Origin of the sequence: Nocardioides sp. SYSU D00038, assembly GCF_016924665.1 — a bacterium.
Classification (GTDB): domain Bacteria; phylum Actinomycetota; class Actinomycetes; order Propionibacteriales; family Nocardioidaceae; genus Nocardioides.
Window position 1 is genome coordinate 283,453 of sequence record NZ_JAFFJT010000016.1, and the last position, 56,664, is coordinate 340,116.

Annotated in this window: 55 protein-coding genes, 2 tRNA genes and 1 pseudogene (2 of these 58 cut by a window edge); 36 read left to right on the forward strand and 22 right to left on the reverse strand. The window is 72.3% G+C overall.

Going from position 1 to position 56,664, the window contains the following annotated elements; all coding sequences use genetic code 11:
* Nucleotides 1–58 carry the 3' end of a protein kinase gene (locus JT721_RS09935; protein ID WP_205472936.1) on the forward strand. 677 nt of this gene lie to the left of the window's left edge, so 58 of the gene's 735 nt are visible here — the last part of the coding sequence; its start codon lies off the left edge, out of view; the stop codon is at nucleotides 56–58.
* Nucleotides 59–126: 68 nt separating this feature from the next.
* Here JT721_RS09935 and JT721_RS09940 read toward each other — a convergent pair whose 3' ends face one another.
* Nucleotides 127–903 (reverse strand): DeoR/GlpR family DNA-binding transcription regulator, encoded by a 777-nt coding sequence (locus tag JT721_RS09940; protein ID WP_240340423.1) that lies wholly within the window; start codon nucleotides 901–903, stop codon nucleotides 127–129.
* A gap of 48 nt (nucleotides 904–951) precedes the next feature.
* On the opposite strand from JT721_RS09940, the gene JT721_RS09945 reads away from it, so the two are divergent.
* The 3 genes from JT721_RS09945 to JT721_RS09955 all read left to right on the forward strand — a co-directional run bounded on the left by JT721_RS09945 (nucleotide 952) and on the right by JT721_RS09955 (nucleotide 2,906).
* Complete coding sequence (locus JT721_RS09945) at nucleotides 952–1,344, forward strand: DUF4406 domain-containing protein (RefSeq protein ID WP_205472938.1); 393 nt, start codon at nucleotides 952–954, stop codon at nucleotides 1,342–1,344.
* A gap of 61 nt (nucleotides 1,345–1,405) precedes the next feature.
* Nucleotides 1,406–2,014, forward strand: a complete 609-nt coding sequence (locus JT721_RS09950; RefSeq protein ID WP_205472940.1) for a hypothetical protein — start codon at nucleotides 1,406–1,408, stop codon at nucleotides 2,012–2,014.
* Nucleotides 2,015–2,105: 91 nt separating this feature from the next.
* Entirely contained in the window at nucleotides 2,106–2,906 is an 801-nt protein-coding gene (locus JT721_RS09955) for a deoxyribonuclease IV (protein WP_205472941.1), read from the forward strand.
* A gap of 97 nt (nucleotides 2,907–3,003) precedes the next feature.
* Here the strand turns inward: JT721_RS09955 and JT721_RS09960 are convergent, their stop codons facing one another.
* Nucleotides 3,004–4,215: a lipase family protein gene (locus JT721_RS09960; protein WP_205472942.1), complete on the reverse strand. Its 1,212-nt coding sequence runs from the start codon at nucleotides 4,213–4,215 to the stop codon at nucleotides 3,004–3,006.
* Between the two features lie 129 nt (nucleotides 4,216–4,344).
* Here JT721_RS09960 and JT721_RS09965 point away from each other — a divergent pair, with 129 nt between their 5' ends.
* Both JT721_RS09965 and JT721_RS09970 read left to right on the forward strand, forming a co-directional pair.
* Entirely contained in the window at nucleotides 4,345–5,496 is a 1,152-nt protein-coding gene (locus tag JT721_RS09965; protein ID WP_205472943.1) for a peptidoglycan bridge formation glycyltransferase FemA/FemB family protein, read from the forward strand.
* A 4-nt stretch (nucleotides 5,497–5,500) separates the two neighbouring features.
* The gene (locus tag JT721_RS09970) at nucleotides 5,501–6,538 is read left to right on the forward strand and encodes an alanine racemase (RefSeq protein ID WP_205472944.1); all 1,038 of its coding nucleotides are present in this window, start codon (nucleotides 5,501–5,503) and stop codon (nucleotides 6,536–6,538) included.
* 689 nt (nucleotides 6,539–7,227) lie between these two features.
* Here JT721_RS09970 and JT721_RS09975 read toward each other — a convergent pair.
* The gene (locus tag JT721_RS09975; RefSeq protein WP_205472945.1) at nucleotides 7,228–8,655 is read right to left on the reverse strand and encodes a glycosyltransferase family 87 protein; all 1,428 of its coding nucleotides are present in this window, start codon (nucleotides 8,653–8,655) and stop codon (nucleotides 7,228–7,230) included.
* A gap of 4 nt (nucleotides 8,656–8,659) precedes the next feature.
* Nucleotides 8,660–11,086, reverse strand: a complete 2,427-nt coding sequence (locus JT721_RS09980) for a transglycosylase domain-containing protein (RefSeq protein ID WP_307827980.1) — start codon at nucleotides 11,084–11,086, stop codon at nucleotides 8,660–8,662.
* 270 nt (nucleotides 11,087–11,356) lie between these two features.
* On the opposite strand from JT721_RS09980, the gene JT721_RS09985 reads away from it, so the two are divergent.
* Complete coding sequence (locus JT721_RS09985) at nucleotides 11,357–11,926, forward strand: PadR family transcriptional regulator (protein WP_205472946.1); 570 nt, start codon at nucleotides 11,357–11,359, stop codon at nucleotides 11,924–11,926.
* A 19-nt stretch (nucleotides 11,927–11,945) separates the two neighbouring features.
* Complete coding sequence (locus tag JT721_RS09990) at nucleotides 11,946–13,031, forward strand: inositol-3-phosphate synthase (protein ID WP_205472947.1); 1,086 nt, start codon at nucleotides 11,946–11,948, stop codon at nucleotides 13,029–13,031.
* Nucleotides 13,032–13,327: 296 nt separating this feature from the next.
* Here the strand turns inward: JT721_RS09990 and JT721_RS09995 are convergent, their stop codons facing one another.
* The 3 genes from JT721_RS09995 to JT721_RS10005 form a co-directional block, all read right to left on the reverse strand.
* Nucleotides 13,328–14,974 carry a hypothetical protein gene (locus JT721_RS09995; RefSeq protein ID WP_205472949.1) on the reverse strand — a complete coding sequence of 549 codons (1,647 nt, stop codon included), beginning with the start codon at nucleotides 14,972–14,974 and terminating at the stop codon, nucleotides 13,328–13,330.
* A 63-nt stretch (nucleotides 14,975–15,037) separates the two neighbouring features.
* Nucleotides 15,038–15,490 (reverse strand): SRPBCC family protein, encoded by a 453-nt coding sequence (locus JT721_RS10000; protein ID WP_205472950.1) that lies wholly within the window; start codon nucleotides 15,488–15,490, stop codon nucleotides 15,038–15,040.
* A 52-nt stretch (nucleotides 15,491–15,542) separates the two neighbouring features.
* Nucleotides 15,543–17,786 (reverse strand): SpoIIE family protein phosphatase, encoded by a 2,244-nt coding sequence (locus JT721_RS10005; protein WP_205472951.1) that lies wholly within the window; start codon nucleotides 17,784–17,786, stop codon nucleotides 15,543–15,545.
* Nucleotides 17,787–17,839: 53 nt separating this feature from the next.
* On the opposite strand from JT721_RS10005, the gene JT721_RS10010 reads away from it, so the two are divergent.
* Nucleotides 17,840–18,181, forward strand: a complete 342-nt coding sequence (locus tag JT721_RS10010) for an STAS domain-containing protein (RefSeq protein ID WP_205472952.1) — start codon at nucleotides 17,840–17,842, stop codon at nucleotides 18,179–18,181.
* A gap of 2 nt (nucleotides 18,182–18,183) precedes the next feature.
* On the opposite strand, the gene JT721_RS10015 is transcribed toward JT721_RS10010, so the two are convergent.
* Nucleotides 18,184–18,603: an ATP-binding protein gene (locus tag JT721_RS10015; protein ID WP_240340506.1), complete on the reverse strand. Its 420-nt coding sequence runs from the start codon at nucleotides 18,601–18,603 to the stop codon at nucleotides 18,184–18,186.
* A gap of 13 nt (nucleotides 18,604–18,616) precedes the next feature.
* A complete protein-coding gene (locus JT721_RS10020; RefSeq protein ID WP_205472954.1) occupies nucleotides 18,617–18,925 on the reverse strand; it encodes an STAS domain-containing protein in 309 nt (102 codons plus the stop codon).
* A gap of 106 nt (nucleotides 18,926–19,031) precedes the next feature.
* Here JT721_RS10020 and JT721_RS10025 point away from each other — a divergent pair, with 106 nt between their 5' ends.
* Nucleotides 19,032–19,340 (forward strand): STAS domain-containing protein, encoded by a 309-nt coding sequence (locus JT721_RS10025; protein WP_205472955.1) that lies wholly within the window; start codon nucleotides 19,032–19,034, stop codon nucleotides 19,338–19,340.
* 26 nt (nucleotides 19,341–19,366) lie between these two features.
* Here JT721_RS10025 and JT721_RS10030 read toward each other — a convergent pair whose 3' ends face one another.
* Complete coding sequence (locus tag JT721_RS10030) at nucleotides 19,367–19,831, reverse strand: GAF domain-containing protein (protein ID WP_307827981.1); 465 nt, start codon at nucleotides 19,829–19,831, stop codon at nucleotides 19,367–19,369.
* Nucleotides 19,832–19,939: 108 nt separating this feature from the next.
* The gene (locus JT721_RS10035) at nucleotides 19,940–21,361 is read right to left on the reverse strand and encodes a CCA tRNA nucleotidyltransferase (protein WP_307827992.1); all 1,422 of its coding nucleotides are present in this window, start codon (nucleotides 21,359–21,361) and stop codon (nucleotides 19,940–19,942) included.
* A gap of 104 nt (nucleotides 21,362–21,465) precedes the next feature.
* On the opposite strand from JT721_RS10035, the gene JT721_RS10040 reads away from it, so the two are divergent.
* From JT721_RS10040 to trxA, 7 genes are all read left to right on the forward strand, one after another.
* On the forward strand, nucleotides 21,466–23,820 hold the full coding sequence (locus JT721_RS10040) for a DUF6049 family protein (protein WP_205472957.1): 2,355 nt from the start codon (nucleotides 21,466–21,468) through the stop codon (nucleotides 23,818–23,820).
* A complete protein-coding gene (murJ, locus tag JT721_RS10045; protein WP_240340424.1) occupies nucleotides 23,817–25,637 on the forward strand; it encodes a murein biosynthesis integral membrane protein MurJ in 1,821 nt (606 codons plus the stop codon). Before JT721_RS10040 ends, murJ begins: the two co-directional genes overlap by 4 nt.
* Before the next feature lie 67 nt (nucleotides 25,638–25,704).
* The gene (locus tag JT721_RS10050; protein ID WP_205472958.1) at nucleotides 25,705–27,678 is read left to right on the forward strand and encodes a protein kinase family protein; all 1,974 of its coding nucleotides are present in this window, start codon (nucleotides 25,705–25,707) and stop codon (nucleotides 27,676–27,678) included.
* Nucleotides 27,675–28,358: an RNA polymerase sigma factor SigM gene (gene sigM, locus JT721_RS10055; protein ID WP_205472959.1), complete on the forward strand. Its 684-nt coding sequence runs from the start codon at nucleotides 27,675–27,677 to the stop codon at nucleotides 28,356–28,358. The genes JT721_RS10050 and sigM overlap by 4 nt, the downstream gene beginning before the upstream one ends.
* Nucleotides 28,359–28,403: 45 nt before the next feature.
* A complete protein-coding gene (locus JT721_RS10060) occupies nucleotides 28,404–29,198 on the forward strand; it encodes a hypothetical protein (RefSeq protein WP_205472961.1) in 795 nt (264 codons plus the stop codon).
* Between the two features lie 92 nt (nucleotides 29,199–29,290).
* Entirely contained in the window at nucleotides 29,291–30,268 is a 978-nt protein-coding gene (gene trxB / locus JT721_RS10065) for a thioredoxin-disulfide reductase (RefSeq protein ID WP_205472962.1), read from the forward strand.
* Between the two features lie 123 nt (nucleotides 30,269–30,391).
* Entirely contained in the window at nucleotides 30,392–30,715 is a 324-nt protein-coding gene (trxA, locus tag JT721_RS10070) for a thioredoxin (RefSeq protein ID WP_205472963.1), read from the forward strand.
* 21 nt (nucleotides 30,716–30,736) lie between these two features.
* Here trxA and JT721_RS10075 read toward each other — a convergent pair whose 3' ends face one another.
* Nucleotides 30,737–31,408 (reverse strand): GNAT family N-acetyltransferase, encoded by a 672-nt coding sequence (locus JT721_RS10075; RefSeq protein WP_307827982.1) that lies wholly within the window; start codon nucleotides 31,406–31,408, stop codon nucleotides 30,737–30,739.
* 100 nt (nucleotides 31,409–31,508) lie between these two features.
* Between JT721_RS10075 and JT721_RS10080 the strand changes: the two genes are divergently transcribed.
* Nucleotides 31,509–32,822, forward strand: a complete 1,314-nt coding sequence (locus JT721_RS10080; protein WP_205472964.1) for a PLP-dependent aminotransferase family protein — start codon at nucleotides 31,509–31,511, stop codon at nucleotides 32,820–32,822.
* Nucleotides 32,822–33,586, forward strand: a complete 765-nt coding sequence (locus tag JT721_RS10085; protein WP_205472965.1) for a 1-acyl-sn-glycerol-3-phosphate acyltransferase — start codon at nucleotides 32,822–32,824, stop codon at nucleotides 33,584–33,586. Before JT721_RS10080 ends, JT721_RS10085 begins: the two co-directional genes overlap by 1 nt.
* A 65-nt stretch (nucleotides 33,587–33,651) precedes the next feature.
* On the opposite strand, the gene JT721_RS10090 is transcribed toward JT721_RS10085, so the two are convergent.
* The 8 genes from JT721_RS10090 to rpmH form a co-directional block, all read right to left on the reverse strand.
* Entirely contained in the window at nucleotides 33,652–34,665 is a 1,014-nt protein-coding gene (locus tag JT721_RS10090) for a ParB/RepB/Spo0J family partition protein (RefSeq protein ID WP_205472966.1), read from the reverse strand.
* Nucleotides 34,662–35,606 carry a ParA family protein gene (locus tag JT721_RS10095; RefSeq protein ID WP_374220881.1) on the reverse strand — a complete coding sequence of 315 codons (945 nt, stop codon included), beginning with the start codon at nucleotides 35,604–35,606 and terminating at the stop codon, nucleotides 34,662–34,664. The genes JT721_RS10090 and JT721_RS10095 overlap by 4 nt, the downstream gene beginning before the upstream one ends.
* Before the next feature lie 245 nt (nucleotides 35,607–35,851).
* The gene (rsmG, locus tag JT721_RS10100) at nucleotides 35,852–36,607 is read right to left on the reverse strand and encodes a 16S rRNA (guanine(527)-N(7))-methyltransferase RsmG (protein WP_374220882.1); all 756 of its coding nucleotides are present in this window, start codon (nucleotides 36,605–36,607) and stop codon (nucleotides 35,852–35,854) included.
* Nucleotides 36,608–36,616: 9 nt separating this feature from the next.
* Entirely contained in the window at nucleotides 36,617–37,084 is a 468-nt protein-coding gene (locus JT721_RS10105; RefSeq protein WP_240340513.1) for a R3H domain-containing nucleic acid-binding protein, read from the reverse strand.
* A gap of 92 nt (nucleotides 37,085–37,176) precedes the next feature.
* Nucleotides 37,177–38,166 (reverse strand): membrane protein insertase YidC, encoded by a 990-nt coding sequence (gene yidC / locus JT721_RS10110; RefSeq protein ID WP_240340514.1) that lies wholly within the window; start codon nucleotides 38,164–38,166, stop codon nucleotides 37,177–37,179.
* 37 nt (nucleotides 38,167–38,203) lie between these two features.
* Nucleotides 38,204–38,458, reverse strand: coding sequence for a membrane protein insertion efficiency factor YidD (yidD, locus tag JT721_RS10115; protein WP_205472970.1), 255 nt, complete (start codon nucleotides 38,456–38,458; stop codon nucleotides 38,204–38,206).
* A 10-nt stretch (nucleotides 38,459–38,468) separates the two neighbouring features.
* A complete protein-coding gene (gene rnpA, locus JT721_RS10120) occupies nucleotides 38,469–38,804 on the reverse strand; it encodes a ribonuclease P protein component (RefSeq protein WP_205472971.1) in 336 nt (111 codons plus the stop codon).
* Nucleotides 38,805–38,823: 19 nt separating this feature from the next.
* Nucleotides 38,824–38,961: a 50S ribosomal protein L34 gene (gene rpmH, locus JT721_RS10125; protein ID WP_205472972.1), complete on the reverse strand. Its 138-nt coding sequence runs from the start codon at nucleotides 38,959–38,961 to the stop codon at nucleotides 38,824–38,826.
* 534 nt (nucleotides 38,962–39,495) lie between these two features.
* Between rpmH and dnaA the strand changes: the two genes are divergently transcribed.
* Nucleotides 39,496–41,034, forward strand: a complete 1,539-nt coding sequence (gene dnaA, locus JT721_RS10130; RefSeq protein WP_205472973.1) for a chromosomal replication initiator protein DnaA — start codon at nucleotides 39,496–39,498, stop codon at nucleotides 41,032–41,034.
* Between the two features lie 2 nt (nucleotides 41,035–41,036).
* Here dnaA and JT721_RS10135 read toward each other — a convergent pair whose 3' ends face one another.
* Nucleotides 41,037–41,510, reverse strand: a complete 474-nt coding sequence (locus JT721_RS10135) for a MarR family winged helix-turn-helix transcriptional regulator (protein WP_205472975.1) — start codon at nucleotides 41,508–41,510, stop codon at nucleotides 41,037–41,039.
* A 51-nt stretch (nucleotides 41,511–41,561) separates the two neighbouring features.
* Between JT721_RS10135 and JT721_RS10140 the strand changes: the two genes are divergently transcribed.
* The 12 genes from JT721_RS10140 to JT721_RS10190 all read left to right on the forward strand — a co-directional run bounded on the left by JT721_RS10140 (nucleotide 41,562) and on the right by JT721_RS10190 (nucleotide 53,358).
* Nucleotides 41,562–41,978, forward strand: a complete 417-nt coding sequence (locus tag JT721_RS10140) for an organic hydroperoxide resistance protein (protein WP_205472977.1) — start codon at nucleotides 41,562–41,564, stop codon at nucleotides 41,976–41,978.
* A 538-nt stretch (nucleotides 41,979–42,516) separates the two neighbouring features.
* On the forward strand, nucleotides 42,517–43,656 hold the full coding sequence (dnaN, locus tag JT721_RS10145) for a DNA polymerase III subunit beta (protein WP_205472979.1): 1,140 nt from the start codon (nucleotides 42,517–42,519) through the stop codon (nucleotides 43,654–43,656).
* A 61-nt stretch (nucleotides 43,657–43,717) separates the two neighbouring features.
* Complete coding sequence (gene gnd / locus JT721_RS10150; RefSeq protein ID WP_205472980.1) at nucleotides 43,718–44,626, forward strand: phosphogluconate dehydrogenase (NAD(+)-dependent, decarboxylating); 909 nt, start codon at nucleotides 43,718–43,720, stop codon at nucleotides 44,624–44,626.
* A 6-nt stretch (nucleotides 44,627–44,632) separates the two neighbouring features.
* Nucleotides 44,633–45,844 (forward strand): DNA replication/repair protein RecF, encoded by a 1,212-nt coding sequence (recF, locus tag JT721_RS10155; protein ID WP_205472981.1) that lies wholly within the window; start codon nucleotides 44,633–44,635, stop codon nucleotides 45,842–45,844.
* Nucleotides 45,789–46,343, forward strand: coding sequence for a DUF721 domain-containing protein (locus tag JT721_RS21720; RefSeq protein ID WP_205472982.1), 555 nt, complete (start codon nucleotides 45,789–45,791; stop codon nucleotides 46,341–46,343). Before recF ends, JT721_RS21720 begins: the two co-directional genes overlap by 56 nt.
* Before the next feature lie 380 nt (nucleotides 46,344–46,723).
* A complete protein-coding gene (gene gyrB / locus JT721_RS10165; protein ID WP_240340425.1) occupies nucleotides 46,724–48,784 on the forward strand; it encodes a DNA topoisomerase (ATP-hydrolyzing) subunit B in 2,061 nt (686 codons plus the stop codon).
* A gap of 54 nt (nucleotides 48,785–48,838) precedes the next feature.
* The gene (gyrA, locus tag JT721_RS10170; RefSeq protein ID WP_205472984.1) at nucleotides 48,839–51,583 is read left to right on the forward strand and encodes a DNA gyrase subunit A; all 2,745 of its coding nucleotides are present in this window, start codon (nucleotides 48,839–48,841) and stop codon (nucleotides 51,581–51,583) included.
* 6 nt (nucleotides 51,584–51,589) lie between these two features.
* Nucleotides 51,590–52,285 carry a DUF3566 domain-containing protein gene (locus tag JT721_RS10175; RefSeq protein WP_205472985.1) on the forward strand — a complete coding sequence of 232 codons (696 nt, stop codon included), beginning with the start codon at nucleotides 51,590–51,592 and terminating at the stop codon, nucleotides 52,283–52,285.
* Nucleotides 52,286–52,369: 84 nt separating this feature from the next.
* Nucleotides 52,370–52,443, forward strand: a tRNA-Ile gene (locus tag JT721_RS10180).
* Between the two features lies 1 nt (nucleotide 52,444).
* On the forward strand, nucleotides 52,445–52,570 hold the full coding sequence (locus JT721_RS20830; protein WP_307827983.1) for a DLW-39 family protein: 126 nt from the start codon (nucleotides 52,445–52,447) through the stop codon (nucleotides 52,568–52,570).
* Nucleotides 52,571–52,591: 21 nt separating this feature from the next.
* A tRNA-Ala gene (locus tag JT721_RS10185) sits at nucleotides 52,592–52,667 on the forward strand.
* Between the two features lie 91 nt (nucleotides 52,668–52,758).
* Nucleotides 52,759–53,358: a hypothetical protein gene (locus JT721_RS10190; RefSeq protein WP_205472987.1), complete on the forward strand. Its 600-nt coding sequence runs from the start codon at nucleotides 52,759–52,761 to the stop codon at nucleotides 53,356–53,358.
* On the opposite strand, the pseudogene JT721_RS21905 reads toward JT721_RS10190, so the two are convergent.
* Nucleotides 53,296–53,544, reverse strand: a pseudogene (locus JT721_RS21905) (recombinase family protein); the annotation flags it as partial. The gene JT721_RS10190 and the pseudogene JT721_RS21905 overlap by 63 nt on opposite strands.
* On the opposite strand from JT721_RS21905, the gene JT721_RS10195 reads away from it, so the two are divergent.
* The 4 genes from JT721_RS10195 to JT721_RS10210 form a co-directional block, all read left to right on the forward strand.
* Nucleotides 53,452–54,174: a 2OG-Fe(II) oxygenase family protein gene (locus tag JT721_RS10195; RefSeq protein WP_205472990.1), complete on the forward strand. Its 723-nt coding sequence runs from the start codon at nucleotides 53,452–53,454 to the stop codon at nucleotides 54,172–54,174. The pseudogene JT721_RS21905 and the gene JT721_RS10195 sit on opposite strands and share 93 nt — an antisense overlap.
* 663 nt (nucleotides 54,175–54,837) lie before the next feature.
* Entirely contained in the window at nucleotides 54,838–55,971 is a 1,134-nt protein-coding gene (locus tag JT721_RS10200; RefSeq protein WP_205472991.1) for a hypothetical protein, read from the forward strand.
* Between the two features lie 154 nt (nucleotides 55,972–56,125).
* Nucleotides 56,126–56,317 carry a helix-turn-helix transcriptional regulator gene (locus JT721_RS10205; protein ID WP_307827993.1) on the forward strand — a complete coding sequence of 64 codons (192 nt, stop codon included), beginning with the start codon at nucleotides 56,126–56,128 and terminating at the stop codon, nucleotides 56,315–56,317.
* Nucleotides 56,318–56,549: 232 nt separating this feature from the next.
* On the forward strand, nucleotides 56,550–56,664 hold the 5' portion of the coding sequence (locus JT721_RS10210; RefSeq protein ID WP_205472993.1) for an Lsr2 family protein. The gene runs 218 nt beyond the window's last position; the window shows 115 of its 333 coding nt (coding positions 1–115); its start codon is at nucleotides 56,550–56,552; its stop codon lies off the right edge, out of view.

The following is a 56,664-nucleotide window of genomic DNA, read 5'->3' on the forward strand; positions in this document are numbered from 1 at the left end:
TGAGCTGCCGCTGCCGCGAGGTGGCCGCTGGCCGGTGGTGCCGCGCCGCTGGGCGTGACGCTCGGTCGACCCCCGCTCAACCGACCCCGCTCAGCTGGCCCCTCAGCTGGCCCCTCAGCCCACCCCTCAGTCGACCCCGCGCACGTCGACCCCGGCGGCCCTCAGCTCCGCGACCGCCCGCGGCGGCGCCTCGGCGTCGGTGAGCACCGCGGTCACCTCGGCCAGCGGCACCACCTCGAAGGCCGACGCGGCGCCGATCTTCTCGCCGCTGCCGAGCACGAAGGTCTCGGCCGAGCGCTGCACCCAGGCCCGCTTGACCGCCGCCTCGTCGGCGTCGCCGGTGGTCAGCCCGGCCGTGGGGTGCACCCCGGTGACGCCGAGGAAGAACACGTCGGCGGTGATCCGGCCGATCGCCTCGTGGGCGGCGGCACCCGCGGCGACCACGGAGTGCTTGAACAGCCGCCCGCCCACGACGATCACCTCCACGCTCGGGTGGGTGGCGAGCTCCACCGCGACCGTGGGGCTGTGGGTGACCACGGTCGCGACCAGGTCGGGTGGCAGCTGCCGGGCCAGCTCGCGCGCCGTCGTGCCGCCGTCGAGCGCGACCGTCTGGCCGGGGCGGACCAGCGACGCCGCCAGCCGTGCGACGTCGGCCTTCGCGCCCCGCCCGATCGCGGTGCGCGCGACGAAGTCGGCCACCGCGGGCGAGGCGGGCAGCGCGCCGCCGTGCACCCGCTGCACCCGGCCCTCCGCGGCGAGCTCGCGCAGGTCGCGCCGGATGGTGTCCTCGGAGAGGTCGAGCCGGGCGGCCAGCTCCTTGGCGACCACCCGCCCGTCGGCGCGGAGCAGGTCGAGGATCAGGTCCTTGCGCTGGGCGGCGAGCACGCCCGCCACTCTAGCCATGCACGCTTCTCCTTGCTTCTGCACGTTTCTGCACGCTATTGTCGGGGCATGACGAACTCGACGAACCGCCCCCTGCTCATCCTCATCGCCGGCCCCTACCGCTCGGGCACCGGCGACGACCCCGACCTGCTCGCTGCCAACCTGCGCGCCCTCGAGGCCGCGGCCTGGCCGATCTTCCGCGCCGGCCACGTGCCGATGATCGGCGAGTGGGTGGCGCTGCCGGTCGCCCGCGGCGCCGGCTCGACCCGGGTCGGCGACGCGGCCTCGGAGCGGGTGCTCTACCCCACCGCCGAGCGGCTGCTCCAGCACTGCGACGCCGTGCTCCGGCTCCCCGGCGCCAGCACCGGTGCCGACCAGGACGTCCGGATCGCGCGCGAGCGCGGCCTGCCGGTCTTCGAGCGGGTCGAGGACGTGCCGGGGTACGTCGCCGAGGCGGCCTGACCGGTCTGGTCCGGCGCTCCGAGGGGGTGACCCGCCGCCGCGGCCTGCCTACCGTGAGCCCATGCACCGCCGGCAGCACCCCGGGCAGCACCCTGGGCAGCACCCTGGGCAGCCATCTGGGGAGCGCCGTCGCCGGGGCGGCGTCGTCGCGGCCCTGGCCGCGGCGGTGCTGCTCCTCGGCGGCTGCGACGACGACCTCGCCGCGGGACCGCTCCGCACGCCCGCCGCCTCTCCCGTCGGTGCGACGCCGACCGGCAGCCCGAGCGCGTCGCCGGCGGCGGCCACCACCTCCGACGGGGGCTGCGAGCACCTCCCCGTGGCGGCCGTGACCGCGGCGTTCGGCGAGGAGATGGAGCTGGTCACCGCCGCTCCGGCCACCTGCCTGTTCCAGTCGGCGGCCGAGCCGATGGCGACGTCGCTGACCCTCCACGTCACGCAGCTCTCGGTCGACCAGGACGACTACGCCCAGGGCACCCGCGAGCTGTGCGAGAGCCCGGCCACCGAGGTCGAGGCCGGCGAGATCGCCTTCGCGTGCCTCACCTTCGTCGGGCCGCAGGGCTACGTGTTCGCCGACGACGCCAGCGTGCTGCTCGACGTCGCCACCGAGGCCGAGCCGACCACCGGCGTCGCGATCGCCGCCGAGCTGCTGACCGCCGTGCTGCTGCCCTGACCCTGGCTGGTCCGACGACACCCGGTCCGACGACGCCCGGTGCCGGTGCCGGGCCGGTCGGCCCGTCGGCACCGGTCCCTACGATGGCGCCATGAGCACCGCCCTCGCCATCGGCGCCCACGTCGACCAGACCGACCCGATCGCGGAGGCGAAGGCGCGCAACGCCCCGCTGGTGCAGTTCTTCCTCGGCGACCCCCAGGGCTACCGGGGCCCCGAGATCCGCTACGCCGGCGGCGCGGAGGGGCTCCGGGCCGACGCCGAGGCCGCCGGCATCGACCTCTACGTCCACGCCCCCTACATCGTCAACGTCGCCACCACCAACAACCGGGTGCGGATCCCCAGCCGCAAGCTCCTCCAGCAGCACGTCGACGCCGCGACCGCGATCGGCGCCAAGGGGCTGATCGTCCACGGCGGCCACGTCGGCAAGGACGACGACCCCGAGAAGGGCTTCGACAACTGGCGCAAGGCCGTCGAGGCCACCGACCTCACGCTGCCGCTGCTCATCGAGAACACCGCGGGCGGCGACAACGCGATGACCCGCTACCTCGACCGGATCGGGCGGGTGTGGGACGCGATCTCCGCGGCCGAGGGCTTCGACATGGTCGGCTTCTGCCTCGACACCTGCCACGCCCACGCCGGCGGCAACCCGCTCGAGACCGTGGTCGACGACGTCCGCGCGATCACCGGCCGGATCGACCTGGTGCACTGCAACGACAGCCGCGACGAGTTCGACTCCGGCGCCGACCGGCACGCCAGCTTCGGGGCGGGGCGGATCGACGCCGACCTGCTCGCCGGCGTGGTCCGCGACGCCGGCTCGCCGGTCGTCTGCGAGACCCCGGGCGGGGCGGCCGAGCACGCCGCCGACTTCGCCTGGCTGCGCGAGCGCCTCTGAGACCGCGCTCCGGCACCGGCTGCCGGCGCGCGCCGAGTCGTCGTCACTCGTGACGAGTGACGACGAGTCGGCGGGATGGGGGTCGGCCGGCCCGGCGTCAGCGCGCCGGCAGGTGCTCGTAGAGCCAGGACAGCGCGCTGGCGGGGTCGACGGTCGCGTGACCGGCGCCCTCCTGGAGGTCGACCTCGATGTCGGCGCCGCGCGCACGGGCCGCGGCGACCACCGGCTGGGTCCACGCCATCGGGATGATCGAGTCGGCGTCGCCGAGCACCACCAGCATCGGTGCGGCCGTGGGCCCACCCCGCACGGCCAGGCCGCCGACCAGCTCCTCGAGCCGCTGCCGCGCCCGGGGTGACTCCGGTGCCATCTCGCGGTCGCCCATCCTGCCCATCGCGGCCAGGCGGTCGCGCCGCGACTCCTCCGAGCACTCCGCCAGCAGGTCCCAGTCGGCCTTGGTCGCGCCGCGCCGGTAGTCGTCGAGGTCGAGGTCGGGGTGGGTGCGGCCCAGCGAGGCCAGCAGCCACTGCAGGAGCGGCAGCTGGTCGCGGGTCATCGTCCCGTCGGCCGCGGCGGCCACCAGCCCCCGCATGTCTGCTGCCGGCACCATCGCCACCACGCCCACCGGCGGAAGCTCGGGGGCGTACGACGGCGCCTGCTCGTTGGCGCCCCACGCGGCGCCGCCGCCCTGCGAGCCGCCGACCGCCGCCCAGCGCTTCCCGAGGTCGGGGTAGACCCGACGCGCGGCACGCACCGCGTCGATGACGTTGCGCCCGGCGACGGCGTTGTCGAGGTAGGGGTGCGGCTCGCCCTTGACCCCGAGCCCGGCGTAGTCGGTGAGCGTGACGGCGTACCCCCGGTCGACGAGGATCTCGACGAGCTGCCACTGCTTGCCCAGGGTCGCGGGGTCCGACGACGGCGCGCACTCGGGCTGGATGCCCAGCGAGCCGTGGGCCACCGAGACCACCGGCCAGCCGCCGTCGGGCGGCGCGCCGCCGGGCTTGACCACGACGCCGGTCACCGGGACCAGGCCCGCCTCCGCGCCGGCGGAGCGGTAGACGACCTTGGCGGCCTCGACGCCCTCGCTCGACAGCGTGCGCGGCAGCGTGGGGAGGGTCTCGGCGCGGATCACCGAGCCCGGGCCGGTGCCGCCGGTGACGTCGATCGGCTCCGGCTCGCGGGACTCCTCGACCATCCGGACGACCTGCCAGGCACCGATGCCGAGCAGCACGACCAGCACCAGCGCGCCGGCCACCCAGGCGACGACGGTGCGGGGGCGGCGCCGACGCCGTCCGGACCTCCGATAGGGCACCCGCTGAGCCTTGCACAGCGGCGGTGCCCCGCACGTCCGGGGTCTCCCCGACCGGACCCCCACCGAACCCCCGGCCCCGACCCGCGACGCGGGCCCCGGCGGCGGAGGGGGGCGCAGTAGCGTGGCCGGGTGCCCCGACCCACGCCGCGGACCACCGTCCGGACCATCACCGAGCAGGAGCACCTCGACTTCCTCCGGCAGCAGCGCTCGGCCAGCTTCCTGCAGACCCCGGCCTGGGGCCGGGTGAAGTCGGAGTGGCGCCGCGAGTCGCTCGGCTGGTACGACGACGGCGCCCTCGTGGGGGCGGCGCTGGTGCTCTACCGCCAGCTGCCACGGCTGCGCCGCTACCTCGCCTACCTGCCCGAGGGACCGGTGCTCGACTGGGACCGGCCGCTGGCCGACGTGCTCGACCCGATGGTGCGCCACCTGCGCGGGCAGGGCGCCTTCGGCGTCCGGATGGGCCCACCCGTCGTGACCCGCCGGTGGAGCGCGGCGCAGGTCAAGCAGGGCATCGCCGACCCGGCCGTGCGCCGGCTCGGCGACGTGCCGCCGCAGGAGACCGACGAGACCGGCCACCGGGTCGTGGCCGAGCTGGCCCGGCTCGGCTGGCGGCACCAGGCCGCCGAGGGCGGCTTCTCGGCCGGCCAGCCGCAGTACGTCTTCCAGGTCCCGCTGCGCCATCCCGACGGCACCGCCAAGACCGAGCCCGAGGTGCTCGCCGGCATGAACCAGCTGTGGCGGCGCAACATCAAGAAGTCGGTCAAGGAGGGCGTCGAGGTCCGCCGGGCCGCCCCCGACGAGCTCGAGGCGGAGCTCGCGGCGTTCCACGACCTCTACGTCCACACCGCCGAGCGCGACCACTTCACCCCGCGCCCGCTGTCGTACTTCCGCACCATGGTCGAGGCGCTCGGCAGCGAGGAGCCCGACCGGATCACCCTCTGGTCGGCCCGCCACGAGGGCGACCTGGTCGCGGCGACGATCGCGATCCGGGTCGGCGCCCACGCCTGGTACTCCTACGGCGCCTCCTCCACCCACAAGCGCGAGGTGCGCGGCTCCAACGCCGTGCAGTGGGCGATGCTCACCGACGCGCTGGCCGCCGGCGCCGACGTCTACGACCTGCGCGGCATCACCGACACCCTCGACGCCGACGACAGCCACGTCGGCCTGATCCAGTTCAAGGTCGGCACCGGTGGCGAGGCCGTCGAGTACGCCGGGGAGTGGGACCTGCCGGTCAACCGGCTGCTGTACCGGGCCTTCGACCTCTACATGAGCAGGCGGTGACCCGATGAGCCTCACCCTCGCCGTCGACGGGGAACGCTGGCGCGGCCACCTGCGCTCGGTCGCCGCGACCACCCCCGGGCTGGTGCCGGTCGCCAAGGGCAACGGCTACGGGTTCGGCCGGGGCCGGCTGGCCCGCAAGGCGCAGTGGCTCGCCGACCAGGGCCTCGGGGTCGACACCCTGGCGGTCGGCACCTACGAGGAGCTGCCGGAGGTGGCGTCGCGGTTCGCCGGGTCGCTGCTGGTGCTGACCCCGTGGCGACCCTGGGTGGCGGACCTCGACCCCGGTCTCGCCCGGCGGGTGGTCCACACCGTCGGCCGGCTCGACGACCTCGCCGCGCTCCGCGAGCGCGACCCCGCCGCCCGGGTGGTGCTCGAGCGGCTCACCAGCATGAAGCGCCACGGCTTCTCGGGCGACGACCTGCGCACCGCGCTCGCCTCCGGCCGCCACGAGGGCGTCGCCGTGCACCTCCCGCTCGCGGCCGGCGCCCACCTGCCCGAGGTGGAGCGGCTGCTCGGCGAGGCCGGGAACACGATCGGCGCGCTGTGGGTCAGCCACCTGACCGCCGACGAGCTGGGGCGGCTGCGGTCGGCGTACCCCTCGCTCGTCGTCCGGCCCCGGGTCGGCACGGCGCTGTGGCTCGGCGACCGCGACGCGCTGCAGGTGACCGCGACCGTCCTCGACGTCCACCCGGTCGCCAGGGGCGAGGCGTACGGCTACCGCGGCCGCCGCGCCCCCCGCGCCGGTCACCTCGTCGTCGTCAGCGGCGGCACCGCCCACGGCATCGGCCTCGAGGCCCCCACCGGCCAGGGCTCGGTGCGCGCCCGCGCCGCCACGGTCGCCCGCGGCAGCCTCGACGCCCTGGGCCGGGTGCGCTCGCCGTTCACCATCGACGGCGAGGCGCGCCTGTTCGCCGAGCCCCCGCACATGCAGGCCTCGATGCTCTTCCTCCCCGCCGGGGCCCGGGTGCCGGCCGTCGGCGACCGGGTGCCCGTCCGGGTCCGCTTCACCGCCACCGACGTCGACCGGGTCGAGATCACCTGACGCCCTCCCCCTCCCGGTGGTTGAGGTGCGAGCGGAGCGAGCCTCGAAACCCCCGCAGCCGAACGCCCTCCAGTGGGAACGGGAGGGCGGTCGGCTCACCGGGTCTCGAGGCTCAGGCCTAGCGGCCTTCGCACCTCGACCAGCGCCACCCACCGGTGGTTGAGGAAGTCGCGCTAGCGACTGTCTCGAAACGCCCGCCGGCCGAACGCCCGCCCGTCCCCACCGGAGGGTTTCCGGCTCACGGGGTCTCGACGACGCTCGCTGGCGCTCGCTGCTCGACCACCGGCGCTGGTTGAGGTGCGAGCGAAGCGAGCCTCGAAACCCCCGCCGGCCGAATGCCCTCCAGTGGGAACGGGAGGGCGGTCGGCTCACCGGGTCTCGAGGCTCAGGCCTAGCGGCCTTCGCACCTCGACCGCCGCCAGCCGGCGTGCCGCGCCGCCGGCACGGAGGCGGCGGAGCGACGGGCGGCGTTCGGCACGTCGACGCCCGATGTGGCGCCGCAGACCGCGCAGGGAACGGCAGGGCAGCGTCCGGCGACACGGCAACGAGTGCCGAACGACGTCCGGCGCGCAGCAGCCGCAGTGCCCCACCACGCGCGGCACCCGCACCCACCAACCACAGTCACCCGCGCCGCGGATCACACCAGCCGCAGTCAGCACCCGCCCGGGCCCGGTCCGCGGAGTCGCCACTCACACCTTGCGGTCGTCGTACGGAATCTCGACGACGCTCACCGGCGCTCGCTGCTCGACCAGCGGCGGCGGTCGGACCGGGTCGTGCTGGGGGCGCAGGACGTCGCGCACCACCAGGGCCACGAGGTAGAGCTCGCCGGCGACGCGGATCGCGATGGCCAGCCAGTAGAAGCCGGCGTCGTCGCCGGCGCTGGGGCTGAGGAAGCCGCCGAGGTACCACCAGACCGCGGCGAAGTAGACGACCTCGCAACCCTGCCAGACCAGCTGGTCGCGCCAGCGCGGCCGGGCCAGCACCGCGAGCGGCAGCAGCCACAGGACGTACTGCGGCGAGTAGACCTTGTTGACCAGCAGGAACCCCGCGACGACGAGGAAGCCGAGCTGCGCGAAGCGCGGGGTCACCGGGGCGCGCAGGCCCAGGGCCAGCACGCCCAGGCACCACAGCCCGAAGAGCGCCCACGACCAGAGGTTGACGGTGTGGGGGGTGAACCAGGTGTCGGTGGCCTGGGCGAGCAGCAGCCAGACCGAGCCGAGGTCGGGGCCGCGGTCGGAGTTGAAGGTCCAGAACACCTTCCACTGCTCGGCGCCGCTGACCCAGCCCGGCAGGTTCAGCGCCAGCCACGCCGCGACGGCCGCGAGCGTCGCCCCGGCCAGGTCCCGCCAGCGGCGCTCACGCAGGCAGATCACCACGACCCCGCCGAGCAGGAACAACGGGAACAGCTTGGTCGCCGCCCCGGCCCCGATCAGCACGCCGGTCAGGACCGGCCGGTCGCGGGCCCACGCCCAGAGCGCGCCGGCGACGAGGACGACGGCGAGCAGGTCCCAGTTGACCAACCCGGTCAGGGCCAGCACCGGGGCGAGCGCGAACGCCGCCGCGTCCCAGGGCCGACCGCGATGGACCCCCGCCAGCAACCACGTGGAGAGCAGCGCGAGCGCGGCGAACAGCAACGCGCTGACCACCATGAAGATCCGGATCTCCTCCTGCACCTCCGGATCGCCGAACAGCTCACCGGCCGGCCGGCTGTAGCGCGGCTCGATGTCGGGGGAGCCGGCCAGCCAGTGGGTGGCCCAGGCGGTGCCCCAGGCGACGTAGGAGATGCCGACGGGGTACTCCATCACCTCGTAGCGCCCACGCACCTGCTCGTCGTCGGTGTAGGGCCAGGCCAGCTCGGCCAGGCCGCGACCGGTGTAGAGGTACGGCAGGTCGGAGTAGCACATCTGGGTGTAGCGCCGGGTGCCGTCGCCCCAGGTGTCGTCGTAGCAGCTGCTCTTCTGCACCATGCCGAGTGCGAAGGTGCAGGCGGTGAGCAGCAGCAGCACCCGGGTGGCCGTCCACCACGGGTGCCGTCCCGCCCGCGGACCCACCGGGCCGCCGACGACCTCGCTGACCGACCGGACGACCGGGTCGTCCTCGGTCGGTGAGGTGGTCACCGAGTCACCAGAGGGCGAGGACGTGCCACGGCCGGGCGAGCAGCGGCCACACGGCGAGGGGCACGGCGCGCGGCACGGCGTACGCCGGCGCGACCCGCGGGGCCTGGCCGCCACCCTGGCCACCGCCCTGGCCGCCGCCGGGGCCACCGGTCGGCGTGCCGCCCGGGGTGCCGGTGGGCGTCCCCGGCGAGGTCGGGCAGCCGGTGAGGCCGCACGGCTCGCTGGTGGGCGGGTCGCTCGTCGGGGGCGCGCTCGTGGGCGGCTGCTGGGTCGGCAGGTTCGACGGGTCCTTGGTCGGCTGGCCCGTCTCCGACTCCGGCGGCTTCGGCGGCTTGGGCTTGCGGGTCGGCGGCGGCGCGGCCGGGCCGTGGCCGTCCTCGGGGGCCTCGCCGTCGACGTTGGCCGGCGGCGGGAAGTCGATCTCCTCGAGGCCCTCCATGTCGCGCTGCATCACCGCGGTCCAGGTCTCGGCGGGGTAGTCGCCGCCGAAGTACGACGGCAGCCAGCCGTCGAGCTTGCCGACGCCCTTGCCGCGGACGTAGACGACCGAGGTCGAGAGCTGGGGGGTGTAGCCGGTGAACCAGGCCGACACCACGTCGCCGACCGAGTTGGTCGAGGTGCCGGTCTTGCCGGCGGCGGGGCGGCCCAGGTTGAGCGCCGCGGTGCCGGAGCCGCTGCGCACCACGGTCTGCAGGGCGTAGGAGACGTCGGCGGCGATGTCCTCCTCGATGACCCGCTTGTCCTTGACCCGGTGGTTGTAGAGGGTCTCGCCGTCCTTGTCGACGACCTTCTCCACGACGTAGGGCTCGGTGTAGCGGCCGCCGTTGGCGATGGTGGCGTAGCCGTTGGCCATGTTGATCGGGCTCACCGTGGCCGAGCCGAGCGCGATGCCCAGCGTGGGCTGGAGGCCGGGCGAGCTGGTCGGGATGCCCGCGGGCTGCCGCTTGGGCTTGTTGGGCGGGATGCCCATCGCGATCATCCGCTCCATGATCCGCTCGGGACCGTTGGGGATGCTCATCGCGAGGTCGATGAAGGCGGTGTTGACGGAGTCCTCGGTGGCCTGCAGCAGGCTGACCCGGCCGTAGTCGCGGTCGCCCTGGTTCTCGACGCCGCGGCTGCTGCCGGGGATGTCGATCGGGGAGTCGCCCTCGAAGGTGTCCTTGAGGGAGTAGCCCGACTCGATGCCCTCGGCGAGCGCGAACGGCTTGAGGATCGAGCCGGCCTGGCCGCCCGAGACCGCCCAGTTGAGCTGGGAGCGCAGGTAGTCCTGGCCGCCGTAGATGCCGCGCACCGCGCCGGTGCCGGGCTCGACCGACGCCACGCCGATGTGCAGCTCCTTGTCGGGGAACCCCTCGGGCCGGGCCTCCGCGACACCGGCCGCGGCGGCGTCCATCGCCTTCTTCGTGAACGTCGTCGTGATCCGCAGCCCGCCGCCGTCGATCTGCTCCTCGGTGAAGAGCGGCTCGCCGTCCTTGCGGAGGCTGAGCAGCTCCTTCTTCACCATCGTGAGCACGTGGCCCTTCTGGCCGCCGTAGGCGCTCTCGGCCTCCGGGGTGTTGAAGCGGGGCAGCTTGCGGGCGGCCTTCTCGGCCTCCTCGGCGGTGATGTCCTCGTGCTCGGCCATCAGGTCGAGGACCTTGGTGTAACGCGCCTTCAGCCGCTGCTTGGCGTCCTTGCCGTTGGCGGGGTCGTAGATGGTGGGGTTGTTGATCACACTGGCCAGCACCGCCGACTCGCGGAGGCTGAGGTCCTTGGCCGGCTTGTCGAAGTACGCCTTGGCAGCGGCCTGCACGCCGTACGCGCCGCGGCCGAAGTAGATCTTGTTGAGGTAGCCCGCGAGGACCTCCTCCTTCGACAGCTGGTTGTCGATCTTGAGCGCCAGGATCGCTTCCTTGAGCTTGCGCTTGTAGGACTGCTCCTGGGTCAGGTAGAGGATCTTCACGTACTGCTGGGTGATCGTCGACGCGCCCTGGGTCGAGCCGCCCTGGGCGTTGTTGAACACCGCGCGGAGGATGCCCTTGGGGTCGATGCCCTCGTCGCTCCAGAACGACGGGTTCTCGATCGCGACGACGGCCTCCTTGACCTCGTCGGGCATGTCGTCGAACGGGATCGACTCCCGGTTCTGCTGCGCGAACCGGCCGAGCTCGGTCTTGCCGCCGTCGTAGTAGACGAACGTGGTCTCGGTCTCGAACTCCGCGTTGGCGCTGGGCAGGTCGGTGACCTTGTAGAGGTAGAACAGGCCGGCCGCCACGACCAGCACGAGCACCAGGCCGACCAGGGTCGCCCACTTCATGCCCCACAGGAACCAGGCCTTGAAGCCGGTGCGCCGGGGCTTCGGCGGCTTGCGACCCTTGCCCTTGCCGTTGCCCCTGCCGGCCCCCCGCGCCGGGGGTCGGCTGGCGGCCTGGCCGTTGCTGCGCTTGCCGGTCACGTGCTCGGGAGCTCCTGGGTCGGGGTGCTGATGTCCGCGTCCGAGAGTAGGCGAACAGGCCACGGGGGCCGATTCGTGGTGGGGGTCGGCGGCGGGGGGTCGGGAATCCCCGGTCGATCGGGATTTCTCCATGTTGTCGGGCATTGCAGTGTCCGACAAGTGCGGGGAGCACCGGTCGACCGGGGATTCCGCACCCCGGCCGACCCCCGAACCACGCCCGCGATGTACCACCGATTCGCAACACCTGGATATATCGCTACGATAGGTCGCATGGCACGTCGTGCGGAGACCATCGAGCTGGCAGTCCTCGGGCTGCTGCACGAGGGACCCATGCACGGCTACGAGCTGCGCAAGCGACTCAACCTGATGCTGGGGTGGGGTCGGGTGCTGTCGTACGGCTCGCTCTACCCCACCCTGAAGAAGATGCTGCGCGGCCAGCTGATCGAGGAGCTCACCGCCTCGACCACGCCGGTCACCCGGCGTCCGCGCATCGTCTACCAGGTCACCGAGGCCGGCACCCGCGAGTTCGAGCGGCTGATGTCCGAGGTGGGCCCCACGGCGTGGGAGGACGACAACTTCGACATCCGGTTCGCCTTCTTCGGGCGCACCGACATGGAGATCCGGCTCCGCGTGCTCGAGGGGCGGCGCATCCGGCTCCAGGAGCGGCTCGACCGGGTGCAGCGCGAGCTGCAGATGACCGAGCAGGAGGTCGACCGCTACGCGGCCGAGCTCCAGCGGCACGGGGTCGAGTCGGTCGAGCGCGAGGTCAAGTGGCTCTCCGAGCTGATCAACGCTGAACGCAACAACATCCCGCCGGCCCCTGCGGCTGACCAGAGTTGAAAACCAGAAAGGAATCCCGATGGGTTCGGTTCGAGTAGCAATCGTGGGGGTCGGCAACTGCGCCAGCTCCCTCGTCCAGGGCGTGGAGTACTACAAGGACGCCGACCCGCAGGGTGTCGTCCCGGGTCTCATGCACGTCGCGTTCGGCGACTACCACGTCAAGGACGTGGAGTTCGTGGCGGCGTTCGACGTCGACGACATGAAGGTCGGCAAGGACCTCTCGGAGGCGATCAACGCCTCGCAGAACAACACCATCAAGATCTGCGACGTCCCGACCCTGGGCGTCGAGGTGCAGCGCGGCCCGACCCTCGACGGGCTCGGCAAGTACTACCGCCAGACCATCTCCGAGTCCGCGGCCGATCCGGTCGACGTCGTGCAGACGCTCAAGGACCGCCAGGTCGACGTGATGGTGTCCTACCTGCCGGTGGGCTCCGAGGAGGCCGACAAGTTCTACGCCCAGTGCGCGATCGACGCCGGCGTGGGCTTCGTCAACGCGCTGCCCGTCTTCATCGCGTCCGACCCCGAGTGGGCCAAGAAGTTCGAGGACGCCGGCGTCCCGATCGTCGGTGACGACATCAAGTCGCAGGTGGGCGCCACCATCACCCACCGCGTGATGGCGAAGCTGTTCGAGGACCGCGGCGTCGTGCTCGACCGCACCTACCAGCTCAACGTCGGCGGCAACATGGACTTCAAGAACATGCTCGAGCGCGAGCGCCTGGAGTCCAAGAAGATCTCCAAGACCCAGGCCGTCACCTCCAACCTCCAGGGCGAGCTGGCCGGCAAGGTCCACGACCGCAACGTGCACATCGGCCCGTCCGACTACGTCGAGTGGCTCGACGACCGCAAGTGGGCCTACGTCCGCCTCGAGGGCCGCGCCTTCGGCGACGCCCCGCTGAACCTCGAGTACAAGCTCGAGGTCTGGGACTCCCCGAACTCCGCAGGCATCATCATCGACGCGATCCGCGCCGCGAAGATCGCCAAGGACCGTGGCATCGGAGGCCCGATCATCTCCGCGTCGTCGTACCTGATGAAGTCCCCGCCGGTGCAGCTGCCCGACGAGGAGGGTCGCCGCCGCGTGGAGGCCTTCATCGAGGGCGCCGAGTAGGACCGAGGAACGAGGTCCCGCTCGACACCGCCCGAAGGTCGAGCAAGCCCGCGGCTGAGGAACGAGGCCGCGACGGCGCGACGAGACCAGGCACCGACGAGACCGAGGAACGAGGTCCCGCTCGGCACCGCCCGAAGGTCGAGCAAGCCCGCGGCTGAGGAACGAGGCCGCGACGGCGCGTCGAGACCAGGGCACGAGTAGGACCGAGGAGCCACCGCGGTACACCGCCAACGACACGACGGCCCGCCTGCTGCTGCAGGCGGGCCGTCGTGCGTCCGGGACCGGTCGCTGGCCGCTCAGCGACGCCGGAGCCGGACCTTGACGCGGTAGGTCTTCGCGCCGGCGCTGTTGCCCACCTTCACCACCAGCGCCGCCCGGGGCCGAGCACCCCGTGCGAGCAGCCGCTTCAGGGCGGCGGCGTTCCTGAACGTGACCCGGACCCGGGTGGTCCGCCCGGGCGGCAGCACGAGATCGACCTTCTTGACCCGGAAGGTCTTGCGACCGACCCGCACCTTGCCGGTGACCGCCACGTCGCACCGGGCGTCGCAGCGGGCCGAGACCCGCAGCTTGCCGATCTTCTGGGCCCGGGCGGCGCGGAACCTGGTCGCGGCCCGCTGGACGGTGCGCCGGAAGGTGGCGATCGCCGAGCTGTCGTAGCCGCCGACGTGCAGCGCGCGCCCGCTGCGGCTGAAGGCCATCTGGTAGATCCCGAGCAGCCCGTCGGACTTCGTGGGGCAGGTGAGCGGACTGACGGTCGCGGTCACGCAGCCGCGCCGGGTGAGGGTGTCGTCGGCGCCTCGGTCGAGCACCACCAGCCCGGCGGAGCCGCTGCCGCCGGTGACCAGCTGGTCGTCGTCGGGGTCGAGCGCGAGGGCCTGGACACCCTCGAGGCCGCCCGTGGTGCGCGCGCACCCGGAGGTGGCGAGGCTGTCCTGCAGGCACCAGGCACCCACGAGGGTCCCGGCAGACGTCCGGCGCAGGAGGGTCACGGCGTCGTCGTAGCTGGAGGCGACGTAGACGGCGCGGCCGTCGCGGGTCAGGGCCAGACCGGACGCACCGTCGAGCGGCAGCGGCGTCGTGGTGCAGCCCGGCGCGGGGGACAGGGTGTCGGTGAGGCAGCGGGGGGCAGAGAGTGAGCCGGTGCGGCGGTTGCGGGTGAAGCTGGTGACGCTGCCGCCGTAGCCGGCCGTCACGAGGTGGCGGCCGTCGGCAGAGACCTTGACGTCGGCGACCGAGTCCAGCCCCGGGCCGGCGGCGCAGCCCGCGAGGTCGACGGCCCAGCAGCCGCGGGCGGCGAACGAGCCCGACGCCGAGCGGTCGAAGTGGACGACGGCGCGGTCCTCGGACGCCGCCACGTAGAAGTCGTCACCGGCGGGCGCCATGGCCACGTTGTAGGCGTATCGCAGGCCGTTGACCTTGGTGGCGCACGGGCCGGTCGGGGCGCTCACGCAACCACCGTTGCTGAGGGTCCCGTTGGCGGCGACCCTGATCCGCACCAGGGCGTGGTCGGCGGCTGCGGCGACGTAGAGGTCGCGACCGTCGGGGCTCACCGCCATCCCCCACGCCTCGCCGAGACCCTCGGCCGGGGTGCACCCGGCCGGGGCGGGCGGGTCGGCGACGCAGCTGCGGTAGGTCAGCGCGCCCGAGGCCGAGCGCGTGAACGACAGCACCGCTGACTCCTTGAACGCGGAGGCGAACAGGAAGCGGTCGTCGGGCGAGACGACGGGGTATCCCAACCCGCTGGCCGCCTCCACCCCCGCGGCGCAGGCGTGGCCGACGGGGACCCCGCCGTCGACGTCGCCCACGCAGCCAACGGGGGTGAGCACGCCGGGTCGGGCCGCGCGGGCCGGGGCTCCGGCGACGGTGAGGGCGGCCAGCAGGCCGCCGAGCAGGGCGAGGACGACGAGCAACGAGGTTCGGCGAGCAGCCGCTGAGGAGTTCACCGGCGCATCGTCACACGGGCGTCCCTCGGTCGTCACCGACCTCGGCGTCCCGGTCTGGTCGCCTCAGCGCGCCTCGGCGGCGGCCTTGATCCGGCCGAGGGTCTGCCGCATGCCGTCCTCGAGCTCACCGGTGAACGACGGGACGCCGCCGAGCGCGACCGTGGTCAGCCCGGTCGAGATCTTGGAGATGCCCCGCGGCACCTCGCGGCGCTGGGTCACCCGGGTGCCGGTGGGGGTCGGCTCGAGCCGGAACGACCACACCGCGTAGTTCTCCTTCACCCGGAACGCGAAGTCCTCGTGGGGGGTGAACCGCACCACCTTCGCCTGGGTGGGCCACAGCAGCAGCTTGCGCCGGTTGAGGTTGAGGAACGTCGTCCCCTCGCGCACCGTGCCGCCGCGCACGAAGGTGCGCACGACCTGGGGGCTCCACTCCGCCATCCGCGGGAGATCGGTCACCAGCGACCAGACCGTCGCGGGTGGGGCGTCGATGTCGATCGTGGCCTCGAGCTGCGTCATGCCCGGAAGTTACCAACGGGTACGGCGCACGTCGACGTGGCCGCCGTCACGCTCAGGGGAACCGGAGCGCCAGCAGCGTGGTGTCGTCGTCGCCGCCGCCGGGGGCACCGCGCAGCACCGACTCGACCCAGCCGTCGAGCGGTCCGTCACCGGGGCCGGCGCCGGCGGTGGCGCGCAGCTGCCGCAGCGACTCGGCGAGGTCGGTGCCCCGCCGCTCGACCAGGCCGTCGGTGTAGAGCAGCAGCGAGCCGCCCGGTGGCAGCTCGACCACGGTGCCGGTGGAGGTGCCCGAGCCGAGGCCGAGCAGCGGCCGTTGTGCGACCGCGACGTCGATCGGGCCGTCCGGGCCGAAGACCAGCGGCTGGGGGTGGCCGGCGCTGCACAGCTCGACCCGACGGGTGCCCCGGTCGACGACCGCGACCACCGCGGTGGCGACCTGCTCGCCGAGCATCTCCGCGACCAGGTGGTCGAGGAGGTCGAGCGCGGCCGGGGTGGTCGCGCCGCCGTAGAGGTAGGCGCGCAGGGCCGTGCGGACCTGGGTCATCGCGGCCGCGGCGCCCACCCCGTGGCCGGCGACGTCGCCGACCACGAACGCCAGGCGCTGGTCGTCGACGGCGACGGCGTCCCACCAGTCGCCGCCGAGCTGGTGCTCCGAGGCGGGCAGGTAGCGCACGGCCAGGTCGATGCCCGGGAACTGCGGTGGCCGCGGCGGCAGCACGCTGCGCTGCAGCGACTCGGCGAGCGCGATCTGCTCCCGCGACCGCTGCAGCAGCAGGCCGTTGACGTGGGCGCGGAGCCCGGTCGCGACGTCCTCGACCCACGGCTCCCAGGGCCGGCTGTGCCCGCGCACCACCTCGCGCCACGCGTCGAAGCTGCGCCGGGGCGAGAGCCGCACGGTGTCGTCGTCGCCGAGCGCGACCTCCTTCTCGTCGGGATCGCCGCCCCAGGAGACCATCTCGACCAGCTCGGGCCGCAGCCACACCAGCCAGCGCTCGGGCGAGGAGCCGATGACCAGCGCGCCGGCGGCGCTCGGCGTGGTCGCGAGCTCGGGCACCAGGCCGGCCAGGTGGTCGGTGGTCACGGGCACGCCGTCGAGCCCGTCGGGCATCGCGGCCACGATGCGCTGCACGTCGGCGGGGTCGGGCACCGCCCCGGCGGTGACGTAGGCGTCGTCGTAGCGCAGCGCCACCCCGGTCGCACCCACCAGCCGCAGCAGCTCGGGGTCGGAGACGATCGCCTCGAAGGTCTGCTCCGGCGACGCCGCGATCCGGGTGGTGACCCGGGCCAGGGCGTCGCGGGCCAGCAGCGCGGCCTCGCGCGCGTCGGCCCGCTCGCGGTCGGCGATCTGGGCCGAGGCCACCTGGCCGAGGAACGACGCCGCGGCGCGCGCGTCCTGGGCGGGGCGGTGCGACCCGGAGTAGTGGTGGCAGGCGATCAGGCCCCACAGCTCGTCGTCGATCACCAACGAGACCGACATCGAGGCGGTGACGCCCATGTTGCCGAGGTACTCCAGGTGGATCGGCGAGACGCTGCGCAGGGTCGAGTGCGTGAGGTCCAGCGGCGCCCCGTCGTCGTCGACCACCGGGTGCAGCCGCACCGGCTCGTAGTCGACGTCGGCGATCAGCCGGGTCCAGTTCAGGGTGTAGAGCCGGCGGGCCTGGGCCGGGATGTCGGAGGCGGGGTAGTGCAGGCCGAGGAAGGAGTCGAGGTCGTCGCGCTTCTGCTCGGCCACCACCTCGCCGTTCCAGTGCCGGTCGAAGCGGTAGACCATCACCCGGTCGAACTCCGTGAGCGCGCGCACCTCGACGGCCAGCTGGGCGACCAGGTCGTCCACGGTCGCGTGCGAGGAGAGCCGGGCCATCGCGGAGCGGGCCGACTGGTAGCTGAGCAGCGTCGAGCGCGGCCGGCCGAAGGTCTCGAGCTCCACCACGATCCGCCGGCCCGAGCGGTGGACGACGACGTCGACCTCCTCGCCGGCGAGCCGGCCGCCCCGGCCGCCCTCGAGCACCACGACCAGCGGCTCGTGGACGGCCCACTCCTCGATGCGGTCGCGCACCTGCGCGGCCACCGGCTCGCCGAGCACCTCGGCCAGGGTGCGTCCGAGCGCGTCGTCGGCCTCGATGCCCAGCATCGTGCCGCTGTTGGCCGAGGTCATCACCACCCGGTGGGTCTCCTCGTCGAGCGCGAGCAGCACGCCGTGGGGCTGGATCGCGCCCGGCACGTGGATCGGCTCGCGGTCGCACGTCGAGAGGTCGACGGCGGGGTACGCAGGGGTGTGCGAGGCGGACGCCGTCACGTGGCACCCCCACGGGTGGAGCCGCTGGCCGCGGCGGGCCCTAGTCTCGGAGGGTGACCGAGCGCCCGTTTGCCTGCACCGTCGAGGACGGCGTCCTCAACGTCGCCGGCGCGCTCGACGAGCTGGCGATCATCACCCTGCGCAACGCGGTCGCCGAGCACAGCTCGGAGCACACCCGCGACCTGGTGGTCAGCCTCGACGAGGTCGACTACCTGCCGAGCGTCGCGATCGGCGTGCTCACCCGCGCCATGTCGCGCGCGCAGACCTCGGGCGCGGAGCTCACCCTGGTGGCCCGTCCCGGATCGATGGCCCAGCGCGTGCTCGGCATCAACGGCCTGCCGCACCGGCCGACGATCGCCGCCGTGCAGGGCGACGAGTCCGGCCTCCTGGCCTGAGGTCACGCCCGGCCCCCGAGGAACGTCGCCGCCAACCACGCCGTGACGCAGGTGCCGTCGGAGTCGTCGACGGTCCACATCGCGCTGAGCGCCTCGACCATGGCCAGCCCCCGACCGCGCTCGGCGAGGGTGTCGACCTGCTGCACGGTGGGCCGCGAGTCGCCGCCGCCGTCGCGGACGCTGAGCCGCAGGTGCCGGTCCTCGAGCGCGAAGACGACCTCGAGCCGACCGTCGGGCGTGGGGCGGCCGTGGTCGAGCGCGTTGGCGACCAGCTCGCCGAGCACGATCACGGCGTCCTGGGCGAGCGGACGGGGCACCTGGGCCCCGTCGAGGAACTCGTGCAGCCGGAGCCGGGCCTCCCTGCTGGAGCCGGTGGCGAAGGGCAGGCGCAGCGCCGAGGTGATGTCGTCCCCCATGCGCATCACGCCGCGTGGCTCAGCTGGTGCGGTGGGGCAGGCCGCAGACGGTGAGCACCCGCTGGGCGACCGAGCCCTCGGTGGCGAGGAGCTCGAGGTCCACTCCCGACTCCTCGGCGCGCCGGCGCGCCGCGGCGACGACGCCCACGGCCAGGCTCGGGAAGTAGTCGACCGCACCCAGGTCGACGACCAGGTCGCGGGTGAAGCCCTCCGAGTGCTTCTCCAGCTCCTCGCGCAGCTGGGGTCCGGTCGACTCGTCGACCTCGCCGGTGACGGTCAGGACCGCGGTGTCGGCGTCGTAGGAGGTGGTGAGGGTGTCGGCATCCACGGGCGCAGCCTAACGCCTCCACCCGCGCGGGGTGGTGGCCCGACCCGCCCTCGGCGCCCACGCTCATCCGAAGGGGTGACGCCGGACGGCGGGCTAGGGTCACGGGGTGAGGTCTCGGGAGCTTCGCGTCGACTTCGACGCCGAACGGCGTCGGCTGGTCGTCACCGGCGACGTCGACGAGCGCTCGCTGGGTGCCCTGCGCGGCGCCCTCGCGACCTACGGCTACGAGCGGCGCGACGACCTCGAGGTCGACCTCTCCGGCGTCACCCACCTGCCCAGCGTGGCGATCGGCGTGCTGGCGGTGGCGCTCAAGACCTCCGACGTGGTCGGCTGCCGGCTCGACCTGGTGGCCCAGCAGGGCTCGGTCGCCCAGCGCACGCTGGAGATCTGCACCATTCCCCATCGCCGGACCTGACCCTGCCGCCGGGCACGGACGCGCCGTCACAGGGCTCGGATGCGCTGGAAGTTGCGGCCGCCGCGGCCGAAGGAGGCCAGCACCGCGTCGGGCACCTCGGTGGCGGTCTCCCACCGGCACGGCCGCACGTGCACCAGGTCGACCTCCCGCGCCGCCTCGGCACCGTCGTGGTGCCACCAGCCGGTCACCAGGCCGTGGTGGAAGGTGCCCTCGTAGAGGGTCCACACCACCGAGCCGAGCGGCACCTCCATGAACCGGCGCAGCCGCCGGGCCACCCGCAGGCCGTGCTCGCGGCAGGTGGCGTCGAGCGCCTCGTCGGCGTCCCGCGGAGGTACGGCGAGCCGCCCGCCCATGCCGACCAGCCCGAGGCGCAGCGCCCGCTCGACCGCCCGGTGGGCGTCGACCGCGTCGTCGCGCGAGCGCATCGGGGCCCGGAAGTGCGCCACCGCGACCCCGACGCGAGGCTGCTCCTCGTCGATCGGGTGCCACACGCCACGGCAGTCCTCGAACCCCGTGACCGGTGCTGCGCCGGGCCACATGTGACGCAGGTACCCGCACCCGCCGGTGGGGAATCCCCCGATGTCGGTGACAGGAGGGGGTCAGGAGCGCGAGGCCCACCACTCCAGCAGCGCGGTGCGGGCCTCGTCCTCGGTCATCGGGCCCCGGTCGAGCCGCACCTCGAGCAGGTGCCGGTAGGCCGCCCCGACCTCGCGACCCGGGCCGATCCCGAGGATCTCCATGATCTGGTTGCCGTCGAGGTCGGGCCGGATGGCGTCGAGCTCCTCCTGCTCGCGCAGCCGGGCGATCCGGGCCTCGAGGTCGTCGTAGGTGCGTCGCAGCCGGTCGGCCTTGCGCTGGTTGCGGGTCGTGCAGTCGGCGCGGGTGAGCACGTGCAGCCGCTCGAGCTGCTCGCCGGCGTCGCGGACGTAGCGGCGCACCGCCGAGTCGGTCCACTCCCCCGAGCCGTAGCCGTGGAAGCGCAGGTGCAGCTCGACCAGGCGCGCGACCGCCTCGACCTCGTCGTTGGAGAACCGCAGCGCCCGCATCCGCTTGCGGGTCAGCTTGGCGCCCACCACGTCGTGGTGGTGGAAGGTCACCGAGCCGTCGTCGAGGAACCGCCGGGTGCGGGGCTTGCCGACGTCGTGCATCAGCGCTGCCAGCCGCGAGACCAGGTCGGGGCCGCCCCCGGGCAGCCGCGACTCGAGGTCGATCGACTGCTCCAGCACCGTCAGCGTGTGCTCGTAGACGTCCTTGTGGCGGTGGTGCTCGTCGCGCTCGAGCGCGAGCGCGGGCAGCTCGGGCAGCACCCGCTGGGCCAGGCCGGTCTCGACGAGCAGGCTCAGACCGCGCCGGGGGTGGGGCGCCAGCACCAGCTTGACCAGCTCGTCGCGCACCCGCTCGGCGGAGATGATGTCGATCCGGTCGGCCATCGCGGTCATCGCGGCCACCACCTCGGGCGCGACCTCGAAGCCGAGCTGGGCGGCGAACCGGGCGGCCCGCAGCATCCGCAGCGGGTCGTCGGAGAACGAGTCCTCGGGCCGGCCGGGGGTGCGCAGCACCCGGTGGGCGAGGTCGACGACACCGCCGTGGGGATCCTCGACCTCGCGGCCCGGGAGCCGGACCGCCATCGCGTTGACGGTGAAGTCGCGCCGCCCGAGGTCGCCGTCGAGCGAGTCGCCGTACGCCACGTCGGGCTTGCGGGAGTCGGGGTCGTAGCTCTCCGAGCGGTAGGTGGTGACCTCGACGGTCCACTCGCCCTTGCGGCAGCCGATGGTGCCGAAGTCGCGGCCCATGTCCCACAGCGCATCGCCCCAGCCGCCGAGGAGCCGCTCGGTCTGCTCGGGCCGGGCCGAGGTCGTGAAGTCGAGGTCGACGTGGTGGCGGCCGAGCATCGCGTCGCGCACGGGCCCGCCCACCAGCGCCAGCTCGTGGCCGGCGGCGGCGAAGAGGCGACCGAGGTCGTCGATCACCGGCGCGATCCGGTCCAGCTCCCGCGTGACCGCGCGCTGCACCTCGACGATGCTCAGGGGCTGGTTCTCGGCGTCGGACACGGGGGCGCAGTCTATTCGCTCGCGGTGGTCCCCGGCGCCGCGGCCGGGGGTCGCGCCACGGGTAGGGTCGCGGCATGGTCCGCCGGTCACTGCTGCCTGCCCTCGTGGCGGCCGCCGCGGGCCTGGTGGCCACCGTGCTCACCCCGGCCGCGGGCCACGCCGACGACGCCCGGACGGCGGTGCGCGCCGCTCCTCCGGTCACCCGAGCCGCTCCGGCGGTCGACACCCCGCTCTCGGTCGAGCTCGACTCGCTGACCCCCTCCACCATCCCGACCCGCGGGCAGATCCGGGTCTCGGGCACCGTCACCAACCTCGACGACGTGCCGTGGACCACGGTCAACCTCTACGCCCTGGTCTCCGCCGAGCCGATGACCACCGCCGCCGAGCTCTCCGCGGCGGCCCAGCTGCCGCCCGACGTCGCGGTCGGCGAGCGGATCACCGACCTGCCGCGGGCCATGGACACCGTGCCGGAGCTGCTGCCCGGCGACAGCACGTCGTTCTCGTTCTCGGTGCCGCGCAGCCGGCTCGGCCAGCTGCGGCCGGGCGTCTACTGGTTCGGCGTGCACGCCCTCGGTCAGGGCCCCGACGGCCGCGACACCAACGCCGACGGCCGGGCCCGCACCTTCCTGCCGCTGGTGCCGCAGCGGCAGGGCGGGGCGGCCGCCGCCACGGTGCCCGGCGCGGTCGTGGTGCCGCTGCGGCGCGGCATCGAGTACGACGCCGACGGGTCGGTGCGCGACCTGCGCGGCTGGACCCAGGCCCTCGGCCCGGGCGGCCGACTGCGCTCGCTGGTCGACTTCGGCACCGCCTCGGGCGAGGAGTCGGTGAGCTGGGTGGTCGACCCCGCGCTGGTCACCGCCGTCCGCCGGATCGCGGCCGGCAACCCGCCGCGGTCGCTGGCCCCCACGCTGCCGCCGGAGGAGGAGAAGCCCTCCGCGTCGCCGTCGGCGTCCGGGGCGACCCTCACCCCCGACGCCACCGACCCCGAGCTCGACCCGCCCGACGCCTCGCTCGACGGCGGCGGAGACGGCGACGAGCAGGGCGGGAACGACGACGGGAGCGACGGCGGGGGCGGCGACGGCGGCGACGGCGGGGGTGAGCCCCGGATGCCGGAGCTCACCGCGCTGGAGGCGGAGGCGGCGGCCACCGCCCAGGTCTGGCTCGACCGGCTCGAGGCGACGCTGCCACGCGACGAGGTGCTGACCCTGCCGTTCGGCGACGTCGACGTCGCCGCCGCGGCCAAGCACGACCCCGAGCTGCTCGACCGCGCCGAGCAGCGCAGCGGCAGCCGCCTGGCGCCGTGGGACCTGCCCGCCACGCCGGTGGTCTCCTCGCCCAGCGGCTTCCTCGACCTCGCGGCGCTCCGCACGGCCTCCGACGACAGCACGGTGCTGGTGACCGACCAGCTGTTCGCCGCGCAGGAGACCGGGCCGGTGCCGACGGTCGTCGACGTCGCGGGCCGGCGGGTGGTCGTGACCTCCTCGGGCGCCGCGTCTGGCGGCCCGCTGCCGGGCGACCCGCTGGCCACCGTGGCGTTCCGCCAGCGGATCCTCGGCGAGGCCGCGGTGCGTGCGCTGTCTGCCGACCCGCAGCCGCTGGTGGTGATGCTCCCCCACGACTGGAACCCCGTCTCGGCGACCGGCTTCTTCTCCGGGCTCGACGTCCCGTGGTTCGACCTCGGCTCGCTGCGCAGCATCTCCTCGCGCCCCGCCTCGAGGCTGGCGGACACGGCGATCGTCTACCCCGAGCGCCAGGCCGACACCGAGGTGCCGGCCTCGGGCTTCGCGGCCGCCCGGTCGCTGATCGGCGCCGGCACGTCGCTCCAGGCGATCCTCACCCGCAACGACGCCGTCGCCGCCACGGTCGCGGGCCAGGCGCTCACCACCACCTCCTACGCCGCCCGCCGGCGGCCCGAGCGGTTCCGCGAGTCCGCGGCCGCCGCGGAGGAGTGGGTGGCGGACCGGCTCGGCGAGGTCACCGTCGACGCCCCGGTCGCGGTCACGCTCTCCAGCGAGAGCGGCAAGTTCCTCGCCACGCTGACCAACGGGCTGGCCCAGCCGGTGCGGGTCGGCCTCCAGGCCCGCACCGACGACGGCCTGGAGATCTCCGGGCCGGGCAGCGTCGACATCGCCGCCGACGGGCGGGCCGCCGTGCTCCTCGACGCCCGCACCCAGGAGCGCGGCGTGCAGCTGCACCGGGTGGTGCTCGAGGTCACCGACCCCGAGGGCACCGCGATCGGCGCCAGCGACGACCTGTCGCTGCGCTCGGCGCAGGTGAGCGACGTGATCTGGCTGTTCATGGGCACCGGTGCGGCGCTGCTGTTCTCGGCGATCGGCTTCCGGCTCTACCGCCGGGCCCGGCGCGCGCGCCGGGCGGCCGACGACGAGCCGGTCGACCCACCCGTCGACGAGCCGGTCGACGCGCCATGACCGACCGCGACGCCGACGGGCTCGACGACGCCAGCCTCGAGGACTGGGACGGCGGCGACGAGGCTGCAGACGACTGGCGCGACCACCCCGACGACGAGCGCACCGCCACCCGGATCGGCATCCCGGCCGTCGAGCGGATCCGTCGGGCCACCCAGGACGCCGCCGACCAGGACGCGATCCTGGGGCACAGCGCGATCATGGCCGCCGGCACCGTGGTGTCGCGCCTCAGCGGCTACGTGCGCTCGATCCTGCTCGCGGCGGCGCTGGGCAACCTGCTGCACGCCGACGTGTTCAACATCGCGAACACGATCCCCAACATGCTCTACATCCTGCTGGCCGGCGGCATCTTCAACGCCGTGCTGGTGCCGCAGCTGGTGCGGGCGATGCGGCTCGACGCCGACGGCGGCGAGGCCTACACCAACCGGGTGATCACGCTCGCCGCGCTGTTCCTCGGCGCGGTGACGGTCGGCCTGGTGGTCGCGGCGCCGTGGGTGATGCGGCTCTTCTTCGACCCCGGCTGGCCGCCCGACGCCCGCGACTCGGTGGTCGACTTCGCCCGGCTCTGCCTGCCGCAGGTCTTCTTCTACGGCATGTACGTGCTGGTCGGGCAGATCCTCAACGCCCGCGGGCGGTTCGGGCCGATGATGTGGGCACCGATCGCCAACAACGTGATCAGCGTGGTGGTGCTGGTCGGCTACCTGTTCCTCTTCGGCACCGCCGACACCACCGAGCGGTGCGCCGGCTTCGACACCGGCGAGGAGCTGCTGCTCGGCATCGGCTCGACGCTCGGCATCGCCGCCCAGCTGCTGATCCTCCTGCCCTACCTGCGCTCGGCGGGCTTCACCTTCAAGCCGCGCTTCGACTTCCGCGGCACCGGGCTCGGCCACACCCTGCGGCTCGGGGTGTGGACGGTGCTGTTCGTGATCGTCAACCAGGTCGCCTACACCGTGGTGGTGCGGCTCGCGTCGTCCGGCACCGTGCAGGCCGACGGGTGCGGCGCGGGCGGGGCAGCGACCGGCACCGGCTACTCGGTCTACTCCTCGACGTTCCTCATCATGATGGTGCCGCACTCGGTGATCACCGTGTCGCTGGCGACCGCGATCCTGCCGCTGCTCTCGGCCCGCGCCGCCGACGGCGACCTGCGCGGCCTCGGGCGCACCCTCGGCGAGACGCTGCGCACCGCGCTGGTCGTCGTGGTGCCGTTCGCCGCCGTGCTGCCGGTGCTGGCGCCGACCCTGGCCCGGGTGATCTGGGGCTACGGCGCCGCGGCCGACACGGTCGACAACTACGTCGCCTCGCTCGCGCTGTTCGGGCCCGGGCTGGTCGCCTTCACCGTGCACTACCTGATGCTGCGCGGCTTCTACGCGCTCGAGCAGACCCGCACGGTCTTCCACGTGCAGTGCGTCGTGGCCGCGGTCAACATCGCCGCCGCGGTGGCGCTGGTGGGCCTGACCTCGGCCAGCGACACCTCGCCCGCCCTGGTCGTGAGCTACACCGCGGCGTACGCCGTGGGCGCCGCCATCTCGTTCGTGCTGCTGCGGCGCCGGCTCGGCGACCTCCAGGACCACCTGCTGACGCGGTTCCTCGTCCGGCTGGCCCTGGCGGTCGCGGTGGCCGCGGGCGGCGCGCTGCTGGTCGCCCGGCTGCTGCCCGGCACCGACGACGCGAGCGTGCTCTCGGCGGGGCTGCAGGCCACGGTCATCGCCGCCGAGGCGGGGACGGCGTTCCTCGCCATGGCCCAGGCCCTGCGGATCACCGAGGTGACCTCGGTCGTCGCCAAGGTGACCCGCCGCCTGCCGTTCGGCGCGGGGCGCTGAGGCACGCCTACGATGGCCCCACGGCACACCGCTGAGGTGAGACGCACGACGGAAGGTCAGGGACGAGGTGCCGCAGAGCATCCGCCCCGGTGACGAGCTCGCCGGGCGGTACCGGCTGGTCGACCTGCTCAGCGAGAGCGGGGGCGGCCGGTTCTGGCGTGCGCACGACCGGGTGCTCGAGCGCCACGTCGCCCTCCACGTGATCCCCGCCGAGGACGACCGGGCCGACGCGCTGCTCGAGGCGGCCCGGCGCTCGGCCACCGTGCTCGACCGGCGGATCCTGCGGGTGCTCGACGCCGAGCGGGTCGACGGGCACTGCTACGTCGTCAACGAGTGGGGCTCCGGCACCTCCATGGACATCATGCTCGCCAACAACGGCGCGCTGAGTCCTCGCCGCGCGGCCTGGGTGGTCTCGGAGGTGGCCGACTCGGTGGCCGCGGCCCACGCGGCCGGCGTCACCCACGGCCGCCTGTCGCCCGAGAACGTGCTCGTCGACGCCACCGGCGCGGTGCGCATCATCGGGTGCTGCGTCGACGCCGCCCTGCACGGGCTGGGGCCGGCCGAGCCGGCCGGCGACGTGCGCGACCTGGCCGGGCTGCTCTACGCCGGGCTCACCGGTCGGTGGGCCGGCGGCTCGCCGTCCGCCGTCACGCCCGCGCCCAGCGGGCCCGCCGGGGTGCTCCGGCCGCGTCAGGTGCGCGCGGGGATCCCGCGGGTGCTCGACGCGTTGTGCGACGAGCTGCTCAACGGCCGGCACGCCCGCACCCGCGACCCGCGCGACCTCGGCAGCGCCCGCGCCGTGCACGCCGCGCTGGTCGACTTCGTCGGCGACGCCACCGGGATGCAGGAGGCGATGGCGGCCGCGCACCCGGGGCGCCACGAGATCGTCAGCCTGCCGGCGGTGCCCGAGCTCAAGGCCCGCGACGCCGGCCCGGTCACCGGCTCCCGGCTCGGCGACACCGCCGAGCGGCCCCGCACCCGCACCCCCGCGCCGGACCCGGCCCCGGAGCCCCAGCCTCGGCCCCAGCCTCAGCCCCAGCCTCAGCCCCAGCCTCGGCTCGAGCCACCGCCGGCGCCGGCACCCGCCCGGTCGGCCGACCTGCCGACCCAGGCCGGGGTGCCGATCTTCGACGACGAGAGCGACGACGTCTCGTGGTTTGCCGCCCGCAACGAGACGCCGCCCCCGCCGCCGCCGTTCGAGGACCCTCCTGAGCGGCCGCTGTTCGCCCCCGAGCCCGAGGACGGCCGGCCGGTGCGGCGGGCCAGGCACCCGCTCGCGACGGCGCCGGCGGCGCAGCCCGGGGAGTACTGGCCGTGGGACACCGGCCGCACCACCGGCAGCGGCCTGCTCCCGGTCGTCGACGACGACGAGCCGCCCCCGGGCCGGCGCTGGCTGCGGCTCGCGGTGGCGCTGACCGTGCTGCTCCTGCTGGGGGTCGCGGTGCTGGTCGCCTACAACCTCGGCCGCGGCCGCACCCTGCTCGGCGCCGAGCCCGACGACCCCCCCACCACGTCGACCCCGTCGTCGTCCGCCACCGCCGGCGACCCGACCCCGTCGGCCTCGCCCGGGGTGCCGGTCGAGGGCGTCACCGCGCGCGACCTCGACCCCCAGGGCGAGCCGCCCGAGGAGAACCCCGAGGACGTCGCCGCCGTGGTCGACGGCGACCCGGCGACCACCTGGGAGACCAGCACCTACAAGCAGGACCTCGGCCCGCGCGGCCTCAAGGAGGGCGTCGGCCTGGTGCTCGACCTGGGCGCCAGCGTGCCGGTCTCCGCCGTCGACCTGACGCTGGTGGGGTCGCCCACTGCGGTCACCCTCTACCTCTCCGACGACGACCCCGCCGAGATCACCGGCGACATCACCGGTGACATCACCGGGCTCACCGAGGTCGGCGCCGACGCCGAGTTCGGCATCGAGGGCACCATCACGACAGCCTCGGGCTCGACCGGTCGCTACCTCGTGGTGTGGCTGACCTCGCTGCCGCGCACCGACGACGGCCAGTTCCGCGCGGAGGTCGCCGAGGTCGTGGTGCGCGGATGACCGACGAGCGCACCGACGAGCAGCTGCTGCGCGCCCACGTGGCCGGCGACCCCGACGCCTTCGGCGTGCTCTTCGGTCGGCACCGCGACCGGCTCTGGGCGGTGGCGCTGCGCACCCTCGGCAACCCCGAGGACGCCGCCGACGGCCTCCAGGACGGCATGATCGCGGCGTTCCGCCGGGCCGGCTCGTTCCGCGGCGACGCGGCGGTGACCACCTGGCTGCACCGGGTCGTGGTCAACGCCTGCCTCGACCGGGTGCGCGCCGAGAAGGTACGCCGCGCCGACCCGCTCCCCGACGACCTCGACGACCACCGCGACCGCGGCTCGGCGGCCTCCTCCGACGCGACCGCCGACCCGGCCGACCTCGCCGTCAGCGGGGAGCGGCGCGCCGTCGTGCTGCGGGCGCTCGCGGAGCTGCCGGCCGAGCAGCGGGCCGCGCTGGTGCTGGTCGACATGGAGGGTTACTCGGTGGCCGACGCCGCCGCGATCCTCGACTGCGCGGTCGGCACGGTGAAGTCGCGGTGCTCGCGCGGCCGGGCCCGGCTGGCGGTCGCGCTCGAGCCGCTGCGCCCTTCCCGGCGGAGCGCCGGTGACCCGGCTCACCCGCCGTCCCGGAACCCCCCGCCCTCGCCGTCCGTCGAACACCTGGATCCGAGCCGCGCCCCGCCCGAGCCGGTCTGACCCACCCCACCCACCCCCGACCTGCCGAGAGGAGGCGTCCGTCCCATGGCCGAGCAGCGCCCCGACCCGCCCGACGACCGGCCCGACGACCGGCCCGACGACCGGCCCGACGACCGGCCCGACCCCGAGCTGGAGGCCGACGTGCGCCGCCTCCTGGCCGAGGCCCGGCACGACGAGCCGGTGCCCGACGACGTCGCGGCCCGGCTCGACCGGGTGCTCGCCGACCTCTCCGGGCGGCGCGCCGCACCGGTCGCGGCAGTCGCCTCGCTCGACGCCCGGCGTCGGCGCCGGCGCGGGGCCGGCCTGGTCGCGGCGGCGGCCGCCGTCGTGGGACTCGCCGTGGTGGTCCCCCAGGTCGATCTCGCCAGCAGCGACAGCGACAGCAGCTCGGCCGACGAGAACGCGGCCACGGCGGGCGACGCCGGTGGCAGCGCCGAGCACGACGCTGCCGCGCCGGAGGCGGCGCCCCAGGAGCGATCGGTGGCGGGGGAGGGTCGTGCCTACGCCTCCCGCGACGCCGTGCCCCGGATCGCGTCGGCCGACTTCGGCCGCGACGTCCGGCGGGTGGTCCGCCAGGTCGAGATGGTCCCGCTCGACAACGAGGACGCTCCCCGCGGCGACGCGGACGACACCACCGCGTCGGCGAACCGCCCGCTGGACGAGCACGGCCTCGACTGCCCGCCCGGCCCCTACGGCGACGGCCGCCTGGTGCCGGTGCTCTACGACGGCGAGGCGGCGGTCCTGGTGCTGCGGCCGGCCACCGCGGCCGCCCGGGTGGTCGACCTGCTGCAGTGCGGCACGGGCGAGCCGCTGCGCTCGGTCACGCTCCCGCCCCGCTGAGGCGGCGGCGGAATCTTCCTCGCCTAGGATCGGTTAGACCGGCGTACGTCCAGTCCGGTCGTCCAGCCTTCTGCCCAGGGAGTCCACCGCCCATGTCCGACCCGCGCAACGTCATCATCATCGGCTCCGGTCCGACGGGCTACACCGCGGCCGTCTACGCCGCCCGTGCCAGCCTGGAGCCGCTGGTCTTCGAGGGCTCGGTGACCGCCGGCGGTGCGCTGATGAACACCACCGAGGTCGAGAACTTCCCCGGCTTCCGCGACGGGATCATGGGCCCGGCCCTGATGGACGAGATGCGCGCCCAGGCCGAGCGGTTCGGCGCCGAGCTGGTGCCCGACGACGTCGTCGAGGTCGACCTCACCGGCGAGATCAAGGTCGTCAAGACCGCCACCGACACCTACACCGCCCGTGCGGTGATCCTCGCGATGGGCTCGGGCTACCGCAAGCTCGGGCTGCCCAACGAGGACGCGCTGTCGGGGCGCGGCGTCTCGTGGTGCGCCACCTGCGACGGGTTCTTCTTCCGCGAGCAGCACATCGCCGTCGTCGGCGGCGGTGACTCCGCGGTCGAGGAGGCCACCTTCCTGACCCGGTTCGGCTCCAAGGTGTCGCTCATCGTCCGCCGCGACGAGATGCGGGCGTCGAAGATCATGCAGGACCGCGCGCTGGCCGACCCCAAGCTCGAGATCGTGTGGAACTCCGTGGTCGAGCAGATCAACGGCACCGACCGCGTCGATTCGGTCACCCTCAAGGACACCGTGACCGGCGAGACCCGCGACCTCGACGCCACCGGCCTCTTCATCGCGATCGGCCACGACCCGCGCTCGGAGCTGGTGCGCGGCCAGGTCGACCTCGACGACGACGGCTACGTGCTGGTCGACCACCCCTCGACCCGCACCAACCTCACCGGCGTCTTCGCCGCCGGCGACCTGGTCGACCACCACTACCGGCAGGCCATCACCGCCGCCGGCACCGGCTGCTCGGCCGCGCTCGACGCCGAGCGCTACCTCGCCGACCTCGACCACGCCGGCGAGCCGGCGACCGACCAGGCCCAGCTGACGTACTCGTCCTGACGCCCGTCGCGGCGGCGGGTGCGGGGAATCCCGCGCCCGGCGCTGGTGTTGACTGGGGTGAGCGCCGGACCTGCCGGCGCGAGAGCCAAGCGTCGCGCTGAACTCAACCGAGAGGAAACAACCGTGGGCAACATCTCCGCCGTCACCGACGACGAGTTCCAGAGCCAGGTGCTGCAGTCCGAGAAGCCGGTGCTCGTCGACTTCTGGGCCGAGTGGTGCGGGCCGTGCAAGCAGGTCGCGCCGATCCTCGACGAGATCGCGTCCGCCCACGGCGACAAGATCACCTTCCTGAAGATGAACGTCGACGAGAACCCCGTCACGCCGTCGACCTACCGGGTCACCGGCATCCCGACGATCAACGTCTACCAGGGCGGCGAGGTCGTGAAGAGCATCGTCGGCGCCAAGCCCAAGGCGATGCTGCTCAACGAGCTGTCCGACTTCATCTGAGCCCCACCGCTCAGCTGGTCCTCACCCGGTCCCCGTCGCCCTCGGCGACGGGGACCGCGTCGTTGTCGGGGTCGGCCGCGGGGCGCGCGCCGGGGCGGGACGCACCGCCCCGAGCAACCGCTCCAGCGCGACCTCCACCTCGTCGCGCCAGGTCAGGGCGGTGCGCAGCTCCATCCGCAGGCGGGGGGTGACCGGGTGCGCCCGCTGGGTCTTGAACCCCACGCCCCCCAGGAACCCCACCGGAAGCACGCACCCCGCGCGGTGGGGCAGCCGGTCGTGGTGACCGAACGCCTCGACCGCCCGGGTGCCGCGCGAGATCAGGTCGCGCGCCATCCCCTGCACCAGCACCCGGCCCAGCCCGCCTCGGGCCAGCCCGGGCTCCACGTACGCCGTCGTGAGCAGCACCGCGTCGGGCGAGACCGGGGCGGTGGGGAAGCCCGCGGCTCCGGGCACGAACGCCGCCGGGGCGTAGACGACGTAGCCGACCGGGCGGTCGTCGACCAGCACCACCCGGCCGCACGAGCCCCACTCGCGGAGCACCTCGGAGACCCAGCCCTCCTTCTCGGCCGCCACCTCCACCGGCGCGACCCGGGCCCGACGCACCGGGTCGAGCTCCCAGAACAGGCACCTGCCGCACGGCCCCGGCAGCTCGGCCAGGTGGTCGACGGTGAGCCGGACGACCTTGCGTGACACGCGATCCTCCTCGGTCGGAGACCGTCGCGGAGGCCGTGTGAGCGATCAGACCCCGATCCCGGGTGCGGGCCGCGGCGGCATCCCTCATGCTAGAGGCACCATGGACACTCCCGCGCGCACGCAGAGCACCCGTCTCGACCCCTACGTCGACCGGTACGCAGCGCGGACGGCCGGGATGACGGCCTCGGAGATCCGGGCGCTCTTCGCCGTCGCCTCCCGGCCGGAGGTGGTCTCGCTGGCCGGCGGGATGCCCAACATCTCCGGGCTGCCGCTCGACGTCGTCGGCGAGGCGATCTCGGGGCTGCTGCGCGACAACGGGCCGATGGCGCTGCAGTACTCCTCCGGCCAGGGCGAGCCCGAGCTGCGCGAGCAGATCACCGAGGTGATGCGCCTCGAGGGGATCAACGCCCATCCCGACGACGTCGTGGTGACGGTCGGGTCCCAGCAGGCGGTCGACCTCGTGACCCGGGTCTTCTGCGACCCCGGCGACGTGGTGATCTGCGAGGCGCCGTCGTACGTCGGGGCGCTCGGGGTGTTCAAGGCCTACCAGTGCGACGTCGTGCACGCCGAGGTCGACGCCGACGGGCTCGTCCCCGAGGCGCTGCGCCAGGCGATCGCCGCGGTGAAGGCGGCCGGCAAGCGGATCAAGTTCCTCTACACGATCCCCAACTTTCACAACCCCGCCGGGGTGACGATGACCGCGGAGCGCCGGCTCGAGGTGATCGACATCTGCCGCCGCGAGGGCGTCCTGGTGCTCGAGGACAACCCCTACGGCCTGCTGGGCTTCGACCAGGAGCCGATGCGCGCGATCCGGGCGGACGCGCCCGACGGCGTGATCTACCTCGGCTCGTTCTCCAAGACGTTCTCCCCCGGCATGCGGGTCGGCTGGGCGCTCGCCCCGCACTCGGTGCGGGAGAAGCTGGTGCTGGCCCAGGAGTCGGCCACGCTGTGCCCGCCGACGTTCAACCAGTTCGCGGTCTCGGCGTACCTGCGCGAGCACGACTGGCAGGGCCAGATCAAGCAGATGCGCGAGATGTACCGCGAGCGCCGCGACGCGATGAACGAGGCGCTGCACGACCTGATGCCGGCGTCGTGCGAGTGGAACGTGCCGGCCGGTGGCTTCTTCGTCTGGCTCAAGCTCCCGCCCGGCGTCGACGCCAAGGGGATGTTGCCGCGCGCGGTCACGGCGCGGGTGGCCTACGTGCCGGGCACGGCGTTCTTCGCCGACGGGTTCGGCACCGGCTACATGCGGCTGTCGTTCTGCTACCCCACTCCGGAGCGGATCCGCGAGGGGGTGCGCCGGCTCGCCGGCGTGCTGGAGGCCGAGATGGAGCTGCGCGAGACCTTCGGGGCCTCGGCGCCGCCACGCCGGATCGGTGGCGGCTACGACGGCCCGACCAGCGACCTCACCTGATGCGCGACGTCACCTACGCGCCGATCATCGCGACGGCGAAGCTCGGCTTCCGGCTGCTCGGGCAGCGCTTCCAGCTCACCGGCACCGAGCACGTGCCCCGCACCGGTGGGGCGCTGCTGGCGGTCAACCACGTCAGCTACCTCGACTTCATCTACGGCGGCCTGGCGGCCCACCCCTCGCGCCGCCTGGTGCGGTTCATGGCCAAGCGGGAGATCTTCGACCACCGCATCGGCGGCCCGGTGATGCGCTCGATGCACCACATCGAGGTCGACCGCGACGAGGGCGAGGCGTCGTTGCGGACGGCGGTGCGCTACCTCGCGGACGGCGAGGTGGTCGGGATCTTCCCCGAGGCGACGATCAGCCGGGCGATGGAGCTCAAGGAGTTCAAGACCGGGGCGGTGCGGATCGCGGCCGAGGCCGGCGTGCCCGTCGTACCGGTCATCCTGTGGGGCACCCAGCGGCTGCTCACCAAGGACCACCCTCGCGACTTCTCGCGCGGCACCACCATCGCGGTCTCGGTCGGGGAGCCGCTGCACCCGACCGGGGCCGACCCGGTGGCCGAGACCGCCGAGCTGCACGCGGTGATGAGCGACCTGCTCGACCGCACCATCGCCGCCTACCCCGCCGAGGAGCAGCCACCAGGGTCGTGGTGGCTGCCGCGGCGGCTCGGCGGCGGCGCCCCCACCCTGGCCGAGGCGGCCGAGCTCGACGCGGCCGAGAGGGCCGCGCGGGCAGCCCGACGGGCGGGTCGGCACCCCGCCTGACCTGCGAGGACGCCACGGTCGTTCTATTGATCTGTCGCTTTGTCGACAAAGCGACAGGTCGCCGGTCAGACGGGACGGTCGTCCCGGTTGCGGGGGTCCATGATGTCGACGATCCGGCGCAGGTCGTCGAGCGAGGCGAACTCGACGGTGATCTTGCCCTTGGCCCGACCCAGGTCGACCTTGACCCGGGTCTCGAACCGGTCCGAGAGCCGGTCGGCGAGCTCGGCCAGGCCCGGCGCCGTGGGGCGGGCCCGCTGGGCCCGGTTGCTGCGGCTGCGGCCGGTGTCGCCCACAGCGACGATCTCCTCGAGGCCGCGGACGCTGATGCCCTCGGCGATGACCCGCTGGGCCAGGCGGTCCTGCACCTCCGGGTCCTCGACCGCGAGCAGCGACCGGGCGTGCCCCGCCGACAGCACGCCGGCGGCGACCCGCCGCTGCACGGCCGGGCTCAGCCGCAGCAGCCGCAGCGTGTTGCTGATCTGCGGCCGCGACCGGCCGATCCGCGTCGCCAGCTCCTCGTGGGTGCACTCGAAGTCCTCGAGGAGCTGGGCGTAGGCCGAGGCCTCCTCGAGCGGGTTGAGCTGGGAGCGGTGCAGGTTTTCGAGCAGCGCGTCCCGGAGCATCGCGGTGTCGTCGGTCTCCCGGACGATCGCGGGGATCGTGGAGAGCCCGGCTTCCCGGGAGGCGCGCCAGCGCCGCTCCCCCATCACCAGCTCGTAGGCCTGCTCGCCGGTGCGGCGGACCACGACCGGCTGGAGGAGGCCGACCTCGCGGATGGAGTGGACCAGCTCGGCCATCGCCTCCTCGTCGAAGACGCTGCGCGGCTGCACGTGGTTGGGCTGGATCTCCCCGACCGGCAGCTCGGCGAAGTAGGCGCCCTCGACCGGGCGCAGGCCGTCCACCTCGGGTGCCCGGGGCTGCTCGGCCCCGGACCGGTCCGCGGGCCGGTCGGCGGGCGGTGCCTCGTGCTCAGCGCCGGCGGCGGTCGTCACCGGCTCCACCGGAGTGGGGGCCTGGGTCGGGATCAGCGAGCCCAGACCGCGGCCGAGGCCGCGACGCTGCGGCGGCTTGGCGTTCATCGAGCGCTCACTCCCTTGGTGCCGATCTCACGCGCCGCCTCCAAGTAGCTCAGCGCACCCGGCGACGTGGGGTCGTAGGTCATCACCGTCTGCCCGTACGACGGGGCCTCCGAGACCCGCACCGACCGGGGGATGTTCGTCGCGAGCACCTGGTCTCCGAAGTGCCCGCGCACCTCTTCGGCGACCCCGGACGCCAGGCGGGTGCGGGCGTCGTACATGGTGATCAGGATGGTGGAGATCGCCAGCGCCGGGTTCAGGTGAGCGCGCACCATGTCCACGGTGTTGAGCAGCTGCCCCAACCCCTCGAGGGCGTAGTACTCCGCCTGGATCGGGATCATCATCTCCTCGCCGGCGACGAGCGCGTTGATGGTGAGGAGACCGAGGGAGGGCGGGCAGTCGATGAAGACATAGTCGAAGCGGTCCTCCCCCGCGGTGGCGTCGGTACCGACCCGGCCGTCGGCCCGCAGTGCCTTGTGCAGCCGCTGCTCCCGGGCGACCACGCTCACCAGCTCGATCTCGGCACCGGCGAGGTCGATGGTGGCCGGCACCACGAACAACCCGTCGATGTCGGGGCAGGTGGTCACGACGTCAGCCAGCGGGCTGCCCTCGACCAGCAGGTCGTAGGAGGACGGGGTGCCTTGGTGGTGGTCGACGCTGAGAGCGGTCGAGGCGTTGCCTTGGGGGTCGAGGTCGATGACCAGGACCCGTTGGCCGAACTGGGCCAGGGCGGCCGCGACGTTCACCGTGGAGGTCGTCTTGCCCACGCCACCCTTCTGGTTGGCGACCACCAGGATGCGGGTCGACTCGGGTCGCGGCAGTGGGGGCCGGTTCCGGGCGCCCTGACGAGCCATGAGCAGCTGCTCGGCAGCGCGGGCGAGCGGGGTGCTCTCGTCCGCGTAGGGCGGGACGGTGGACTGGGCGATGTCGCCGGCGGTAGGCACCTGCAGACCCAAGGGGTCGGTATTCACCAAGGAACTCGTTTCACGTGAAACATGGGTATCGGAGGACGAGGTTCCACGTGAAACCTCGTCCGCGGGGGCTTGTGGAGAACCCGGGGCACCCTGTGGAAGACCGGGGGTTCCAGACTCAGCGACAGCAGTGACATCGGTGGAAAACTCAACGGCGTCGGGGTCCGCGCCGGCGGGTGGCTGCGACCCGTCGCGGGGTTCGGGTGTACCTCCGTCCGTCACCGTCGTCGCCTCCCCCTCCGGGTACCTGCTCGCGGCCCGCGCACCGGGGTGGCCCCCGGGCCCGGCGGAAGCGGCCAAGATACCTGCGAGGGGTCGGCCCAGGCCACTCGGACTGCACAGGTGGGCTGCTGCACGAGACCCTCGCCGAGCAGGAGGACCTCGGGTTCGGCGCACCCCCACCGCTGCAAGGTCGGCGCTGCCGCGGCGACCTCATCAGCCACCGAGCCGCCCTTCATCCCCAGCAGCACCCCGTCCGGGGCGACCAGCGGCATCGACCAGTCCAGCAACCGGTCCAGCGGTGCGACCGCACGGGAGGTCACGACGTCGAAGGTGCGCTCGCCGTGGAGCGTCTCGGCCCGGCCGCGCACCACCTCGACCGGGAGACCCAGCTCCTCCACGACCTCGGTCAGGAAGGCCACCCGGCGCAGCAACGGCTCGACCAGGGTCAGCTCCAGGTCGGGCCGGGCGATCGCCAGCACCAGCCCGGGTAGACCCGCGCCGCTACCGAGGTCGGCTACGCGGGCGCCCCTGGGAACCGGGCCCGCCAGCACGGCGCAGTTGAGCAGGTGCCGGTCCCAGAGGCGCGGCGTCTCCCGGGGCCCGATCAGACCGCGTACCACGCCCTCGGTGGCCAGCAGCTCGGCATAGCGCTCCGCAAGCGCGAGGCGTCCGGACGCAAACACCCTCCCCGCCACGCTCGGCGGAGAGGGTGTCGCTCCGGTGCCTGTTTCACGTGAAACATGGTCAGGCACGATGAGTCCTCACGTCTGGGGCAGCACCACGACGTACCGCCGCGGCTCGACGCCCTCCGACTCACTGGTCAGCCCGGCCGCCGCGACGGCGTCGTGGACCACCTTGCGCTCGAAGGGGCTCATCGGCGACAGGGACGCCGGCTCCCCCGACTCCTTCACCTGAGCGACGACCTCGTCAGCCAGTCGCTCCAGCTCGCTGCGGCGCTCAGCCCGGAACCCGGAGATGTCGAGCATCAGCCGGGACCGCTCGCCGGTCTCGCGGTAGACGGCCAGTCGGGTCAGCTCCTGGAGCGCGTCGAGCACCTGCCCGTCGTCACCCACCAGCTGCTGGAGGTCCGCGCCCACGATCGAGACCGCGGCCCGGTCGCCCTCGACGTCCATGTCGAGGTCGCCGTCGAGGTCCGCGATGTCGAGCAGCTCCTCGAGGTAGTCGGCAGCGATGTCACCCTCGCGCTCGAGGCGCTCCAGCCGCGTCAGCCGCTCGCCCTCCGGCTCCGGGCGGTCCCCGTGGCCCTCGCCCGCCGCTTCGGCGCCGGGCTCCAGCACCTCGGTCTCGGTGATCTCCTCAGTCACTGCGTCTTCCCACCGTTCTCGTCGTTCTGGTTCCCCTGGTTGCCGGGGTGGTTCTGGTTCCCGGCGCCGCGCTGGCCGGCCTGGCGACGCTGGCTCCGGGTCTGCTTCTTCGGCTGCTGCCGTTGCGCGGGCCGCCGCTGCACCTCGGGCTCGGGCTCGACCTCCACGGTCGCGACCGCGGTGCCCTTGCGGGCCGCCTTCGCCTGGTCACGCTCCTCCTTGGCCTTGGCCGCGGGAGTGCCCGGAGCGGGGTTGTTGCGGATCACGTAGAACTGCTGGCCCATCGTCCACAGGTTCGAGGTGGTCCAGTACAGGAGCACGCCGATCGGGAACGCGATGCCGCCGACCGCGAACACCACCGGCAGCACGTAGAGCAGCATCTTCTGCTGCTGGGCGTAGGGACCGGACAGCGCGTCGGCCGGCATGTTCTTGCTCATCAGCTGGCGCTGGGTGAGGAAGGTGGTCGCGGTCATGGCCAGCACCAGGAACAGCGCCACCACCATCACCGTCGTGTGTCCGTCGGGCTGGAGGAAGGTGTCCTTGATCGGGATGGCGCCGAAGATCTCCGAGCTGCCGAACTGCTTGGCCCGCTCGGTGGTCATCACGCCCTTGGCCTTGCCGTCGGCCGCGTGGTCGAGCAGCCGGAACAGCGCCAGGAAGATCGGCATCTGCAGGAGGATCGGCAGGCAGGAGGCGAACGGGTTGGTGCCCGACTCGCGGTAGAGCTTCATCGTCTCCTGGGCGAGGCGCTCCCGGTCGTGGCCGTACTTCTTCTGCAGCTCCTTGACCTTGGGCTGGATCAGCTGCATGTTGCGTGACGACTTGATCTGCTTCACGAACAGCGGGATCAGCGCCGCCCGGATGACCAGGGTCAGGCCGATGATCGACAGCACCCACGACATACCGCCCTCAGGATCGAGGACCAGGCTGAAGAGGTTGTGCCAGCCGACCAGCACGAGCGAGATGACGTAGTACAGCGGCGCCATGATGAAGCCGCCGATGTCACCGAGGATTCCCACGAGCTCAGGCTCCTTGTCTGGTGGGGGTCACGGACCCCGCACCGCGGCGGGGAGGAACGGGGTCGTAGCCGCCGGCGGCCCACGGGTGGCAGCGGCCGAGTCGGCGTACGGCGAGCCAGGAGCCCCGGATGCTCCCGTGCTCCTCCACCGCGCCGAGCGCGTAGGCGGAGCAGGAGGGGTGGTAGCGGCAGACCTGGCCGTAGAGCGGGCTGATCACCGCGCGGTAGGCGCGCAGCACACCGATGAGCAGGTACTTCATGGCCGCCCTCTCACGCCAGGACCCGATCGAGACAACGGTCCAGCTCGGAGCCGAGTTCCGCGCCCGAGGCACCGGCCGCGGCCGGGTTGGCCCGGACGACGAGCACCGAGCCGGCGGGCAGCAGCCCGAGCCTGGCGGCCACCAGGTGGCGGAGCCGACGCTTCACGCGGTTGCGCACCACGGCATTGCCCACCGCCTTGCTGACCACGAACCCGACCCGGGGCGGGGCAGGCACGTCGGCACCGGCGAGGTGGACGACCAGGGTGCGGCTGCCGGAGCGGCGCCCAGCACGGACGGCCGCACCGAACGCGGCGCCAGAGGTCAGCCGGTGCTCGGCAGCGAGCACGACCCGGACGGCCGGCCCGTCAGACCGCCAGGTCCTTGCGACCCTTGCGACGGCGGGCCGACAGGATCGCGCGACCGGCACGGGTGCGCATGCGCAGGCGGAATCCGTGCGTCTTGTGACGGCGACGGTTGTTCGGCTGGTACGTACGCTTGCTCACGGACTTCTCTTCCTCTGTGGTTCAGGCCTCGGGTCATCCGGGCAGACCGGTGCAGCCACGTTCGGCGGCACCGCCCACCCACGGGCATCGACCCGACTCCCGTGGACATGCGGCACCCGTCGACGACCGGATGACCAATGAACGGTACGCGCTGGTCTCCGACAGGGTCAAACCCGCGCGAACCACCCCTCCCCGGCCTGTGGATGACGTCTTGCCGGTCGCCACCACGCCGCGTTAGGTTCGGGGCCACCGAGATTCCCTGCGCTTCCCGCTCGGACAGCGTGGCACCGCGATCGCGATCCGTTCCCCAGGACCCCGGTCACCGCCTCTGAACAGGCACGATGCCACGTCCTGGTCCCGTGGGCGGCGTCTCGGGACGGCTCTGTCCACACCCACCGAGCCGGGTTCACAACCTGTGGACAAAACTGTGGAGACAGCACACGACGCACCACCCGAGCGGCCGGCCGGCGCAGCCCGGACGACGCCCGGTCGCAGGACCACCAGGGCAGGACCACCAGGGAAAGGTGAACGCCGATGGAACAGGCAGCCCCCGAGCTCGCGCAGGCGTGGGCGAAGATCGTCGGCGACCTCGCCGCCCACCAGCGGGCCTGGCTGGTCGACTCCGCGCCGGTCACCCTCCACGGCGACACCGCGATCGTCGCCGTCCGCGACGAGTTCGCCCGCACCCAGCTCGAGGGGCGGCTGCGCGGCCAGGTCCAGGACGCGCTCACCGCGGCGTTCGGCCACGACGTCCGGATCGCGGTCACCGTCGACCCCGAGCTCGGCGCCACCCCCGCGCCGGTCCCCTCTTCCGCCAACCCCGCCGTCCAGCCCAGCCACCCCGCCCAGGCACCCGCCGAGGCGACGGACGGTCCCGGCGAGCACGACGTTCCGCCCCCCACCGGGCCCGGCCTGGACCGATCCGAGTCGATGCATCCACATGTCGACATGTCGACACATCGACCCGACCTCGGCGGTGGCCGTCGCGCCGCGGGTCAGCCGGCCGGCATCTCAGGCAGCCATCCCACTGCCCTGGAGACCCGGCTCAACCCCAAGTACACGTTCGAGACCTTCGTCATCGGCTCCTCCAACCGCTTCCCCCACGCGGCCGCCGTCGCCGTGGCCGAGGCGCCGGGCAAGGCCTACAACCCGCTGCTCGTCTACGGCGACTCCGGGCTGGGCAAGACCCACCTGCTGCACGCCATCGGCCACTACGTGCGGTCCCTCTACACCGGCGCCAAGGTGCGCTACGTGTCGAGCGAGGAGTTCACCAACGAGTTCATCAACGCGATCCGCGACGACCGGCAGGACCGGTTCAAGCGCCGCTACCGTGACGTCGACGTGCTGCTGATCGACGACATCCAGTTCCTGGAGGGCAAGACCCAGACGCAGGAGGAGTTCTTCCACACGTTCAACACCCTCCACAACGCCAACAAGCAGATCGTGCTCACCTCCGACCGCGCGCCCAAGCGGCTGGAGGCACTGGAGGACCGCCTGCGCAACCGGTTCGAGTGGGGGCTGATCACCGACGTCCAGCCGCCCGACCTCGAGACCCGCATCGCGATCCTGCGCAAGAAGGCCGCGATGGACCGGTTGACCGCGCCGCCGGACGTGCTGGAGTTCATCGCCTCCAAGATCCAGACCAACATCCGCGAGCTCGAGGGCGCGCTGATCCGGGTCACGGCGTTCGCCAACCTCAACCGCCAGGAGGTCGACATGACCCTGGCCGAGATCGTGCTCAAGGACCTGATCCCCGAGGGCGGCGAGCCCGAGATCACCGCGTCGCTCATCATCGGCCAGACCGCGTCGTACTTCGGGCTCGGCATCGACGAGCTGACCGGCCCGAGCCGCGGGCGCCACCTGGTGATGGCCCGCCAGATCGCGATGTACCTGTGCCGCGAGCTCACCGACCTGTCGCTGCCCAAGATCGGCGCGCAGTTCGGCAACCGCGACCACACCACGGTCATGTACGCCGACCGCAAGATCAACCAGCTGCTCGCCGAGCGACGCGCGGTCTTCAACCAGGTGAGCGAGCTGACCAACCGGGTGAAGATGCAGGCCCGCCAGGGCTGACGTCAGCCGCTCGGCTCGGTTGGGCCGTCGACGGGGCGGCCGTCGAGCCGCGCCTGGAGCGAGCGCAGCAGGGCGCGCAGCTCGGTGACCTCCTCCAGCGGCACGTCGAGCTCGGCGAAGACCCGCTGCTGCACCTCGGCCACCGCCGGCCGCAGCTCCTCGCCCTGCGACGTCACCTCCACCAGCACCCGACGCTCGTCGTCGGCGTCGCGACGGCGTCGCACGTGGCCGGCCGCCTCCAGCCGCTTCAGCAGCGGGGTCAGCGTCCCGGAGTCGAGGTGCAGCCGCTCCCCGAGCGCCCCCACGGCGAGCGGGCCGTCGGCGTCCCAGAGCGCCAGCAGCACCAGGTACTGCGGGTACGTCAGCCCCTGGGCGGCCAGCAGCGCGCCGTACTGCCGGGTCATCGCGCGGCTGGTCGCGTACAGCGGGAAGCAGAGCAGCTGCTCGAGCGACACCACCGAGGTCTGGGAGGACATGCGTCCAGCATACGCTTGCACCAATAGATTGTGTGCAATACAGTTGTGCACATGACACCTCTCTACACAGCATCCGCAGCGTCCACCGGCGACGGCCGCAACGGCCACGTCCAGAGCACCGACGGGATCCTCGACCTCGACGTCCGCACCCCGGTCGAGCTCGGCGGCTCCGGCGGCGCCACCAACCCCGAGCAGCTGTTCGCCGCCGGCTACGCCGCCTGCTTCCACTCCGCCCTCAAGCTCGTCGCCGGCCAGGACGGCGCCGACCCGCGCGACACCGAGGTCGTCGCCGACGTCTCGATCGGCAGCAACGACAACGGCGGCTTCCTGCTCGCCGTGCAGCTCGAGGTCACCATGCCCGCCGTCGACCGCGAGACCGCCGAGAAGCTGGTCGCCCGGGCCCACGAGGTCTGCCCCTACTCCAACGCCACCCGCGGCAACATCGAGGTCGAGCTCACCGTCGCCTGACCCGACCACCCCACGGCCCGCACCGGCCGAACGACGACGCGCCACCCCCTCATGCCCCCTGGGGGTGCGCGTCGTCGGCGTTCCGCGACCTGTGGCGACCTGTGCACAGCCGGCCCCGCGACGTACGAACTACACGGGGAGGATCTGTGCACAGGCCGCCCCCCGCTGGTGGAGCACCGCCTGCGTACACACCCCGCAGCAGCGGGAGCCCCTCCCGTCCACAGCCCCTGTGCACGTACGACGCGCGACGCCACCTGCACCGACCGGAGTTGTCCACAGTGTCCACAGAACCTGTGACTACGCCCTACCTGTACACGTGACGATCCTCGGTGAACATCCACCCGGGCCCCTCCCTGGGGACAAACCCCGTCCGGCCCCGGCCCACGGCGGTGCCCACCACTCCCAGGTCCGTCTCCCGCGCCCGCGGCCGCCCTCCCGCTGTGCGGCCCCTCATGGCAGGATTCACCTCCCAGCCTTCCCACCACCCGCGAGCCCGGGCCCGCGGGTGGGCACCTCGACCCCGAGAAGGACGCCCATCGTGAAGTTCCGCGTCGACCGTGACGTGCTGGCGGACGCCGTGGCCTGGGCCGCCCGCAGCCTGCCGGTCCGTCCCAGCGCCCCCGTGCTCGCCGGCCTCCTGATCGAGGCCAGCCACGACGAGCTGGTGCTGTCGACCTTCGACTACGAGACGTCGGCCCGGGCCACCCTCCAGGCCGAGGTCAGCGACGAGGGCCGGGCCCTGGTCAGCGGCCGGCTGCTCGCCGACATCTGCCGCAGCCTCCCGGCCAAGCCGGTCGAGATGGTGATCGACGGCGCCCGGGTCTCGCTGACCTGCGGCTCGGCCCGGTTCAGCCTCCAGACCCTCCCGGTCGAGGACTACCCCGCGCTGCCGGAGATGCCCACCGCCACCGGCACCGTGCAGAGCGACGTCTTCGCCCACGCCGTCGCGCAGGCCGTGACGGCAGCCGGCCGTGACGACATGCTCCCGGTGCTCACCGGCGTCCGGCTCGAGATCGACGGCTCCACGATCTCGCTGCTGGCGACCGACCGCTTCCGCCTGTCCCACCGCGAGCTCGGCTGGGACCCGCGCAGCCCCGACGACACGCACGCCGCACTGGTGCCGGCCAAGGTGCTCGGCGACACCGCCAAGTCGCTGACCAACGGCAGCGAGGTCACGATCGCACTCTCCTCCGGCGGCACCGGCGAGGGCATCATCGGCTTCGAGGGCGCGGCCGCCGGCGGCACGCGGCGTACGACGACGCGCCTCCTCGACGGCGAGTTCCCCAAGGTGCGCAGCCTGTTCCCGGCCGAGCACCTCATGGTCGCCAAGGTCAACAAGGCCGAGCTGGTCGAGTCGGTCAAGCGCGTCGCGCTGGTCGCCGAGCGCAACACCGCCGTCCAGCTCGCGTTCAAGGACGGCGTACTGACGCTCGATGCCGGGTCCGGCGACGAGGCCCAGGCCTCGGAGTCGATCGAGGCCGACATCGACGGCGACGAGATCACCACCGGCTTCAACCCGCAGTTCCTGCTCGACGGTCTCACCGCCATCGACGAGGAGGTCGTCGAGCTGGCGTTCACCCAGGCCTCCAAGCCCGTGGTCATCAGCGGCTCGACCGGGGAGGGCGCGGACGACTCGCAGTTCCGCTACCTCCTCATGCCGCGCCGCCTCCTGTCCTGACCCGCCCCGGGTCGCGTTCCCGCACTGCAGCACCCAGCACCCAGCACCTCGGAGGGTTTCGATGCACATCGGTCTGGTCGGTCTCGGCAAGATGGGCGGCAACATGCGCAGCCGCCTGCGCAACGGCGGCCACACCGTCACCGGCTTCGACCGCAACCCGGAGGTGAGCGACGCCGGCAGCCTCGAGGAGATGGTCGAGGCGCTGCCCTCCCCCAAGGTCGTCTGGGTGATGGTCCCGGCCGGTGACCCGACCCACCAGACCATCGAGGCGCTGGCCGGGCTGCTCGGCGAGGGCGACCTGGTGATCGACGGCGGCAACTCCAAGTACACCGACGACCAGCTGCACGCCGACGACCTGGCCCAGAAGGGCATCGGTTTCGTCGACTGCGGCGTCTCCGGCGGCGTGTGGGGCCTCGAGAACGGCTACGCACTGATGTGCGGCGGCTCCGACGACGACGTCGCCAAGGCCCAGCCGATCTTCGACACCCTCAAGCCCGAGGGCGAGTCGGGCTTCGTCCACGCCGGCAAGCGGCCCGGCGCCGGCCACTTCGCCAAGATGGTCCACAACGGCATCGAGTACGCGATGATGCAGGCCTACGCCGAGGGCTGGGAGCTGCTCGAGAAGGTCAAGCTGGTCGACAACGTCACCGACGTCTTCGACTCCTGGCGCGAGGGCACGGTCATCCGCTCGTGGCTGCTCGACCTCCTGGTCGCCGCCCTCAAGGAGGACGCCCACCTCGACCAGGTTGCCGGCTACGCCGAGGACTCCGGCGAGGGTCGCTGGACCGTCGAGGCCGCGATCGAGAACGCCGTTCCGATGCACGTCATCGCCGCCTCGCTGTTCGCCCGGTTCACCTCGCGCCAGGACGACTCCCCGGCGATGAAGGCGATCGCGGCGATGCGCAACCAGTTCGGCGGCCACGCCGTCCACACCGAGCCGCCGCCGGGCGGGGACGCCAACCCGGACTGACCCTCGGTGCACGTCGCCCACCTGAGCCTCCACGACTTCCGCTCCTACGCCACCGCCGAGGTGCCGCTGGGGCCCGGGGTCACGGCCTTCATCGGCCGCAACGGCCAGGGCAAGACCAACCTGGTCGAGGCGATCGACTACCTCTCCCGGCTGGCCTCGCACCGGGTGGCCACCGACGCGCCGCTGGTGCGCGCCGGCGCCGACCAGGCGGTGGTGCGCGCCGCGGTGGTCAAGGACGGCCGCACCGCGGTGCTCGAGGTCGAGCTCAACCCCGGTCGGGCCAACCGGGCGCGGGTCAACAAGTCGCAGCTGCCGCGGGCCCGCGAGATCGTCGGCCTGGTGCGCACGGTGGTCTTCTCGCCCGAGGACCTCACCCTGGTCAAGGGCGACCCGTCGGACCGCCGGCGCTTCCTCGACGACCTGCTGGTGCTGCGCACCCCGCGGCTGGCCGGCGTCCGCGCCGACTACGAGCGGGTGCTGCGCCAGCGCAACACCCTGCTCAAGACCGCCGGCGCCGCGCGCCGCGGCAGCTCCTCGCAGGAGTCGGCGCTGGCCACGCTCGGCGCCTGGGACAGCCACCTCGCGACGTACGGTGGCGAGCTGCTGGCCGCGCGCCTCGGGCTGGTCGACGAGCTGCGCCCCTACGTCGGCAAGGCCTACGAGACCGTGGCCCGGGGGGCCCGCCGCGACGACGCCGACCTCGCCTACCGCCCGTCGCTGGAGCTGCCCGAGCAGCGCGACCCGCGCGCCCTGTCGGCCGCGGTGCTCGCGGAGGTGGAGCGCCGGCGCAACGACGAGCTCGACCGCGGGGTCTCGCTGGTCGGCCCTCACCGCGACGACCTGCTGCTCAGCCTCGGCCACGGCGCGGGCCCGGCGGGCGACGAGACCCGGCTGCCGGTGAAGGGCTACGCCTCCCACGGGGAGTCGTGGTCGTTCGCGCTCGCGCTGCGGCTGGCGTCGTACGACCTGTTGCGCGCCGACGGCGACGACCCGATCCTGATCCTCGACGACGTGTTCGCCGAGCTCGACACCGAGCGTCGCGCCCAGCTCGCCGACCTGGTGGCCGGGGCGGAGCAGGTGCTGGTGACCGCGGCCGTCGCCGCCGACGTGCCGGCCGCGCTCGCCGGTGTCCGCTACACCGTGGCCGGAGGGGAGGTGACCCGTGAGCCCGGAGGAGCCGACCCAGCACCCGACGCCGGACCCGACGCCGACGCCTGAGGAGTCGCACCGCGACGACGGCCTCGACCTCGCCCGCGCCCTGACCCGCGCCACCGCCGGCACCCCCAAGGCCCGGCGCAAGCAGCGTAGCCGCGACCGCCTCGGCACCCGCGGCCGGGCCACCGGCGCCCACCCCGACGACCGCGACCCCCAGCTGCTGGAGTCGACGCTCGACCGGATCGTGCAGGAGCGCGGCTGGTCGACCGAGCTGCGGGTGCACGGCGTCTTCGGCCGCTGGGCCGAGCTGGTGGGGGCCGAGGTCGCCGACCACACCACCCCCGAGAGCTTCACCGACGGCACCCTCGTGGTCCGCACCGCCTCCACGGCCTGGGCCACCCAGCTGCGGCTGCTCGCGCCGACCGTCGTACGCCGGCTCAACGAGGAGCTCGGGCACGGGACGGTCACCCTGATCGAGGTGGTCGGCCCCCACCTGCCGAGCTGGAAGAAGGGCCCCCGCTCGGCCCGCGACGGCCGCGGTCCGCGCGACACCTACGGCTGAGGCAGGTCTGAGGCAGGTCTGAGACAGGGGTGACGTGGCGGGTCGGCGACGGGCGGCCTGGTGCGTCGAGTGACGGATCTGTGTCGGATCTCGGCTTCCAGGACGACCCGGATCCGTCACCCGACGAAGTACGAGCCACCCGCCCGCCACAGCCGATCTGCGAGGGTCGCGCCCATATGGGGACCCACCCGCCCCCCTGAACGCCCCTCTCGGACGCCCCGGAGTGCCGCTCAGCCGCCATCGCGCCCACGGATCACCCCCACCCGCGGGGGTCGGTGCGTGGAATCCGGCCCTCCGACCGGTATCCTTGCTCCGGGCCCTGTCGCGGGCCCAGTCGTGTGTCAGGCTCCCGTGAGCCCTGGGTCGGAAGAGGTTGCACGTTGCGCGAGGACAAGCCCGTCGAGGTCGAGTACGACGCATCCGCGATCCAGGTCCTCGAGGGCCTCGAGGCGGTGCGCAAGCGCCCGGGCATGTACATCGGCTCCACCGGCGAGCGCGGCCTGCACCACCTGATCTGGGAGATCGTCGACAACGCGGTCGACGAGGCGCTGGCCGGCCACTGCGACCGGATCGTGATCACCCTGTGCGCCGACGGCGCGATCCGGGTCGAGGACAACGGCCGCGGCATCCCCACCGACACCGCGCCCGGCCAGGAGCTCCCGGCGGTGACGATGGCGCTGACGCTGCTCCACGCGGGCGGCAAGTTCGGCGGCGGTGGCTACAAGGTCTCCGGCGGTCTGCACGGCGTCGGCGTCTCGGTCGTCAACGCGCTCTCCACCCACCTCGTCGTCGAGGTCAAGAACCGCGGCCACCTGTGGCGGCAGAGCTTCAGCCTGGGCGACCCCGACGGCCCGCTGGAGCAGGTCCGCCCGATGGAGGACGGCGAGCGCACCGGCACCACGGTGACCTACTGGGCCTCCCCCGAGATCTTCGAGACCACGACGTACTCGCTGGAGACGATCACCCAGCGGATCCGCGAGATGGCCTTCCTCAACAAGGGCCTCGAGATCGTGGTGCGCGACGAGCGCCCGTCGGCCGACGAGCTGGCCGAGGCCGTCGAGGACGACACGGTCAGCAACGACACCGACCAGTCCGGCACCGACGCGATCCACAAGGCCGCCTCCGGCGGGCTCGAGCAGGTCTTCAAGTACGACCGCGGGCTGGTCGACTACGTCGAGCACCTCAACCGCAGCAAGCAGCCGGCCAACCCCACGGTGATCTCGTTCGAGGCCGAGACCCCCGACTCGGTCGAGAACCACATGAGCCTCGAGGTCGCGATGCAGTGGAACACGACGTTCGCCGAGTCGGTCCACACCTTCGCCAACACCATCAACACCCACGAGGGCGGCACCCACGAGGAGGGCTTCCGGGCGGCCCTGACCTCGCTGGTCAACAACTGGGGCTTCGAGTGGGGCCTGATGAAGAAGCCCGAGGACCGCGTGTCGGGCGACGACATCCGCGAGGGCCTCACCGCGATCATCTCGATCAAGCTGGGCGAGCCCCAGTTCGAGGGCCAGACCAAGACCAAGCTCGGCAACACCGAGGCCAAGGGCTTCGTGCAGCGGCTGGTCAACGAGGAGCTGGGCGCCTGGTTCGAGCAGAACCCCGGCGAGGGCAAGGACATCGTCCGCAAGGCGCAGTCGGCGCAGCAGGCGCGGATCGCGGCCCGCAAGGCGCGCGACCTGGCCCGCTCGCGCAAGGGCCTGCTCGGCGGCGGCGGCCTGCCCGGCAAGCTCGCCGACTGCCAGTCGACCAACCCCGAGGAGTGCGAGGTCTTCATCGTCGAGGGCGACTCGGCCGGCGGCTCGGCCAAGTCGGGCCGTGACCCGCGCATCCAGGCGATCCTCCCGATCCGCGGCAAGATCCTCAATGTCGAGAAGGCCCGCATCGACAAGGTCCTGGGCAACCAGGAGGTGCAGGCGATCATCTCCGCGCTCGGCACCGGCATCCACGAGGAGTTCGACCTCGAGAAGCTGCGCTACCACAAGGTGGTGCTGATGGCCGACGCCGACGTCGACGGCCACCACATCAACACCCTGCTGCTGACGCTGCTGTTCCGGTTCATGCCCAAGCTGATCGAGCACGGCTACGTCTACATGGCCCAGCCGCCGCTCTACCGGCTGCGCTGGAACAAGCCGGCTGAGCACGAGTTCGTCTACTCCGACGCCGAGCGCGACGCGCTGATGGCGGCCGGCCTCGAGGCGGGCAAGAAGCTGCCGAAGGAGAACCCCGTCCAGCGCTACAAGGGCCTGGGCGAGATGAACGCCGACGAGCTGTGGGAGACCACGATGGACCCCGACCAGCGGCTGATGCTGCAGGTCACCCTCGAGAACGCCGCGCTGGCCGACGAGACGTTCTCGATCCTGATGGGCGAGGACGTCGAGCAGCGCCGCTCGTTCATCCAGCGCAACGCCAAGGACGTCCGATTCCTGGATATCTAGGTCTCTAGCGAGATCACTAGACACCAGTAGAGCCGACGAGAGAGACAGAACTCCGTGACTGAGACCCCCACCGACGGCGGCATCCCTCCCCTGGGCCAGGGCGGCCGTGTCGAGCCGGTCGAGCTGCGCACCTCGATGGAGCGCGCCTACATCGACTACGCCATGGCGGTCATCGTCGGCCGCGCGCTGCCCGACGTCCGCGACGGCCTCAAGCCGGTGCACCGCCGGGTGCTCTACGCCATGTACGACGGGGGCTACCGGCCCGACCGCGGCTTCTCCAAGTGCAGCCGCATCGTCGGCGACGTCATGGGTCAGTACCACCCCCACGGCGACACCGCGATCTACGACACCCTGGTCCGCCTCGCCCAGCCCTGGGTGATGCGCGCGCCGCTGATCAACGGCCAGGGCAACTTCGGCTCGCCGGGCAACGACCCCGCGGCCGCGATGCGCTACACCGAGTGCCGGATGGCCCCGCTGGCCCTGGAGATGGTGCGCGACATCGAGAAGGAGACCGTCGACTTCCAGCCCAACTACGACGGCCGCTCGGCCGAGCCGACGATCCTGCCCTCGCGCTTCCCGAACCTGCTCGTCAACGGCTCCGCCGGCATCGCGGTCGGCATGGCCACCAACATCCCGCCGCACAACCTGCGCGAGGTGGCCGAGGGGGCGGTGTGGTGCCTCGAGCACCCCGACGCCACCCGCGAGGAGCTGCAGGACGCGCTGATCGAGCGGATCAAGGGCCCCGACTTCCCCAACGCCGCGCTGATCGTGGGCCGCAACGGCATCGAGCAGACCTACCGCACCGGCCGCGGCTCGATCACCCAGCGCGCGGTGATCGAGATCGACGAGGACAACAAGGGCCGCACCTGCCTGGTCATCACCGAGCTGCCCTACATGGTCAACCCCGACAACCTGGCGCTGAAGATCGCCGAGCTCGCCGACTCCGGCAAGGTGCAGGGGATCGCCGACGTCCGCGACGACACCTCCTCGCGCACCGGCCAGCGGCTCGTCGTCGTGCTCAAGCGCGACGCCGTGGCCCGCGTCGTCCTCAACAACCTGCTCAAGCACACCGAGCTGCAGACCAACTTCAGCGCCAACATGCTGGCGCTGGTCGACGGCGTGCCGCGCACGCTCACCATCGACCAGTTCATCGCCCACTGGGTCGAGCACCAGGTCGAGGTCGTGCGCCGCCGCACCGAGTACCTCCTGCGCGAGGCCGAGAAGCGGGCCCACGTGCTGCGCGGCCTGGTCAAGGCGCTCGACGCGCTCGACGAGGTCATCGCGCTGATCCGCCGCTCCCCCGACGTCGCCGAGGCCCGCGCCGGGCTGATCGAGCTGCTCGACATCGACGAGATCCAGGCGACCGCGATCCTCGACATGCAGCTGCGCCAGCTCGCGGCCCTGCAGCGCCAGAAGATCATCGACGACCTGGCGAAGATCGAGGTCGAGATCGCCGACTACCAGGACATCCTGGCCAACGTCACCCGGCAGCGCTCGATCGTGGCCGAGGAGCTCACCGAGATCGTCGACAAGTACGGCGACGACCGGCGCACCCAGATCATCGCGGCCGACGGCGACCTCTCGATGGAGGACCTGATCCCCGACGAGGACCTCGTCGTCTCGATCACCCGCGGCGGCTACGCCAAGCGCACCCGCTCCGACCAGTACCGCACCCAGAAGCGCGGCGGCAAGGGCGTGCGCGGCGCGGCCCTGCGCGGCGACGACGTGGTCGAGCACTTCATCGCGACCACCAACCACCACTGGCTGCTGTTCTTCACCACCGCCGGCCGGGTCTACCGCACCAAGGCCTACAACCTCCCCGAGGCGTCGCGCGACGCGAAGGGCGGCCACGTCGCCGGGCTGCTCAGCTTCCAGCCCGACGAGAACATCGCGCAGGTGCTGGCGATCCGCGACTACGAGCAGGCTCCCTACCTCGTGCTGGCCACCCGCAAGGGCCTGGTCAAGAAGACCCGGCTCGGCGACTACAACAGCCCGCGGCAGGCCGGCGTCATCGCGATCAACTTCCGCGACGACGACGACGAGCTGATCGGCGCCGAGCTGGTCAACCCCGACGACGACATCCTGCTGGTCTCGCGGAAGGGCTCGGCGATCCGGTTCAACGCCGACGACGCGCAGCTGCGGCCGATGGGCCGGGCGACGTCCGGCGTGACCGGCATGAAGTTCCGCAGCGCCGACGACTCGGTGCTGTCGATGTCGGTGATCCGCGCCGCCCAGATCGCGGTCGAGGAGGCCTCCGAGGAGGCCACCGCCGACGCCGGCGAGAAGGTGCAGTACGTCTTCACGATCACCGACGGCGGCTTCGCCAAGCGCACCCGGATCGGCGACTACCGCACCACCAACCGCGGCGGCCTCGGCATCAAGGCGATGGGGCTGGCCAACGAGGACCGCGGCGGCCTGGTCGGTGCGTTCATCGTCGAGGACGGCGACGAGGTGCTCTCGATCACCCAGAACGGCCAGGTCGTGCGCAGCCCGATCAACGACGACTTCCGGCCCACCGGCCGCTCCACGATGGGTGTGAAGTTCGTGGGGCCCAAGGAGGGCGATGCCGTCGCGGTCGTGGCGCGCTCGGTCGAGACCAAGGTGACCGAGGAGCTCGAGGAGCAGGCCGACGAGCAGGCGGCGGCGTCCGAGGAGCTCGCGGCGGCGTCCGGCACCGAGGCCGGCGAGTCGGCAGATGTGGCCGGGGATGCAACAATCTCCGGTGACGATGCGTCTGAGGACACGACCCCGGACGACGACCCAGACAGCACGGACAACACGGACACCACGGGAGAGTGACGGCGGATGGCTGAGCGTCAGGACCGGACCTCGGCCACCCCACCGCCCGGGCGGGGCCGCGAGGACACCGTGATCCGCCCCGCCTCGGGCCGCCCGGCCAACCGTCCCCAGGGCCAGGCGCCCACGAAGCCCGCGCCCACCAAGCCCCCGGCGAAGGCGCCGGTCAAGCCGGCCAAGGGCAAGCCGTCGCGCCCGCCGCAGGGCAAGGGCGGCCAGCCCAAGGGCGGGCACCCGCCCCAGGGCAAGGGCGGCCAGCCCCCGCAGGGCAAGGGCGCCCGCCCGCAGCGGCCCCAGGGCTCCGGCAAGGACGACGGCGGCATCGCCCCCCGTCCGGGCCGCCGCGCCCGGCTCCGCCTGTCGCGCGTCGACCCGTGGTCGGTGATGAAGACGTCGTTCCTGCTCTCGATCGCCTTCGGCATCGTCACCGTCGTCTCGGTGCTGATGGTGTGGTCGGTGCTCGGCGCCGCCGGCGTCTGGACCTCGGTCAACCAGACCGTCCAGGACGTGATCGGCGGGCAGGAGACCGCGGACTTCGACGTCCGCGACTACCTCGGCACCTCCCGCGTAGTCGGCTTCACGATGATCGTGGCGGCCGTCGACGTCGTCCTCCTCACCGCCGCCGCCACCCTCAGCGCGTTCCTCTACAACATGGCTGCCTCGCTGCTCGGCGGCGTCGAGATGACCCTCGCCGAGGACCAGTAGTCGCACGCCCCCCCGTTTTGTCCCGGGCCCGGCCGCTCGGGTAGTGTCACCCCTCGGCCGGACGCCGTTCCGGTCGAGTCTCCCGGGCCTATAGCTCAGACGGTTAGAGCGCTTCCCTGATAAGGAAGAGGTCACAGGTTCAAGTCCTGTTAGGCCCACGTGAAGAAGCTCGTCGTCATCCTCCTGGCCGCCGCCGGCGCACTCGCGGCGAAGAAGAAGATCGACGAGGGCCGCGCCGAGCAGGCGAGCTGGGCCGAGGCGACCGACGCGGTCACCAAGCGCTGACCCGCCGCCCGGCCTTCACGAGGGGCCTTGGCGCAATTGGTAGCGCACCTGCTTTGCAAGCAGGGGGTTAGGGGTTCGAGTCCCCTAGGCTCCACCAAACGTTCATCGTTCGAAACACGGGCACACTCATCGCCGTCAGGATCCTCCTGGCGGCGATTGTTCGTTTCAGGGGCCATGCGGTCATCTGCGTGCCGTTGCGCGAGGGCACTCTGGATTACGGCGCTGAACGGCCCGCGCTCGGCATCCGTCACCCGGACGCCGTCGTCGTCTTCGGTCACGACCAGGTGATGGAACCAAGCTCGGTTCATGCTTCGTCGCAACGCCGGCTCGACTTGGTGGTAGACCGACCCTGCCCTCTCGGCGAAGGCGAAGAGATTGGCGAGTGCTCGTTGGTCCATGAGATCGAGGGTCCGGCGATCTTCCAACTCGGACTCGATCTTTGCGAGACGCTTTGCAAGACCCCGTTGCTTGAGGGCAGCGACGTCGTTGGGAACCGCGCCCGCCATGGCCTTGTCAGCCCACTGGAAGCGCTCGCGCCGGATCTTGCCTGCTCGCTGCTCGAGGATGCGCAGATCGTGGGCGACTTCGCGCGCGCGCTCCCTGAGCTGCACTTTCAGATCGGCGTGCAGTTCCTGCAGTTGAGTCGTAGAGAAGATCTCCCGGGTCCATTGGTCCTCGACGGCACGCTCTACGAGATGCGCGGGAAGGTAGCGCTGTCCGCAAGGGGTCCCCTGCGTCCGCGAGGAGCAGTAGAAGTAGCCATACTCCGCGCCGTTGCGACCCTTTGAGACGGTGTACAGCAGTCTCTGGTCGCACAGGCCGCAACGAAGACTGCCGACGAGGTAGTGATCCTGGCGGTAGCTCCGCTCACCTGACGCGCGGTGATCTTCGAGCACGAGTTGCACCCGCTCGAACGTGTCGGGCGTGGTGAGCGGTGGGTGCTTGCCGTCGTACTCGACGCCGCGCCAGCTCACGTAGCCGAGGTAGTAGCGGTTCTTCAGGATGGCGTGAAGCTTGTTGGGCGGGACCGGTCGTGCTGGTGTTCTCGGCCCAGGGCGAAAGGTCAGACCGCGGTCGGCGAGCCCATTCTGTCGATGCTGGAGTCCGCTGCGGTTCCATGCTCCGTTTCGGCTGCAAGCGACGGCGGGATTGACTGTTCTATCGTACGACTTCTCGAGTATCCGGGCGGCCAAGACGACCGGCTTAGCAAGCTTCACACGGATTATGAGTTCTTTGCATTGATTGCTGCATCTGGGCCGGGCCTTGAGATTCAAGGCGTTGACCTCAGCGTGACCTCCGCCTATCGGGATGGCTGGTTCGCGGTCGTTTTGGGAGACATGGCCGAGGCTTGCACGTCGGGGATGCTTCGCAGCGCCCCACACCGTGGGCGGTACCACGCGGGCGGGCGGCGGTCGTTGGTGTACTTCTACGGACTGCCAGCGGACTTTACGACTGGGTACGCCGACCAGAAGCTCGTGTTCGGTCAGCACCTCCTGGGCATGCTCGTTCGCGGTAACGCACAGCTGAGCGAACTCCTGGAGTCGGGCGACTTGACATTGGACTTCGAAGTCCCGCGTACTAATCCGTTCCGCAGACCTAGCTAGTAAGTTGTGAACTCCGGAGGCTCGGCCTGGGACACTCTTTGGCCGGTCTTCGACATCAGTTCGCTGACTAGCGCAGTCGCGAGTAGGCCTACGAGCCGGGGAACAACCTCTACGGAGATGGGTGGGGCCGGGGTACGACCGGCTTGCCGCTTGAGCGATCTCGCAACGGCGACCTGGACAGCGATGCCCGCGGCACCTGCCAAGAACTTCTGCAACATGACCAGCCCTCCGTGTGGGACGCGGCCTCTCCGTCAACCGAACCCTATCGAGATGGAGTGGGACCACGCTCAGCTTCGCGTGAACTCGTGCATCTCGCGGATCGGCAGTACGACGGAGAGTCGTCGCCGTGCGAAGTCAACACGCAGGGATCGAGCGGTAGCTGGGTGGCAGGTTGAGCCCACCGGCGCGGCACGTCGCACTGAGCGACTAGATCCGTTCGCGCCCCTTCGACCTAGAGGTAGCGAGTGATAAGTCGCGATCTGCGCATTCCAGATGCAACTGGTGAATCGTTAGGTCACGTGGAGCGGTGAGGCAGGCGCGCAGGCATACGCACGAAGACGACCCGCGCGGCTCAAGACGCGACGTCGCTCAGGAGGTGCGCCAATAACGGGTGAATTAGTTGGGATTGATAAACTTGGGTGCCTTCGGCATAATTGATCCTAAATGAATAGATCTTCCCTCCTGGATCGCGTTTATGCGCTGAAGACCTTGCTCGTAGGGATATGCCTACTGATTGCAGGGCTGCTGGTGTCGGCAGCTGGCGTTTGGCTCGAAAGCCGTCACGTGGGCCACGTCATCGTCGCGACCGTTCAAGGACTGGCCGACGCGCTCGTACTCGCGGGTGCGTTGGGTGTCGCAATCGACTTCTTCACGGGCCGCGACAAGGACGAGGCCGATCTTGCGCGCACTCGCTCCGTGCTGCAGGAGCTAACTCCTGATTTCACCGATGCCGTGCTTCAAGGTTTCGCGGTCGGGAAGGACGATCCGCGACGCGTCGCCAAGCCGGAGCTCCTCGATCAGATTGCGACCAATGCGCTCTCCCTGCGCCTCGGCGACGAGCAGTTTGGCCGTGAAATCTACGCCGACGTGCGCGACCAAGCGATCCGCGCTCCGGAACGTTGGCATGATGCCCAGGTCCGCGTTCGACTCTCGGAGGCCCGTCGAAGGTCCAACGCCGGAGCCGCTCTGTTCGACGTGGTCGTTGAGTGGGAGTACACCACTATCCCCTCTCATGCAGTCCAGCGGTTCGCCTGTGTGTCCGACCGAGACGAATTCTACGAGCTTGTCACCGACGTTCCGGCGACGCTCACCTGGCTGATGACAACGAGGGATGGCTTAGACGCCGGTGACCGCGAAAACTACGAACTCCTGAGCTTCTCGGTAGATGGCAGACAGCGTCCGATCCGACGCACGAAGCGGACCAGTGGTCAGGCCTACAGTGCCGTGATCGGCGAGGACGTCGTGCGCGCCAAGAAGCCCGTCCGCGTCCGGCAGCTCTACCGCACGGTCACACCGCAGCACGGCCATCGGTTGTACTTCGAGGTGGGACAACCAACGCGAGGCTTCTCCCTCGAGCTCGACTACACCGACACCTCGATCGCTCACATGAGCGTCACCGAACTTGTGAGCAGCAGCGAACGATCGCGAGTCTCGGAAATGCCACAACAGGTCGACGCCCGTGTCCTGGGCGTCGACCTGCCGGGTTGGCTGTTGCCGAAGTCGGGCTTCGCCTTCGTCTGGACCTTGGCTAGCGAACGGCCAGCCAGGCGCGCAGGCGTTCGAACCAAGTCGGCTTGACGCTGGTCTGGGTGAAGTCGCCACCGCTCATGATCGTTCTCCTCGTGATCGGGTGCCGGATGCCGAGCGACGATGCTACTTATAAGTCTGTAGACCCTCAAGTAGCAGGACGGAACCGTTCTGCACCGTGGCCGAGGGTGATCTGCAACGGGCGGTGGGGGAGAACCTCCGTCGGTACCGGGTCGAGCGCGGCCTTTCCCAGGAGCAGTTCGCTGAGGTCCTTGGTTTCCATCGCACCTATGTGGGCGGCCTTGAACGCGGTGAACGGAACCTGTCTCTGCAAGGGGTTGAGCGGTTGGCGCGCCTCCTACAGGTTGAACCCCTGGACCTCTTCCAGGCGCCTTAAGTGACCCACCTCGGCCGGGTCCGGGTGCCAGTCCGGGTGGGGGTCGCGTAGTCGGCGCGCGAGATGCCGCGGCTACTTCTATAGAAAACAGCGGCTCGCAATCGATTTGCCCAGAACTCTCTGCATGCTACGCGTTCGACTCACCCTGAGTCGGCGATGCTGCGTGGGCGTGGCGGGAGTAATGTCGTGCTGTCCGAAATGCGAGTGGGGGACATGTTGAAAGGGATCGTGCATGGCACAGCGTGTGATTACGCAGTTGATCAGTGACCTGTCGGGGGACGAGATCGCTGAGGGTAAGGGCGAGACGGTTGAGTTCTCGTACCGGGGGACGAGCTACAAGATCGATC

What these genes read in the sequence shown, in the direction of transcription:
- JT721_RS09940 (WP_240340423.1), bottom strand. Translation starts at nt 903, where the DNA reads ATGGCTAGAGTGGCGGGCGTGCTCGCCGCCCAGCGCAAGGACCTGATC.
- JT721_RS09945 (WP_205472938.1), top strand. Translation starts at nt 952, where the DNA reads ATGACGAACTCGACGAACCGCCCCCTGCTCATCCTCATCGCCGGCCCC.
- JT721_RS09950 (WP_205472940.1), top strand. Translation starts at nt 1,406, where the DNA reads ATGCACCGCCGGCAGCACCCCGGGCAGCACCCTGGGCAGCACCCTGGG.
- JT721_RS09955 (WP_205472941.1), top strand. Translation starts at nt 2,106, where the DNA reads ATGAGCACCGCCCTCGCCATCGGCGCCCACGTCGACCAGACCGACCCG.
- JT721_RS09970 (WP_205472944.1), top strand. Translation starts at nt 5,501, where the DNA reads ATGAGCCTCACCCTCGCCGTCGACGGGGAACGCTGGCGCGGCCACCTG.
- JT721_RS09985 (WP_205472946.1), top strand. Translation starts at nt 11,357, where the DNA reads ATGGCACGTCGTGCGGAGACCATCGAGCTGGCAGTCCTCGGGCTGCTG.
- JT721_RS09990 (WP_205472947.1), top strand. Translation starts at nt 11,946, where the DNA reads ATGGGTTCGGTTCGAGTAGCAATCGTGGGGGTCGGCAACTGCGCCAGC.
- JT721_RS10000 (WP_205472950.1), bottom strand. Translation starts at nt 15,490, where the DNA reads ATGACGCAGCTCGAGGCCACGATCGACATCGACGCCCCACCCGCGACG.
- JT721_RS10015 (WP_240340506.1), bottom strand. Translation starts at nt 18,603, where the DNA reads ATGCGCATGGGGGACGACATCACCTCGGCGCTGCGCCTGCCCTTCGCC.
- JT721_RS10040 (WP_205472957.1), top strand. Translation starts at nt 21,466, where the DNA reads ATGGTCCGCCGGTCACTGCTGCCTGCCCTCGTGGCGGCCGCCGCGGGC.
- murJ (WP_240340424.1), top strand. Translation starts at nt 23,817, where the DNA reads ATGACCGACCGCGACGCCGACGGGCTCGACGACGCCAGCCTCGAGGAC.
- sigM (WP_205472959.1), top strand. Translation starts at nt 27,675, where the DNA reads ATGACCGACGAGCGCACCGACGAGCAGCTGCTGCGCGCCCACGTGGCC.
- JT721_RS10060 (WP_205472961.1), top strand. Translation starts at nt 28,404, where the DNA reads ATGGCCGAGCAGCGCCCCGACCCGCCCGACGACCGGCCCGACGACCGG.
- trxB (WP_205472962.1), top strand. Translation starts at nt 29,291, where the DNA reads ATGTCCGACCCGCGCAACGTCATCATCATCGGCTCCGGTCCGACGGGC.
- JT721_RS10080 (WP_205472964.1), top strand. Translation starts at nt 31,509, where the DNA reads ATGGACACTCCCGCGCGCACGCAGAGCACCCGTCTCGACCCCTACGTC.
- JT721_RS10085 (WP_205472965.1), top strand. Translation starts at nt 32,822, where the DNA reads ATGCGCGACGTCACCTACGCGCCGATCATCGCGACGGCGAAGCTCGGC.
- JT721_RS10090 (WP_205472966.1), bottom strand. Translation starts at nt 34,665, where the DNA reads ATGAACGCCAAGCCGCCGCAGCGTCGCGGCCTCGGCCGCGGTCTGGGC.
- yidC (WP_240340514.1), bottom strand. Translation starts at nt 38,166, where the DNA reads ATGGCGCCGCTGTACTACGTCATCTCGCTCGTGCTGGTCGGCTGGCAC.
- yidD (WP_205472970.1), bottom strand. Translation starts at nt 38,458, where the DNA reads ATGAAGTACCTGCTCATCGGTGTGCTGCGCGCCTACCGCGCGGTGATC.
- dnaA (WP_205472973.1), top strand. Translation starts at nt 39,496, where the DNA reads ATGGAACAGGCAGCCCCCGAGCTCGCGCAGGCGTGGGCGAAGATCGTC.
- JT721_RS10135 (WP_205472975.1), bottom strand. Translation starts at nt 41,510, where the DNA reads ATGTCCTCCCAGACCTCGGTGGTGTCGCTCGAGCAGCTGCTCTGCTTC.
- JT721_RS10140 (WP_205472977.1), top strand. Translation starts at nt 41,562, where the DNA reads ATGACACCTCTCTACACAGCATCCGCAGCGTCCACCGGCGACGGCCGC.
- gnd (WP_205472980.1), top strand. Translation starts at nt 43,718, where the DNA reads ATGCACATCGGTCTGGTCGGTCTCGGCAAGATGGGCGGCAACATGCGC.
- JT721_RS10175 (WP_205472985.1), top strand. Translation starts at nt 51,590, where the DNA reads ATGGCTGAGCGTCAGGACCGGACCTCGGCCACCCCACCGCCCGGGCGG.
- JT721_RS10200 (WP_205472991.1), top strand. Translation starts at nt 54,838, where the DNA reads ATGAATAGATCTTCCCTCCTGGATCGCGTTTATGCGCTGAAGACCTTG.